Here is a 55,656-nt window from a genome sequence, read left to right on the forward strand (position 1 = left end):
GTTGGTTGGGTGTCGTCCTAAAATATCACATAACGTGTTTGTGTATGATTAGTGGCGTGTTTAAGCACCTAATTTAGTAAATAAAAACCTAATAGAAAATCCGCGAGGATTTTCGTAAATAGGCGAGAACTAGCCATTAATTATACACGGTGTTACCCACAGTTATTTATTAATTCCGACATTGTTATTAAAATTCCGCCAACTGCTAATCCTCCGATTAAAATATAATTTCCGACACTTACTTTTTCGGATAATAGTTCCTCACTTAACATTTTCAATTCTCCATTTTCATCTAAAATATCCCACTTCTCCGCAATTTTTTTCAAATCCGAAATGAGTTTGTCTTTTTGGATTATTTCCTCTTGTGTTAAATTTTGACCTTTTATTTCAAGTTCAGCGAGCATAATTGCTCTTAAATTGTAGTCATTGAAGTTTGCAAAATATTCAGTTAACTTATTACTCTCTCTATTTAAGTTTCTGAGAATTAATACCAAACCGACAACAATAGTTACAAATAAAATTCCAAGACCTAAAAAAGTTGCCACGTTCTTTTGCTCCGAGAATATTGAAACACCTCCCAAAACAGTTCCAGAAACAGTAACTAATTGAGCAATCCAAGTATTCTTTAATTTGGCAAGAGCAAGTGTTTCTTGAAAAATTACTTGATTTTGAGATTTTGTTGCATCAAATAGTTGCTCTTGAATTTTTTCAAAATTCATTATTCTATTTCTTTAATTTTTAGTTCGGTTATATGTTTAGTTAATTTTGTTGCAACTGCAAAATCAATTCGCTTTATATACTTGCCAAAATCAGAGTAACTAACTTCAAATGCAATTTGTTTAGCTTTTGCTTTTCCATTGTCACTGTCTAACTTCTTTTGAATTTCGTCAAAATTATTTCCGTAATCTTTAGTTTCTAATACAATCGCAGAGCAATGCAGTTTTTCTCTTTTTCCAATTCCGCCAATAGTGTGTTCTCCACAACTAAATGCAATTAGAAAATATTTATCCATATCAATTCCGTGGTCTTCGCAAAGCTTAAAAAGGTCAGCTCCACTATGTCCATCAATTTGGATATATCCTCCGTAATCTCCATATTGAGTTCTTACTAAAGGTTCAATTAAGTCAAGGTTGTATTCTTTTGTGTTCATATGTTTGTTTTAATTGTGGGTAACGTCAGTTTGTCTAAAAACCTTCGTTTATTTTAATTTGTGTTATAAATTCAAGTAAAAATAGCTGTTTTAAACAACACTAAAAAACTTTTCGACAACTCCATAAGGGTGTATATAGAATCGGTTCCGTTCAACACGAGTTTCATTGTTCGTACTACCCACGCAACGAAACTCTAGCTGTTGTCCATAGTTATTCTTTCCAAATTCCAAATTCATCACGAACTATATTCAATATTTCACTCATAAAAATAAGTTCGTCAACTTCAGGAAACTCTTTAAGGTAACTATCTGGATTAGAAAATTCAAATTCATTTTTTTTATTCCAACAATTTACTTGAATTTTAAAACCTTCTCCATCCATTATCAACATTTTATTATTTTCCAAATCATATTCTTCAATAATTTCACCTCTTTCTTTAGTTTTTTTTAATTTTACATTTCCTCGTTTAATTAATTTCCATCTAATTTCTTCTAAACTTGGTAAATTCAATATATTACTTCGAATAAGATTTAATAAAACAAACTGCATATCATTTTTCGATTTTAGTGTTTGTTTTTCAATTTTCAATTCTGTAATTCCTTCAACTTTTGCATAATGTTCATAAAATTCCACAATCCAATCTTTTTCATCTTTATACATTCTTAAGAGTGAAGAATAATTGGTTATTCCAAGATTTTGATAAATTCTAATTTCAGTTTTATAGTTAAGAGAATCTGCTAATTTTATATCAGAATTTATTTCACTAATGTTTTGTGAAAAAACTATAGTTGAAATTAAGAGAAATGCTATTAGATAGGTTTTTTTCATAATTGTGCCCAACGTCAGTTTGTCTAAAAACCTCCGTTTATTTTAATTTATGTTATAAATTGAAGTAAAAATAGCTGTTTTAAACAACACTAAAAAACTTTTTTGAATGCAATTCTTCATCATTCATCGGCAGTAACCAAAATCACAATCCCTGTGAAAGGGAATTTTATGGGTAAGGGAATTTATGCTCAAAAGTGATGGAAAAACACTTAAAAAACACCTTGGTTTTACTCCACAAAAAAGAGGATATAAAATCATCCTCTGTATCTCTAAACAATCTTTTCGAAAAACCCATAGTTGCGGAATCTCAGCGGTTCCGTTCAACCACGGTTTCATTGTTCGTGCTACGCACGCAACGAAACCTTAGCTGTTATGTGCAGGCTTTATAACTTATTTACTATTTCATTAATTGAGTCGATACAATTCGTTAAATTAGCTTGTTGAATTTGTGTATTTGCTCCGAAAATATTGTGAACACCTGTTGTTAATCTACTAAAAGGTGTTGCTTCTGCAAAAGCGACTACTCCAGTCGTTTGAAAATCCCTTACTCCTGCTAATCCATCCGAAAGATTGCTAAAAGTAAAGAAATTAGGATTGGAAGCTAATACTAAATTTAAGTCACTATCGATTGACTGTAAAACTGATGCGTAAGCTGATGCTGGTCCCATATATTGTGTTAATCTATTTTTTACGACTAAATGTAGTTTGGGTAAAACTCTATTACCATTTGCCAATTTATTATTGAAAGCATATTGGTTATATATTGCCGAAGGAAGATTTATTCCATAAACTAACGAAAATATATTTCTCAAAGCTCTTCTGGAACTATCATCAGCCATCACGGGTGCTATTATCCTGTCTGCAGCTGCTAATCCAATCTGAGTGTAAATTGCAAAACTTGGATTAGTATCAATAAAAATAGCGTCATAATTATTCAATGTGTTTGCAGCATCAATTAAGTCGTTTAGCCAATCTATAATTTTCAGATATGTATCAACTCCAGGAATTTGAGTAATTGAAAGAGCACTTATTGAATTAGCTTGTAATTCAACAATTCTATCTCCAGCAATTAAGTCAATATTATCTGGAATAATACTATGAACGCTATTCGGATTAGATAAATAATTATTCGGATTAATATTTGGTGTATTAAATGGATTTGATAATCTATCTTGGAAATATCCTCCAATAGTTCTTGTTAAACTTTGGGTTGTTAAGTTATTTAAATTTCTACCACCATTATTTAAAAGTCCACCCATAAATAATTCAGATAAATTTGCTTGTGGACAAAGGTCAATTGCTAAAATCTTTTTCGTTGGGTTTTGGATAGCGTACTCAGATATTGTCTGAAAAGCTAAACTCGATTTACCTGTTCCCCCTTTGTTATTCCAAAATGTATATTTCATAGTTTTTATTTTTAGTTCGTTCGTTTTTCAGCTTGCACATAACGTCTGGCTCGGCTTTGTCGTCGTTCCAAGAGGAGCTTGCTCTGAATTGGAATGCGTCAAAGCCGACTGTTGGGAGAACGTCGTGCGAATGCAACGATATTTTACCAACAGTCGAGCGTAGCCGAGCCTGACGTTGGGAAAAATCGCCCTTCGGGACTCTTTTTCCCAACTCGTTTATATGCTCAGTTTTTTGCAAATTAATTGAGCATAGCTACCCATTTTGCATAGATTGGCTCAATTATCGTTGCTTTTTATTTTTTACAAATCATCAAAAGGACTTTTAATCTGCTGTCACTTTTTTTTATTATTGTGGGCAACTCGTTTATATGTATAACAACCGTCATATTTCATTTCCACAAACCTAAACCATTCTTTCTAAACCCACAATACGTATAAGTACGTATTTTTGGGTGTTTTTTGTACGTATAAATACGTAGAAAAGACAATTCGGTTGCTTTTTCAAAGGTAATGCAGTAATTTTTTTGTTTTGTGCGATAATCCGTAAACGAGTGAAAAAAATATTTTTAGGAGTACTATTCTATATTATTTGCTTTTCACTCTCAGTTGCGCTACTTCTTCCAAAGAAAGTCCTGTGGCTTCGGCTATGGTTTCGTTGGCAATGCCTTTTCGTTTGAGTTGTTTGGCAATTTCGTTTGCTTTTTTTTGTTCTGCAATTGCCATTGCTTCTTTTCGCATTCTTTCTTCCAAAACATATTTAGGCACATATTTGGTACTTTTCTCTAGTTCGTCTAGAAGCCCAATGTCTTTAAAACTAAGGTAACTTTTGGTAGAAATAATCAAATGGTCTATCACCAAGACATCTACAATAATGCCCACTTGTATCAAACGGTCTGTAACGTCTTTGTCGGCTTCCGAAGGTTTCAATTCTCCACTTGGGTGGTTGTGGCAAAGAATAATTTTTACGGCTCTTTTTTGCAATGCCAAACTATATACTTCCATGGGTTCTACCAATGTTTGGTTTACAGTGCCCAAACTCACCAATTCTATAAACAACACTCTATTGTTGTTGGCAAGCCCCACTACCCAAAAATGTTCTTTGTCTTGGTCTATTTTGTTTTCTCGCAAGAGCACTTGCTGCATAATGCCATAAATATCGTCGGAATTTAGGATTTTTATGCGTTGTTCTTCGGTTAGTGTAATATCCATTGGTGTGTTGCCTTTTTTATAGGGTGTGTTTTGGCTTTTGCAGTGGCATAAATTTATAATAATTGTTGGTATATGCAAAGGGTTCTATAGTGTTTTTTTGAATTTAAAAGTTAAAAACTAAAACTAAAAGCCAAAAGTTGAAAGTCTAAAGTTAAAAACGAACAACAGATAACCTGAAATTAATGGTGAATGATTGATTATTAATTATTAATGTTTGCCTTGTGATCGAATAGAAACGCAGATTTTACAGATTTACATAGATTTTCAAAACGTGTGAGTTCCAGAGGAACGACCCATTTTGTAGCAACGTGATTTTAATCCGTCGGTTTTTTAATGGACAATTGTTGATTGTTAATGATAGATAATGAATGGTAAATGAATGGTAAATGATTGATTATTAATGATTTTGTTTGTGGAATTTCTAATGGTATTTTCCCTACTCTATTGCATTAGTTTATTACTCTTGCAGCAATTTTTCCTACTCTGGTGGTGTTTTTCCTACTCTGTCACCATTTTGAGCTACTCTGATTGTGTTTTTCCTACTCTGGTGCAATAGTTTACTACTCTGTCGCCATTTTGAGCTACTCTGATTGTGTTTTTCCTACTCTGGTGCAATAGTTTACTACTCTGACAGCATTTTGAGCTACTCTGACGGTGTTTTTTGCTACTCTGTTGAAATAGTTTGTTACTCTGACAGCATTTTGAGCTACTCTGATTATGTTTTTCCTACTCTGTTGAAATAGTTTGTTGCTCTGACAGCATTTTGAGCTACTCTGACGCTGTTTTTTGCTACTCTGTTAGTGTTTTCAACTACTCTTTTTCGATACCTATAGAAACACAAAAACCCCTAAACACATTTGCATTTAGGGGTTTTTTACCAATTTTTAATTATTCTACAAAACCTACTGCAACAGTATTATTAGTCTGAGAATCTACAATAATAAAAGCTCCATTCGCTTTATTATTGGCATACTTATCTAAATAAATTGCATTAGCTATCTTTAATTTCACTAACGCAATATCATTTAAATGTATATTTTCACATGGAAATTTTTCTTGTGGAGCTTCTGGCTTAATAAGATGTATCATTTCTTGAATCTTACAAATAGCCGTTCTCGAATTGGCTTGAATGTGATATTTAACTGATGTACTTGCTTTGCTTTCATTTAACCAAACAATCTTAGCGGTTATCTCTTTCTCAAAAAGAGCCTCATTTTCTTCTTTCACCAAAAGCATTCCTCTGCTAATATCGATATCATCTTTTAATCGCACTTGTACCGAATCGCCAGCAGAAGCTTCTTCTAAAACAGAAGTGTATTTTCTAATTTCTACCACTTCGGAAGATTTACCAGATGGCAAAACAAATACTTTATCGCCAAGCTTTAGTTTCCCTGAATTTATTCTTCCTGCATACGATCTATAATCTACAAACTCCGAATTTTGAACGTGATATACTTGTTGCACATCCATTCTAAAATCGTTTGATACTTGACCGTTTTTTTGAAAAGCATGTAAAACTGTAGAAAGTGTGTTTCCTTTATACCAATCCATATTAGATGATTCAAAAACAATATTATCGCCTTTTAAGGAACTAATTGGAATGATTGAAATATTTTGATTTGTAATATCAAACTCGTTGACCATTCTATTTATTTCGGTAGCAATTTTTAAGAAAACATCTTGATCATAATCGACCAAATCCATTTTATTAACACAAAAAACTACAGATTCTAAGCGCAACAATCGGCTAATGAAATAATGACGATGTGTTTGTTCTAAAAGTCCTTTTCTAGCATCTATTAAAATAATCGACACATCCGAATTGGAAGCTCCAGTAACCATGTTTCTGGTATATTCTACATGTCCAGGACTATCGGCTATAATAAATTTTCTAGTATCTGAAGAAAAGTAAATATGAGCCACATCTATTGTTATTCCTTGCTCTCTTTCAGCAATTAAACCATCTGTAACAACAGAAAAATCCAAATCTTCTAATCCTTTTTCTTTGGTTTTTTGTCGTACTAATTCTTCTTGTTCAATTGTAAGTGCGTTACTATCATATAAAAAACGACCAATTAAGGTGCTTTTCCCATCATCTACACTTCCTGCTGTATTTATTTTAAGTAATTCCATAATTAAAAATAACCTCCCTTTTTTCTTTGCTCCAAAGCTGCTTCAGAACGTTTGTCATCTATTCTTGCTCCTCTTTCTGATGATTTAGACGCTTTGTTTTCATACATTACTTCTTCTATTGTTGAAGCATTCGAAATCAAAGCTGCTGTACATGTCATATCTCCAACAGTTCTAAAACGTACTCTATCTGTAATTACTTCATCAGAATCAACCAGATTTAAATAGGCTGAATGCGCTAAAACAGCTCCATCTCTTTTTACTAATTTTCTATCGTGGGCGAAATAAATAGAAGGCAACTCTAATTCTTCTTGTTTAATATAGGTCCAAACATCTTCTTCCGTCCAATTGCTTATAGGAAAAGCTCTAACATTTTCTCCAAAATTGATTTTTCCATTTAAAATAGTAAACATTTCTGGACGTTGTTTTTTAGCATCCCATTGTCCGAAATCGTCTCTAACCGAAAAAATTCTTTCTTTTGCTCTTGATTTTTCTTCATCTCTCCTAGCTCCACCAATACAAGCATCGAAACCAAATTCTTCAATAGCATCTAATAATGTTACTGTTTGAAGTGAATTTCTACTAGCATATTTTCCTGTTTCTTCCTTAGCTTTCTTTTCATTAATACTATCTTGAACATAGCGAACAATAAGCTCTACTCCTAATTCTTCAATTAATTTATCTCTAAATGTAATTGTTTCTGGAAAATTATGTCCTGTATCAATATGCATAAATGTGAACGGTATTTTTGCAGGATAGAATGCTTTTTGAGCCAATCTAGCTACCGTTATAGAATCTTTACCTCCAGAAAAGAGCAAAACAGGTTTTTGAAACTGAGCTGCAACTTCTCTTAAAATGTAAATACTTTCGTTTTCTAATTCTTCTAAATGATTGCGCATTTTATATTAATTATTTTTTTCAACATGAATGTGTAAACCGCATTCTTTTTTTCCATTTTCCCACCACCATCTTCCGGCTCTAAAATCTTCACCTTTTTCTAAGGCTCTAGTACAAGGAGCACATCCTATACTCAAGAAACCTTTTTTATACAAACTGTTAATTGGAATAGTATACTTGTTTACAATTTCTTCTATTTCTTCTAAAGTATATTTTAATAAAGGATTGAATTTTACCAAATTATTGTCTTCATCCCATTCTAAATACTGCATTGTTTCTCTATTTGCAGATTGTTCAGCTCTTAATCCAGTTATCCAAACATCTGCGCCTTCAAGTGCTCTTTTTAAAGGAATTACTTTTCTAACGAAACAACATTTCTTTCTACTTTCTACACTATTATAAAACCCATTTACTCCTTCCCCTTGCACATATTCCTGCACATCACTCTCTAATGGATAATATACTCTTATTTTTATATTCTTATATTTATTCTGTGTTTTATCGAACACTTCGTAGGTTTCATTAAACTGTCTTCCTGTATCTAGTGTAAAAACTGAAATATCTTTATTAACACCATTTATAAAATGTGTTAATAATTGATCTTCAATACCAAAAGATGTTGAAAACACTTTCTTTCCTTTTATCGTTTCTGCAACAAACAATAGCGCTTCTTCAAGCGACAAACTTTCAAGAACACTATTATAGTCGTTTATTTTATTTTTTATCTTGTCCATTTTGCCCAAATTCTTTCATGAATAAAATACAATATCATTTTAGAGAACACTTCAAATCCACCTATTGAAAAAGCAATTGTAAAATTCCCTGTCATTAAATAGGATATTATTACTGTGTCAATTGTTCCTAAAACACGCCAAGTGACAGCTTTATATGCAGAAACCTTTACATCTTTATTTAGATCTAGTGGTTTCTTAAATTTGAATAAATCCAACAACATATTGTCTCTTATTTTAATTTTTCAAATATACTAATACTCCATTGGTTTAGTAGAGTATTTGACAAAAAAAATCAAAAAATTATTAAATCATATAAAGACTTGTTTCCCAATACTTTAAGAGCATTGTCCCGAACTTCAATAAGTAATTTATTTAAACCACAAGCCTCTTCACTTGGACAATCACTGCATTTTTCATAAAAATTTAAACTTACACATGGTAATAATGCAATTGGACCGTCTAAAAAACGCATGACTGTAGCCACAGAAATTTCTTTTGGATCTTTCAATAAATAATAACCGCCTCCTTTTCCTTTTTTAGAAGCTAGAAGACCTGTTTTCTTTAAGTCTAGAAGTATTAATTCTAAAAATTTCTTAGATATATTTTCTTGTTCGGAAATTTCAGAAATAAGGACTGGCACTAATTTACCCTGTTTTGCGATGTAAATTAATGCCTTTAATCCGTATTTTGTTTTTCTTGATAACATTTATTAATTATTGAATTCTTGGCAAAAACACTTCTGCCATCATACAACGTGCACTTCCACCACCACATGCTTCAATAATATCTAAACTTGCATGTAAAATTTTACAATGCTTTTGAATTTTATCAATTTGCGATTGTGTTAATGACTCATATGCTGCATTACTCATAATCAAGAATAATTCATCGTCTGTTCCACGAACTTGCAACATATTTCCTGCGAAACTATTCACTTGTTCTTCTGTAATTAAGATTACATCTTTACCCGATTCTTTCAAACTTGAAAGTACCATTTTTCTTTCTGCTTTATCATCTATACAATCGGCACAAATAACTGCAAAAGTTTCAGCAACACACATAATCACATTGGTATGATATATATGTTTTCTTTGACCATTTACTGTTTGAAAAGCTTCAAAAATTACTGGTGAATATTCAAAATCTTCACAGAATTCTATAAACAGTTCTTCATCTGCTCTTGGAGACAGTGCACAATATGCAATTTCATTTTCTCTATCTAAAATTATACTTCCTGTACCTTCTAAGAAAAAATTATCCTCCTCTGCAGAAGTATAATCCATTATTTCTTTTATTTCGAAACCAGCTTCTTCAATCTTATCTAAGATATCTTCTCTTCGCTCACTTCTTCTGTTTTCTGCAAACATTGGATACAAAACTACATCTCCTGTTTCGTGAAAAGAAACCCAGTTATTTGGAAAAATACTATCTGGTGTATCCGGTTTTAAAGTATCTTCTACTACTATTACATTAACACCTATTGATCTTAGTTTTTCAACATAAGAATCAAATTCTTCTTGTGCTTTAACGTTTACAGTCGCTGGCAAAAGTCCGTCTATAACTTTCTGATAATAATTATTAACTGCTGTTTGTTCATTCATTCGGAAAGCAACCGGACGAATCATCAATATGGTATTTGTTGTTTGACTCATGATCTATTTTTGTTTAAAATTTCAATTAAAGTCTTTAGATTTAAATTAGCTAAAACACTTTAAAATTGAAACAAATTTATTCTCTAATTAATGGTAAAGTTGAACATCTTAAAAGACCTTCTTGTTTAGCAATTTCTGCATATGGAATTTCTTCAACTGTAAAACCTTGTTCTCTTAACCAAGTATTTAATCTTGTGAAGTTTTTCTCAACAACAACTACATCTGGTGCAATAGAAAAGACATTTGAATTCATTCCATACATTTCCTCTCTTGTTATATGAAATAGATTTTCTTTTCCAAATAAATTCACTAAATACATATAGTCTGATTCTTCACGAAAACCACTTTTATAAATAATTCCCTTATCATTGCCTACAGGTTGGAAACAACAATCTAAATGAAGTGCATTATCTTTTGCTTCAATCTTTGATTTCACTAAATCAAATTCCTTTACAATTTTATGTGGAAATAAGTCTTTTATATAATTAACCCCTTCCATATTTGTTCTAGCAGTAATGTAGTCTTTATAATCAGAGCCTTTATAGGTTCCAATAAAAATATAATCATTCCAAAGCATTACGTCTCCACCTTCTATATGAACTTCTTCTGGTGGACGAACAACTTTCTTAGGATCAATTTGATCAATCACATACTGAATTGCATCTAATTCTCTTTCTCTTTCAGGAAGAATATTAGCTTTTACAAAAATATCATCAATTACAAAACCAATATCTCTAGAAAAAATTTGATTGTAATTTTCGATAGTATTTGGGCGAAAAACTTTCACATCATACTTTTGAAAAACTTTATTGAAGGCTTCCATCTCTTTCACCATATCTTCTTCTACTGGATAGGTGCCTGCAATTATATGTTCTAATGATTTTGGATCGTACGCTTCTTCAATCGTTGGCGTTGGTCCATTACTTATTGCTGTACCTAAAACGACAGCTTTTAATCTTGATGATTCGTTTTTTACATTTAATTGTAACATGCTTTTGGCTTTTGACAAAGATAGAAAAAGGAATGTAAAAAGTTTTATTCTAAAAAAAATTAAATAATATATATTTATCAACACAAAGTATCACAAGACCAATAAATTAATACATTTGGTAAAACAAAATAATTATGGGACTATCCATTTTTTTTAACTCATTATTTGGCAAAGCCAAAAAAACAACTGACGAAACTATTGATAAAGCTACAGAAATTGCTGTAGAAGCAAAAGAAACCTTAGAAGAACTGGCCGATTCTGCTACTAAAAAACTTGACGAACTACATCTTTCTGAGAAAGTAGACGGCTTCGTTAAAACTGCTAAAGAAAAAGCAAGTGAAGCTGCAGATTGGGCAGAAGAAAAAGCACATGAAGTGAAAGATGCCATTGAAGACGTTGTGAAAAAAACGGAGGAAAAAATAGACGAACTTACTAAAGATAAAAATGAAGCTCCAAAAACTGAAGAAAAAATAGATATTTCTAAAGATAAAGAATAATCAATTTTTATTTTTGAGTCGTCCTAAAATAAGTTGACGAGTTTTACAATAAATTAATTAAAACCAGTGAAGTTAACTTCACTGGTTTTTTCATATACAAAGTTAGGTGTTTTCATATTTAAACTCAAATGAGGTCTTTTACTATTATAGCATTCCACAGACTCTCTAACTAAAAGGTTAAGTTCATCACCTGATTTACATTTGTATATGAGGAATTCTTGTTTTAGAATACCATTTATTCTTTCCGCTAGAGCATTTTGATAACAATCATAGCCATCGGTCATAGAAGCAATAATATTATTTTTGGTTAATTCATTTTGATAAATTTTAGAACAATATTGTAAACCTCTGTCTGAGTGATGTATTAATTGAAGGTTTGTTTTTCTGTTTTTTACTGCCATTCTTAAGGCCTTAACCACACTTTCTGCACTCATGTCATCACTCAAATGATAACCAACTATTTTTCTGCTAAAAACATCTGTAACTAATGATAGATAATGAGTTCTTTTATTAGATTTTATATAAGTTATGTCACTAACAAAAACCTGTTCTATTCTGTTGATATCGATATCTTTAAATAAATTGGGGTACTTACGTAACCAGTGTTTAGAAAAGGTGGTTTTTGTGTAATTTTTCATTGGTTTAACTAGCATTTTTTCTCTTTTCAAATAAGCAAAAAATGCATCTCTCCCGATTTTAATTCTATTTTCAACAAAAGATTGTTCTAGTAAAAAATAAAGTTTTCTTGTGCCTAATCGAGGCATAATTCTTCTTTGTTTTTCAACGAGTTGCTTTACTATTAATAATTCTTTCTCTCGTTCTAAACAACGTGCTTCCTGCTGATAAATAGCTTGTCGGCTTACCCCAAACAATCTACAAGTTCTGGACATACTTATGCCTTCTTCTTGTTGGATGCGTCGGATGGTTTGGGTGAAAACTTTTTTCTAATTTGAGTACCGTATTGACTATCTGAGATATCAATCATGGTGTTTAGCACTGTGTTTTTAAGCTTCTCATCAGCTAATTCTTTCTCTAATCTTTTAATGCTTTGGGCTGGAGTTTCTTTAGATTTGACCATAAACAAAAGCTTGGGGTTACTCCAATCTAAATTACCAAATTTTCTTAACCAAACCAAAACTGTACTTCTACCTTGAATTCCATACTTCTTTTGAGCTTGCTTATAGGTAAGTTCGCCTTTTTCTACTTGAGAAATAACAGCTAATTTAAAGCCCAGATTATAATCGCGTTGACTACGCTTTGCTGGCCTGTTTTCTGATTTATTCATAATAAGTCGATTTTATGTCAACTTATTTCAGGACGGGACATTTTCTGAAATCAAAAAGCCGAGCAATGCTCGGCTTTTTACACTTTATATATGATATTATCTATCTTTAACTTCTTTAAATGGTCTTAAAGTATGCCCCATATAAACTTGTCTTGGACGTCCGATTGGTTCTTTATTAGAACGCATTTCTTTCCATTGTGCTATCCAACCTGGTAAACGACCAATTGCGAACAACACTGTAAACATTTCTACAGGGATACCCATTGCTCTGTAAATAATTCCAGAATAGAAATCTACATTTGGATATAAGTTTCTTGACTTGAAGTATTCATCTTCTAAAGCAACTTTCTCTAATTTTTTAGCAATCTCTAATAATGGATCATCAACTCCTAACGCATCTAACACATCATCAGCTGCTTTTTTAATAATAGTTGCTCTAGGGTCGAAGTTTTTATATACTCTATGTCCGAATCCCATTAAACGGAATGGATCTTCTTTATCTTTTGCTTTTAATACAAATTTTTCAACATCACCACCATTATCATGGATTTCTTGAAGCATTTCTAATACTGCTTGATTCGCTCCACCATGTAATGGTCCCCAAAGTGCAGAAACACCAGCAGAAATAGAAGCAAATAATCCAGCATGAGAAGAACCTACAATTCTAACCGTAGATGTAGAACAGTTTTGTTCATGATCAGCATGAAGTATAAACAACTTATCTAATGCATCAACAATTCTTTTATCCATTTTATATGGTTCTGTTGGGATTTCAAACATTAAACGCATGAAATTCTCTACATAACCTTTTGTATTATCATAATAGTTTAATGGTAAGCCCATTCTTCTTCTGTATGTCCAAGTAGCAATAACTAAGAATTTACCCATAGTTTTACATACAGCGTCATATAACTCATTTTCATTATCAACATTAACAGGCTTTGGATTAAACGCTGTTAACGCACTAGTAAGTGCAGACAAAACACCCATTGGATGTGCTGTTTTAGGAAAACCTTCTAAGATGGTTTTCATTTCTTCATTTACTAATGTATATTTTCTAATATCTGTCTCAAATTTTTCTAATTGAGTTTTATTAGGTAATTCACCAAAAATTAAAAGGAAAGAAACTTCTAAAAAATCAGCTTTATCTGCTAACTCTTCAATTGAATAACCTCTATAACGCAAAATCCCTTCTTCACCATCTAAAAAAGTAATTTCACTTTTACAAGAACCCGAGTTTTTATAACCTGGATCAATTGTAATAGCACCAGTTGCACTACGCAACTTGTCTATATCGATAGCAACCTCATTTTCAGTCCCCATGATAACAGGAAACTCATACTTTTTGCCATCAATCTCTAATATTGCAGTTTTCGACATATATCTAATGTGTTTTATGAAAATTTGTAAAGTATTTTGCGAATTTAATGAATATTAATGTAATTTTAAAGTAATTCGCAATAATATATCGTTATGACATAATAGTTAAATCTTTACTAAATAACATTTTAATAATTTCCTGATGATATGCCATTAAGATTTTATAATTAATAGAAAATTATTCATTTATTTTATTAAATTCATAATTTTATTATCCTCAAAATCAAATATTAAATTGAATATTTTTTCCAAAACCAAATCCACAAAAGACATTAGATATATGATTAAAATTAGATAGTATTGAATAAGAAATTAAAACTTACCGAATTTAAATGCTATTGACCCTCCTAAACCAGAAATATCATCATTAACATAATTTCTTGAATCAACACCGGTAGACAACCTATAATTAACACCTAACCCTATTTTGAAACCCTTAATTACATTTATTTCCAATTCTAATTCTGGCTGTAAAACAAACAAATCATCTGTAACTTTAAAAAAAACATAATCACCATCAGCCTCTACTTCTCTTTCTCCTATTCTTCCCCATGCTGATAGCACTGTTGGGACCAACTGAACTTTAGGACCTAAATCAAAAACGTATCCTACAAAAACCCCTCCATATGTAAAAGACAATTCTTTACTATCATTATCCTTACTTGTATTTGATGATTTTAGCGTATACCCTTCGAAGCCTAACAAAACTTTACGATTAAAAGCAACACCTCCTTTTCCACCTACAAAAAAAGAAAAATCATTATCTAATGTAGTAAATTGAAAAATGGTACCTCCATAAAATGACAAAGACTTTAAATCCTTAATAATAAAATCTTTTCCTTTAACATCTTCCTGTATCTCTTGTGAAAAAACAGTCAAACTAGAAATAAAAAAACACACTGCAACGACTAATTTTGTTTTAATCATAATTATTTATTTTTAAAATTAACGTTGCAAAACTAAATCAGTCATTAAAATACTTCACTAAAAACCAACTCTTTGACATGAAATGACACTTATTTGTGATTAATTGACATGATATCATCAAATGTATTTACAAAAATATCAAATTTATTTCTTGACACAGGAATACTTTCTTCAATACCTTTAAAAAACAATTGATAATTTCTTGCATTTCCAGAAGCTTTACTTACTTTATAGACGTTCACAACAAACGAACGATGAACTCTTAGCACAAATTGATAACCGCTAAGCTTCTCTTCTATTAGTTGCAAAGAATATCGATACAATGATTTTGTTATTTTACCATTTTCATCTGTATAAATTTCTATATAATTCCCTTCAGATTTAATTAATATCAAATCATTAACATCCAAAACAATAGCATCGTTATTTTTATTCGAAGGCAATCTTAAAACAGAATCTTCATAAACATGAATAGTTTGCTTCATTTTATTTTCCAATTTACTATTATAATCTAATACTTTCTTTAAAGCATATTTTAGTTGAAGTGTATAATCAATCCAATGAATAAATAAAGTTGGAAAAAAACCAAAAAGAAAAGTAAACAATACTGAATAAAGAACCGTTTCAAAAGTTAATAGAAAACTTTCTTTTACAAAACATAAAGACAATAAGATATTAAAAATTGCAATTATAAGATGTAGAAAAAAAATCAATACTATTTCATTCAAAACTGTCCAGTTTTCCTTTATTTTATCAGATAAAATAAACTTCGGAAAAAAATAAAACACTAATAAAACAACCATGAAAGTAATTGCTCCAAAAACAAAAGACATTTCTACTATCGAACAATTAAATTGAGAAATAGAACTATCGTCATATAGACTATAATTAATTAAAAACACAAACAAACTCACTACTGAAGCAATCATAAGATTTCTCTTCAATGAGTCTTTTAATGGATAAGGATTCTTTAAATACTGAAACATAATTATTATAAAAAAACAAAAATGCAGAATTCTTTAAATTCTGCATTTTTGTAATAGTTTATTCATTAATTACAACTAAAATTAACCTTTTTGCTTAAAAGCATTAACTCTAGGAAAGTAAGCAACATTGCCTAATTCTTCTTCAATACGCAATAATTGATTGTATTTTGCCATTCTATCTGAACGTGAAGCTGAACCCGTTTTAATTTGACCACAGTTTAAAGCAACAGCAAGATCTGCAATTGTATTATCTTCTGTTTCCCCAGAACGATGGGACATAACAGAAGTATAGCCAGCATTATGAGCCATATTCACTGCAGCGATGGTTTCAGAAAGTGTTCCAATTTGATTCACTTTTATCAAAATTGAATTTGCAATATTTTTAGAAATACCTTTTGATAATCGCTCAACATTAGTTACAAATAAATCATCACCCACTAATTGAACTTTATCTCCAATTTTTTCTGTTAACAATTTCCATCCATCCCAGTCATTTTCATCCATTCCATCTTCTATTGACACAATTGGATATTTAGCAACTAATTCTGCTAAATAATCAACTTGCTCAGCCGATGTTCTTATTTTTCCTGTTTGACCTTCAAACTTTGAATAGTCATATTTACCATCAACAAAAAATTCAGCAGCAGCACAATCAAGAGCAATCATAATATCATCTCCAAAAGTATATCCTGCATTTTCAACAGCTAACTTAACAGAATCTAAAGCATCTTCAGTACCACCCGCTAAATTAGGAGCAAAACCTCCTTCATCTCCTACAGCTGTAGAAAGCTTTCTGTCGTGTAATACTTTCTTCAAGTTATGAAAAATTTCTGTTCCCATTTGCATAGCATGAGTGAAGTTTTTAGCCTTAACTGGCATAACCATAAACTCTTGAAAAGCAATTGGAGCATCAGAATGAGAACCTCCATTAATAATATTCATCATTGGAACTGGCAACGTATTACCAGAAACACCTCCAACATACCTATATAACGGCAAGCCTAACTCATTTGCAGCAGCTTTAGCAACTGCTAAAGAAACACCTAAAATTGCATTCGCTCCTAAATTTGATTTATTTGCTGTTCCGTCTAAATCGATCATCGCTTTATCAATTGCGTTTTGTTCGAAAACAGACATACCAACAATCTCAGAAGCAATTTTAATATTTACATTCTCAACAGCATTCAAAACACCTTTTCCCATGTATGCCTTTCCACCATCGCGTAATTCTACAGCCTCGTGTTCACCCGTTGAAGCACCGCTTGGAACAGCTGCTCTACCTATGATTCCATTATCTGTTATCACATCAACTTCAACAGTTGGATTTCCACGTGAATCAAATATCTGTCTTGCGTGAACTTTAATTATCATGCTCATTCTTATATTTTTTTAAGTTATTATTCGTCTATATAGACAAAAATAAAATTTATAAAATTGTATTGTATATAAATCTGAAAAACTTATAAACGATAACGTTTTAGTTAGTAGCAGATTCTATATTCGCTATAAATTGATCAAATAAATAAGTTGAATCGTGTGGACCAGGACTTGCTTCAGGGTGATATTGTACAGAGAAACAGTTCTTGTTTTTCATTTTCATACCTGCTACTGTCCCATCATTTAAATGAACATGTGTTAATTCAAAATCAGGGTTCTTTTCAAGTTCTTCCTTAACTATTGCGAAACCGTGATTTTGAGAAGTAATTTCTCCTTTACCTGTTAATAAATTTTTCACAGGGTGATTAATACCCCTATGCCCATTAAACATTTTATAAGTAGAAATTCCATTTGCTAAACCAATAACTTGATGACCTAAGCAAATTCCAAAAAGAGGCTTATTAACTTTTAAAATATCTCTTGCTACTTGTTGAGCAGACACTAATGGTTCAGGATCACCAGGACCATTAGATAAAAAGTAACCATCTGGACTAAAGTTAGATAAATCCTCAAATGATGCATTATAAGGAAAAACTTTAATGTAGCAGTCTCTTTTCGCTAAGTTTCTAAGGATATTTGTTTTAATTCCTAGGTCGAGTGCAGAAATTTTATACTTTGCATTTTCACTGCCATAAAAATAAGGCTTTTTAGTAGAAACTTTAGAGGCCAATTCCAAACCATGCATATCTGGCACTTCTACAAACATTTTCTTTAATTCATCAATAGATGTTCCATCTGTGGAAATAATAGCATTCATAGCTCCATTATCTCTTATATAACTCACCAAAGCCCTAGTGTCTACATCTGATATAACGATCAAATTTTGTTTTTTCAAATAATCAAAAAGACTCTCAGATGCATTATCTCTAGAAAAATTAAAACTAAAATTTTTACAAACTAAACCAGAAATCTTAACATTATCAGATTCAACTTCTTCTGAATTGACTCCATAATTTCCAATATGAGCATTGGTGGTAACCATTATTTGTCCAAAATAAGAAGGATCAGTAAAAATTTCTTGATAACCTGTAGTACCTGTATTAAATGCAACCTCTCCAAAAGTTGTTCCTTCAATACCAATTGATTTACCGTAGAATACGGTTCCATCTTTTAATAACAATACTGCTTGAGTACGATTAATATATTTCATTACGTTGTGTTGTTGATTGTGCAAATTTAAAATAAAAAATTGAAAAAAAAGAATATAAAAAAAAGGATAAACAAATGTCTATCCTTTTTTTATATACAATCATAAATTCATGATTATTCGGTTGCTTCGGTATTTTCAGAAGATTCAGCAACTGGAGCTTCTGTTGAAGTAGCCTCAGATTTTTTTGCTCTACCGCGACGAGTAGTCTTTTTAGCTTCTTTTTTACCTGCAGTATACAAGTCATTATAATCTACTAACTCGATCATTGCCATATCAGCATTATCTCCTAAACGATTACCTAACTTGATGATACGTGTGTATCCTCCTGGTCTATCTCCTACTTTCACAGCAACATCTCTGAATAATTCAGTAACCGCATACTTGCTTCTTAAATAAGAGAAAACAATACGTCTGTTATGAGTAGTATCTTCTTTTGATTTTGTAACTAACGGCTCAACAAATTGTTTTAAAGCTTTAGCTTTAGCAACAGTAGTGTTAATACGTTTGTGCTCTATTAACGAACAAGCCATATTAGCTAACATAGCTTTTCTATGTCCTGTTTGTCTACTTAAGTGATTGAATTTTTTTCCGTGTCTCATCTCGCTATCTTAAATTTAATTTGCTGCGCAAATTAGATTATTCTTTATCTAGTTTATACTTACTCAAATCCATTCCGAAATTCAAACCTTTAGCAGCAACTAATTCATCTAGTTCTGTTAATGATTTTTTTCCAAAGTTACGGAACTTCATTAAGTCATTTTTATTGAAAGAAACTAAGTCTCCTAATGTATCCACTTCAGCCGCTTTTAAACAATTTAATGCTCTAACAGATAAATCCATATCCACAAGTTTAGTTTTTAACAACTGTCTCATGTGTAATGATTCTTCATCGTAAGATTCTGTTTGAGCAATTTCATCAGCCTCAAGTGTAATTCTCTCATCTGAAAATAACATAAAGTGGTGAATCAACGTTTTAGCTGCTTCAGTTAATGCATCTTTTGGATGAATAGAACCATCTGTAATGATTTCAAAAACTAATTTTTCATAATCAGTTTTTTGTTCAACACGGAAGTTTTCTATTGCATACTTAACATTTTTTACAGGTGTATAAATAGAATCTGTAAATATAGTACCAATAGGTGCGTTTGCTTTTTTGTTTTCTTCAGCAGGAACATATCCTCTACCTTTTTCGATAGAAAGCTCCATATTGATAGTTGTTTTGCTCTCTAAGTTACAAATTACCAAGTCTGGGTTTAACACCTGAAAACCTGAGATGAATTTTTGGAAATCACCTGCTGTAATTTGATCTTTACCAGAAAGAGATATTGAAACAGATTCATTATCTACATCTTCAATTTGTCTTTTAAAACGGACTTGTTTTAGATTTAAGATAATTTCTGTAACATCTTCTACTACTCCAGAAATAGTTGAGAACTCATGTTCCACACCTTCAATTCTTACAGATGTAATAGCGTATCCTTCTAGAGAAGAAAGTAAAACTCTTCTTAATGCATTACCAACTGTCAATCCGTAACCAGGTTCCAAAGGTCTAAATTCGAATTTACCTTCAAAATCGGTTGAATCGATCATGATAACTTTATCGGGCTTTTGAAAATTAAATAATGCCATATTTCGACTAAAGTCAATTATTATTTGTTATACAACTCAACGATTAGTTGCTCTTTAATATTTTCTGGTATTTGAAGTCTTTGAGGAACAGAAACAAAAGTACCTTCTTTAGTTTCAGTATTCCATGTAATCCACTCATAAACCTGAGATGAATTAGATAAAGATCTTTCAATAGCTTCAAGAGATTTAGATTTTTCACGAACCGCTACTTTATCTCCAGCTTTCAAATGATAAGAAGGTACATTTACCAACTCACCATTAACTGTTACATGCCTATGAGATACAATCTGACGAGCAGCTCTACGAGAAGGAGCGATACCCATTCTATAAACTACGTTATCTAAACGAGCCTCACATAATTGAAGTAAAATTTCACCAGTTACACCAGAAGCAGAAGAAGCTTTTTCAAATAAATTTCTGAATTGACGTTCTAAAATACCATAAGTATATTTAGCTTTTTGCTTTTCCATTAACTGGACAGCATATTCAGATTTTTTACCTCTTTTTTTTGCTAAACCGTGTTGCCCAGGTGGGTAATTTCTTTTTTCGAAAGATTTATCATCTCCGAATATCGCTTCGCCAAATTTACGAGCAATTTTAGTTTTTGGACCAGTATATCTTGCCATTTTAAAATTAATATAAGGTAGTGATTATGAATTCAGGTCATTATATCCTTCGATAATCGTTATTCTACCTTGGTTATACTTAAATAAATTAAACTCTTCTTCTTTTTGGAGGTCTACATCCATTGTGAGGCATTGGAGTTACATCGATGATCTCAGATACTTCAATTCCACCATTGTGAATTGAACGTATTGCAGATTCTCTTCCGTTTCCAGGTCCTTTAACGTAAACTTTTACTTTCTTAAGTCCAGCCTCAAGTGCTACTTTTGCACAATCTTCTGCCGCCATTTGAGCTGCATAAGGAGTGTTCTTTTTAGAACCTCTAAAGCCCATTTTACCAGCTGAAGACCAAGAAATAACTTCACCCTTTTTGTTAGTCAAAGAAATGATGATGTTATTAAATGTAGCATTAATATGCGCTTCTCCTGTAGATTCAACGATAACTTTACGTTTTTTTGTTGTTGCCTTAGCCATATTACTTACTTATTATTTAGTTGCTTTTTTCTTGTTAGCAACAGTTTTTCTTTTACCTTTTCTAGTTCTAGAGTTGTTTTTAGTTCTTTGACCTCTTAATGGAAGTCCAGCTCTATGACGAATACCTCTTTGACATCCAATATCCATTAAACGTTTGATGTTTAATTGAATTTCTGAACGCAATTCTCCTTCAATTTTGAAAAAAGAAACAGCCTCACGAATTCCGCTAATTTCATCATCATTCCAATCTTGAACTTTTTTATCTTCACTAACTTGAGCTTTGGCTAAAATATCTTTAGCTCTGCTACTGCCAATACCAAATATGTATGTTAAAGCAATAACTCCTCTTTTCTGTTTAGGTATATCTACCCCTGCAATTCTTGCCATAATTTATCCTTGTCTTTGTTTAAATCTAGGATTCTTTTTGTTTATAACGTATAATCTTCCTTTTCTACGTACTATAATGCACTCGGCACTTCTCTTTTTTACTGATGCTCTTACTTTCATTTTACTAGCTTTAGTATCTATATGTAATTCTTGCTTTTGTTAAATCGTAAGGGCTCATTTCAAGTTTTACCTTATCTCCAGGCAACAATTTAATGTAATGCATACGCATTTTACCTGAAATATGAGCAATTACAACATGTCCATTTTCTAATTCTACACGGAACATCGCATTTGATAATGCTTCAATTATTGTTCCGTCTTGTTCTATTGCTGATTGTTTTGCCATAAATATTAAGCTACTGCCTTTCTATTTTTACCAGTTTTCATCAATCCATCATAATGCTTATTCAATAAATAAGAATTTATTTGTTGAATAGTATCAATTGCAACTCCTACCATAATTAATAAAGAAGTACCTCCGTAAAAATATCCCCATGCACCTTGTACCTTCAATAAACTAACAACTACTGCTGGAAAAACAGCAAGTAATGCTAAGAATAAAGAACCTGGAAAAGTTATCAATGACATTATTTTATCAAGGTAATCTCCTGTTTCAACACCTGGTCTAATTCCAGGTATAAAACCACCACTTCTTTTTAAATCATCAGCCATCTTATTAGTTGGAACTGTGATTGCGGTGTAAAAATACGTAAAAATTATAATTAACAAAGCAAATACGATATTATATACTAATCCGAACGGATCATTAAACTTCCCAGCTAATGATTGTGCAAAATCAGATTCTTTTGCAAGACCTGAAACTGCAGCAGGAATAAACATAATAGCTTGAGCAAATATAATAGGCATAACTCCTGAAGCATTAAGTTTCAATGGAATAAATTGTCTAGATCCCATCATATCTTCTTCGAAATCACCAGAAACGGTTCTTCTTGCATATTGAACTGGAATTTTTCTAACTGCCATTACTAAGAGTATACAAGCAATAATAACTATAAACCAAAGCACTACTTCTAATACAATCATCATTAAACCACCATTTGCTTGCGTAGTTCTTGAACTGATTTCTTGAATAAAAGATTGAGGCATTCTAGCAATAATTCCTACCATGATTAATAATGAAATACCATTACCGATACCTTTATCAGTAATTTTTTCACCTAACCACATTGCAAAAATTGTTCCTGTCACTAAAATTAAAACAGAAGAAAACAAGAAAGATACAGAACTAACACCTAATAAAAATGCTTCAGGTGGAAGTGTAGCATGTAGATTATAAATATAACCTGGTCCTTGCACTAATGTAATTAAAATAGTTAACCATCTAGTAATTTGATTGATCTTCTTTCTACCACTCTCTCCATCTTTTTGTAGTTTTTGTAAATAAGGAACCGCAATTCCCATTAACTGTACTACAATCGAAGCAGAAATATATGGCATAATACCCAATGCAAATACAGAAGCTTGCGAAAACGCACCTCCTGTAAAAACATTTATCAACCAACCAATACCTTCATCTGTTTGGTTAGTCAAGTTACCTAATTGAGCAGCATCAATACCAGGAAGTGTTACTTGTGCACCGAAACGGTACACTAGCAACAAACCTAAAGTTAAGAATATTCTATTCTTTAACTCTTCTATTTTCCAAACATTGATAAATGAATCTATAAATTTCTTCATTGTACTAAAAAGGTTTATAAAGTTACTACTTCTCCACCAGCAGCTTCAATAGCAGCTTTTGCAGTAGCAGTAAATTTGTGAGCACTTACTTTTAGTTTAGCCTTTAGCTCACCTCTTCCTAAAATCTTTACTAAGCTATTTTTTGTAGCTAAACGATTATCTAATATCACTGATAAATCTAATGTATCAGTAATTAAACCATTATCTACTAACGATTGAATAGTATCTAGGTTAACACCTTGATATTCTACTCTATTAATATTTTTAAAACCAAACTTAGGAACACGTCTTTGAAGAGGCATTTGCCCTCCTTCAAAACCAATTTTCTTAGAATAACCAGAACGAGATTTTGCTCCTTTGTGACCTCTAGCGGCAGTACCACCTTTACCAGAACCTTCTCCTCTACCTAATCTTTTATTTTGGTTGTGAACCGAACCTTCAGCTGGTTGTAAGTTACTTAAATTCATAACGAATATTATTATTTAGCTTCTTCAACAGAAACTAAGTGTTTAACTTTATTTACCATTCCAAGGATAGCAGGACTTGCGTCATGCTCAACAACTTGCCCTAATTTGCGAAGACCTAAAGATTCTAAAGTTCTTTTTTGCGTCTCAGGACAATTGATTTTACTTCTAACTTGTTTTACTAAAATTTTTGTCATTTTTCCTTGGATTTTTAACTTTTAAATACTTTCTCTAAAGAAATTCCTCTTTGCTTAGCAATAGTAACGGCACTTCTCATTTGTAACAAAGCATCAAAAGTAGCTTTAACAACGTTATGAGGATTTGACGAACCTTGAGATTTTGATAATACATCATGTACACCAACTGACTCCAATACCGCACGCACAGCACCACCAGCAATTACTCCGGTACCATGAGAAGCAGGCATTAAAAATACTCTAGCTCCACCAAATTTTCCTTTTTGTTCGTGAGGCACAGTAGCACTATTCAAAGGAATTCTAACTAAATTTTTCTTCGCATCTTCTACTGCTTTAGCAATAGCCTCAGAAACATCTTTAGATTTCCCTAATCCATGTCCTACAACACCGTTTTCATCTCCAACTACTACGATTGCAGAGAAACCAAATGCTCTACCTCCTTTAGTAACTTTCGTAACACGATTTACACTAACCAAACGATCTTTTAATTCAAGACCACTTGGTTTTACTAGCTCTACATTTTTATATTTTTGATACATAATTTCTTAGAATTTAAGTCCAGCTTCTCTTGCTCCTTCAGCTAATGATTTTACACGACCGTGATATAAATATCCACCTCTATCAAAGGTAATATTTGACACACCAGCTTTAAGAGCTCTTTCAGCTACTAATTTCCCAACTGCATTTGCAGTTTCAACATTTGTACCTTTTGTAACTTCTTTTTCACGAGAAGATGCAGTAACTAATGTTACACCGTTTACATCATCTATGATTTGAGCATAGATTTCCTTATTAGATCTAAATACAGAAAGCCTTGGTTGTGCAGGTGTACCGCTAACAACTTTTCTAATTCTGAATTTTATTCTTTGTCTTCTTTCACTTCTTGTTAATGACATAGTCTTAATTTTTAAGCTGATTTACCTGCTTTTCTTCTTAATACTTCACCTACAAACTTAATACCTTTTCCTTTATAAGGTTCTGGCTTACGGAAAGCTCTGATTTTCGCAGATACCTGACCTAATAATTGTTTGTCAAATGATGATAATTTCACTATTGGATTTTTACCTTTTTCAGATATTGTTTCAACAGTAACCTCTGGAACAATTTCCAGAACGATATTGTGTGAAAAACCTACAGCTAAATCAAGTCTTTGACCTTGATTTGAAGCCCTATATCCTACCCCTACAAGCTCTAATTGCTTTGTAAAACCTTCTGAAACTCCTATAATCATATTGTTTATAAGAGAACGATAAAGTCCATGTTTCGCTCTGTCATTCTTATGATCTGATGAACGCTCAACGATAACTTGGTTATCTTCAACTTTCACTGTTACATCAGAAAATTCCTGAGAAAGCTCGCCTAATTTTCCTTTAACTGTAATTACAGCACCTTTAACCTCTACAGTTATACCGGCTGGAATTGCAATTGGATTTTTACCTATTCTTGACATTCTTTCGCTTTATTATTAATATACGTAACAAATTACTTCTCCACCAACATTAAGCTGCTTAGCTTGCTTACCTGTCATAACACCTTTAGAAGTTGAAACAATAGCAACACCTAAACCGTTTAAGATTCTTGGTAATTCAGTAGATCCAGCGTATTTACGTAAACCTGGTTTACTAATTCTTTGGATATCTTTAATTACTGACTCTTTAGTTTCCTTGTCGTACTTTAGAGCAATTTTGATAGCACCTTGAACACCACTATCATCAAATTTGTAACTTAAAATATATCCTTGATCAAATAAAATCTTTGTGATTTCTTTTTTCAAGTTAGAAGCAGGAATCTCAACAACTTTGTGATTTGCTCTAACTGCATTTCTAACTCTCGTAAGAAAATCTGCAATAGGATCTGTATACATATGTATGAATTTGCGGTTTTGGTTTTCGCTAGAACTATTCTAGCGAACCTGAAACCAATTAAAATTATTTATTACCAGCTTGCCTTTTTAACACCTGGAATTAATCCTTGATTAGCCATTTCACGGAAAGTAACACGAGAAAGACCAAATTGACGCATGTAACCTCTCGGTCTTCCAGTTAATTTACAACGATTGTGTAAACGAACAGGAGATGCATTTTTAGGTAATTTCTGTAACGCTTCATAATCTCCAGCCTCTTTCAAAGCTTTTCTTTTTTCAGCATATTTAGTCACTAACGCTTCTCTTTTTGCCTCACGGGCTTTCATCGATTCTTTAGCCATTTCTTAATTCTTTTTAAAAGGTAAACCTAATTCTGTCAATAATGATTTTGCTTCTTTATCTGTATTCGCAGATGTAACAAAAGTAATATCAAAACCTGAAATTTTATTAATTTTATCAATATCAATTTCTGGGAAAATGATTTGCTCTAAAACTCCTAAGTTATAATTACCTCTACCGTCAAAACCTGTAGACTTAATACCACCGAAATCTCTTACACGTGGCAAAGAAGAAGTAATCAATCTATCTAAGAATTCATACATTCTTTCTCCTCTTAAAGTTACTTTTGCTCCAATTGGCATTCCTTTTCTTAATTTAAAAGACGCAACATCTTTCTTAGAAATTGTAGAAACTGCTTTTTGACCAGTAATTTTTGTTATCTCTTCTACAGCATAATCAACCAATTTCTTGTCTGAGACAGCTGCACCAACACCGCGGCTTACAACAATTTTTTCAAGTTTAGGAACTTGCATAACATTCTTGTAACCGAACTCTTCTGTAAGAGCAGAGATCACTCTACTCTTATATTCTTCTTTTAATCTAGGTATAAAAGTCATTACTATAATACTTGATTAGATTTTTTTGAAATCCTTACTTTCTTATCTCCTTCAATTTTATAACCTACCTTAGTAATTGAATTCGTTTTCGGATCAATTAAAGATAAATTAGAAATATGCATAGGAGCTTCTTTCTTAACGATACCTCCTTGAGGGTTTTTAGCACTTGGTTTTGTATGTTTCGAAACCATGTTTACACCTTCAACTATCGCTTTATTTTTGTCACGGATAACACGTAAAACTTTTCCCTCAGACCCTTTATGATCTCCAGCAATTACTTTTACTACGTCTCCTGATTTAATTTTTAGCTTTGTCATCATTTTTAGAATTAAAGCACCTCTGGTGCTAATGATACAATTTTCATGAATTGTTTTTCACGAAGTTCTCTGGCAACCGGACCAAAAACACGAGTCCCTCTCATTTCTCCTGCAGCGTTCAACAACACACATGCGTTATCGTCAAAACGAATATAAGATCCATCAGCTCTTCTCACTTCTTTTTTAGTACGTACAACAACTGCAGTTGAAACAGCACCTTTTTTAACGTTTCCGTTTGGTGTTGCATCTTTAATAGAAACTACAATTTTATCTCCTACAGAGGCATAACGACGTTTCGTTCCTCCTAAAACACGGATAGTCAAAACTTCTTTTGCTCCTGTGTTATCTGCTACTTTTAATCTTGATTCTTGTTGTACCATAATTATTTCGCTCTTTCAATGATTTCAACTAATCTCCAACATTTAGATTTACTTAAAGGTCTTGTTTCCATGATCTTTACTGTATCTCCAATATTACAGTCATTTGTTTCGTCGTGCGCAACATATTTCTTTGTTTTTAACACGAACTTACCGTATAAAGGGTGCTTTACTCTTCTTGTTTCAGAAACAACAATAGATTTCTCCATTTTATTGCTAGTAACAACACCAACTCTCTCTTTTCTTAAATTTCTTTTTTCCATCTTTCAGCAGAATACAATTATTGTAACTCTCTTTTAGTTATCTCTGTTGCAACTCTAGCAACAGCTCTTCTAATAGTTTTTATTTGAAGAGGATTTTCAATTGGAGAAATAGTATGAGCTGTTTTTAATTCAGCATACGTTCTCTTTAACTCACTAAGTTTCTCTTGTAACTCAGCTGCAGATAGATTTTTTATTTCTGATTGTTTCATAATATATTTTGATTATGCTTCGAAATCTCTAGCAACAACAAACTTAGTTTTAACTGGAAGTTTTTGTGCTGCAAGACGCAAAGCTTCTTTAGCAACAGATAGAGGAACTCCTCCAACTTCAAACATGATTCTTCCAGGTTTCACAACTGCAGCCCAATACTCAACTGCACCTTTACCTTTACCCATACGTACTTCTAATGGTTTCTTAGTGATAGGCTTATCTGGAAATATCTTAATCCATAATTGACCCTCCCTTTTCATGAAACGAGTAGCAGCAATACGAGCTGCTTCTATCTGACGAGAAGTAATAAAAGTTGAATCCAAAGATTTAATTCCGAACATTCCATTAGAAAGTTCATGACCTCTTTGAGAAACCCCTTTCATTCTACCTTTCTGTACCTTACGGTATTTTGTTCTTTTAGGCTGTAACATTTTTCTTTAATTTAAAAAATTACTTTCTTTTGCTTCTGTTTGGCTTACCTTTTCCAGACGATCCTGAAGATTTGGATTTTTGTTTATCCATACCAACTAACGGAGAAAGATCTCTTTTCCCGTAAACTTCACCTTTCATTATCCATACTTTGATTCCCATTCTACCATAAGTAGTATGAGCTTCAGCTAATGCATAATCAATATCAGCTCTGAAAGTTGATAAAGGAATTCTTCCATCTTTAAAACCTTCTGAACGTGCCATTTCAGCACCATTCAAACGACCAGAAATTAAAACTTTAATTCCCTCAGCATTCATTCTCATTGCAGCAGCTATAGCCATTTTAATTGCTCTTCTATATGAAATTCTACTTTCAATTTGACGAGCTATACTATTAGCAACTAAATAAGCATCCAACTCAGGTCTTTTAATTTCAAAGATATTGATTTGAATTTCTTTATCAGTAATTTTCTTAAGTTCTTCTTTCAACTTGTCTACCTCTTGACCACCTTTCCCGATAATAATACCAGGTCTTGCAGTAGTGATAGTAACGGTTACAAGTTTTAAAGTTCTTTCGATAATTACTTTTGATACACTAGCTTTTGATAAACGCGCATGGATATATTTTCTGATTTTAAAATCTTCAGCGATTTTATCACCATAATCATTTCCTCCATACCAGTTTGAGTCCCATCCTCTGATGATACCAAGTCTATTTCCAATTGGATTTGTCTTTTGTCCCATACTGTTTATTAATTACTTTGTGTGTTATTATTTGATCCTAACACGATAGTCACGTGATTAGAACGCTTTCTTATTCTATGTGCACGACCTTGAGGAGCTGGACGAAGTCTTTTCAACATCGCACCACCATCAACTCTAATCTCTTTTACAAATAAGCCTGCTTCTTCTAAGTTAGCTTCTGTATTTTTCTGTTGATAATTATTTATCGCAGATAACAAAAGTTTCTCTAATTTTCTTGAAGCTTCTTTACTATTAAATCTTAATATATTAAGAGCTAATTCTACTTTCTGACCTCTTACTAAATCTGCTACAATGCGCATTTTTCTAGGTGAAGTAGGGCAGTTATTTAATTTAGCAAATGCAACTTGTGCCTTAGCTTCTTTAATCTGCTCTGCTCTTTCTCTTTTACGAACTCCCATAGCTTCTTATTATTTTTTTCCTTTATTTTTTGCACCAGCATGACCTCTAAAAGATCTAGTTGGAGAAAATTCTCCTAATTTATGACCTACCATGTTTTCAGTAACGTAAACAGGTACAAATTGACGACCATTATGTACAGCAATAGTTTGCCCAACAAAATCTGGAGTAATCATTGAAGCTCTTGACCAAGTTTTGATAACAGCTTTAGTATCTTTCTCAATATTTTCTTGAACTTTTTTCTCTAATTTATAGTGAACATAAGGTCCTTTTTTTAATGAACGTGCCATGTCTATCTAATTATTTCTTTCTACGTTCTACAATATACTTATTACTCGGGTTAACCTTAGAACGAGTTCTATAACCTTTAGCTGGCAATCCTTTTCTTGAACGTGGATGACCTCCTGAAGAACGTCCTTCACCACCACCCATTGGATGATCAACTGGATTCATTGCTACTGGTCTTGTTCTCGGTCTTCTACCTAACCATCTAGATCTACCAGCTTTACCTGATACTACTAATTGATGATCTGAATTTGACACTGCACCTATTGTTGCAGAACAAGTCAACAAAATCAATCTTGTTTCACCAGACGGCATTTTAATAGTCGCATATTTACCGTCTCTTGCCATTAATTGAGCAAAAGTTCCAGCAGAACGAGCGATAACTGCTCCTTGACCTGGTCTTAATTCGATACAAGAAATAACTGTACCTAGAGGAATTTTACTTAAAGGTAATGCATTTCCAATTTCTGGAGAAGCATCTGGACCTGAAACTACAGTTTGCCCAACTTGTAAACCGTTTTGCGCAATAACATAAGTTTTAGCACCATCAGCATAAGCTAATAACGAAATAAAAGCTGAACGATTTGGATCGTACTCAATTGTTTTAACCAAAGCAGGAACACCTTCTTTAGTTCTTTTAAAATCGATAATACGATATTTTTGTTTGTGACCACCACCGATATAACGCATGGTCATCTTTCCTTGACTATTTCTACCTCCAGAGTTTTTTTTCGGTGCGATCAAAGAACGCTCCGGCTTATCAGTTGTAATAGTGTCAAAGCTATTAACAACTCTAAAACGCTGACCTGGGGTAATAGGTTTTAATTTTCTAACTGACATTTTATTAGATATTATTATAGAAATCTATAGTTTCTCCTTCTTGAACTTGAACAATTGCTTTTTTATATGCATTTGTTTTCCCACTGATTAAACCACTTTTGGTGTACTTAACACTTCTATCCGCTCTATAGTTCATAGTATTAACACTAACAACACTCACACCATAAACAGCTTCCACTGCATTTTTGATTTGAATTTTATTTGCGTTTTTTTCTACTACAAAACCAAAACGGTTAAAAACCTCACCATCTTTAGTTATTTTTTCAGTTATAATAGGCTTAATAATGATACTCATAACCTTAATTATTTACTTAAATTTTCTTCAATACCAGCTAAAGCGCCTTCTAAAACAACTAAGCTACTTGCGTTTAAAACCGCGTAAGTACTTATCTCTGAAGAAGTTACAACCTTAGCAGCTTTTAAATTACGTGACGACAAATATACATTTTTATTCGCATCTCCCAACACAAACAAAGATTTTTTATTATCTAAACCTAAAGCTTTCAATACATTAATGAAATTTTTAGTGTTTGGAGCTTCGAATGTAAAGTCTTCTAAGACGATTAAACTAGACTCTTTTACCTTTAACGATAAAGCAGATTTTCTAGCTAATCTTTTCAAGTTTTTATTCAATTTAAATGAATAACTTCTTGGTCTTGGACCGAAAACTGTTCCTCCACCTTTAAACAATGGGTTCTTTGCACTACCTGCACGAGCAGTACCAGTTCCTTTTTGTTTTTTAATCTTACGCGTACTACCAGCTACTTCAGCTCTTTCCTTAGCTTTATGAGTACCTTGTCTTTGATTTGCTAAATACTGCTTAACATCAAGATATACTGCGTGATTATTTGGCTCAATTGCGAATACTGAATCAGAAAGTTGCACTTTTCTTCCAGTATCTTTTCCGTTGAAATCTAATACTTTTACTTCCATTACTTCTGAATGATTACATAAGAGTTTTTATGTCCTGGAATACACCCTTTAACTACTAAAAGATTTTTATCAGCAACAACTTTTAAAACTTTAAGGTTTTGAACTGTAACATTCTCTCCACCCATTCTTCCTGCCATACGCATTCCTTTGAATACTCTAGAAGGATAAGACGATGCTCCAACAGAACCTGGCGCTCTTAAACGATTATGTTGACCATGAGTCGCTTGTCCAACACCACCAAATCCGTGACGTTTAACAACTCCTTGAAAACCTTTACCTTTAGACACACCTTGCACATCTACAAATTCTCCTTCAATAAATAAATCTACTGTAAGAACTTCACCTAATTTGTGTTCTTCTTCAAAATACTTGAACTCAATAACTTTCCTTTTAGCTACACTACCCGCTTTTTTGAAGTGACCTTCTTCAGCTTTAATAGTATGCTTTTCAGTTTTGTCATCGAAACCAAGCTGAAGAGCACTATACCCGTCAACCTCATCGGTTCTGACTTGGGTAACAACGCATGGACCAGCTTCGATTACAGTACAAGGAATATTTTTCCCGTTCTCATCAAAGATGCTAGTCATGCCAATTTTTCTTCCGATTAACCCAGACATATAAAAACTAATTAATTAATTAAACTCTTTTTTATTAAAAATGCATACATAGACACACTTCCTCGTTTTGAGGGTGCAAATATATAATTATTTTTTCAATATCACAAAAATAATTAATTACGTGATTTTCAATAAGAAAAACACATAACAATTAACTAATGTAATATTATAAAAAAACCGTTGTAGTAAACTACTAACGGCTTTTATTATTTTATACTGCTAAGCAGTACAAGTAACTAAACTTTAATCTCTACTTCAACACCACTAGGCAATTCTAACTTCATCAAAGCATCAATTGTTTTAGATGATGAACTATAGATATCTAACAATCTCTTGTAAGAACTTAGTTCGAATTGCTCTCTTGATTTTTTATTTACGTGCGGAGAACGCAATACAGTAAAAATCTTTTTGTTTGTTGGCAAAGGAATTGGACCTGTTACCACAGCACCTGTACTTTTTACAGTCTTAACGATTTTTTCAGCAGATTTATCTACCAAATTATGATCGTATGATTTAAGTTTTATTCTAATTTTTTGACTCATTTTCTTAAGATTAAGCGTTACCTTTAGCTTTTTTAATTACTTCTTCCGAAATATTAGATGGTGTTTCCGCATAGTGAGAAAACTCCATTGTTGAAGTTGCTCTACCCGAAGATAAAGTTCTCAAAGTAGTTACATATCCAAACATTTCAGATAAAGGCACATCTGCTTTAATAGTTTTTGCACCTGATCTATCACCCATATCATTAACTTGTCCTCTACGACGATTCAAATCACCAACGATATCACCCATATTTTCTTCTGGTGTAATAACCTCAATTTTCATGATTGGCTCAAGAACTACAGCTCCAGCTGCTTTAGCAACTTCTTTATACCCTAGCTTAGCTGCTAACTCAAAAGAAAGAGCATCAGAATCCACTGGATGGAAAGATCCGTCTGTTAAAGTTACCTTCAAACTATCCACAGCATAACCTGCCAACGGACCAGCTTTCATAGCTTCACGGAAACCTTTTTCAACAGATGGTATATATTCTTTAGGAACATTACCACCTTTTACTGCATTAACAAACTGTAATCCAACAGCTGGCTTACCATCCACATCTTCAGCAGGCTCTAATGTAAATACGATATCACCGAATTTACCACGACCTCCAGATTGCTTCTTATAAACCTCTCTATGTGTAGCAGATTTCGTAAACGCTTCTTTATACTCAACTTGAGGTTCACCTTGATTCACTTCAACTTTAAACTCACGTCTCATTCTATCCACAAGAATATCCAAGTGTAACTCACCCATTCCTGAAATAATAGTTTGACCCGAAGCCTCATCAGTTCTAACCGTAAACGTAGGATCTTCTTCAGCTAGTTTAGCCAAAGCCATACCCATTTTATCAACATCAGCTTTAGTTTTAGGCTCAATTGCGATACCAATTACCGGATCAGGGAATTTCATTGACTCAAGAATAATTGGGTGTTTTTCATCACACATTGTATCCCCAGTCTTAATATCCTTAAATCCAACTGCCGCTCCAATATCTCCAGCTTCGATATAATCGATTGGATTCTGTTTATTTGCATGCATTTGGTAGATACGAGAAATTCTTTCTTTATTTCCAGAACGCGTATTCAATATATACGAACCAGCATCTAAACGACCTGAATATGCACGGAAGAAAGCTAAACGACCAACATAAGGATCTGTAGCAATCTTAAATGCCAAAGCAGCGAATGGCTCTTTTGGATCAGGACGACGTAATATTTTCTTTTGATCTTCTTCTAACAAATCAACATCATCAGGATGAATACCTTCAATACCCTCTTTATCCATTGGAGAAGGTAAATACTTACAAACAGCATCCAACATGAACTGAACTCCTTTATTTTTGAATGCAGAACCTGCAATCATAGGAATAATAGCCATATCAATAGTAGCTGCACGTAAAGCTGCATTTATTTCATCCTCAGTAATTGAATTCTCATCTTCCATGTACTTATCTAAAAGATTCTCGTCATATGTAGCGATTTCTTCGATAAGAATTGAACGATATTCTTTTACTTCATCAACCATATCAGCTGGAATATCAACAATATCAAAAGTAGCACCTTGCGTTTCATCATGCCATACAATAGCCTGATTCTTCACTAAATCAACTATACCTCTGAAATCATTTTCTTCACCAATTGGCAAAGTAATTGCAACTGCATTTGATTTCAACATATCTTTCACTTGCTGACAAACCATTAAAAAGTTTGAACCTTGACGATCCATCTTATTAACAAACCCCATTCTTGGAACCCTATATTGATCAGCTAGTCTCCAGTTAGTCTCTGATTGAGGCTCAACACCATCAACAGCACTAAACAAGAAAACCAAACCATCCAATACACGTAACGAACGATTTACCTCTACGGTAAAATCAACGTGACCTGGAGTGTCAATAATATTAAAGTGATAAGGAATTGATTCAGGTAAAATCGCCCCTTGTTTCGTTGGAAAATTCCACTCACAAGTTGTAGCAGCAGAAGTAATTGTAATACCTCTTTCTTGCTCTTGAGCCATCCAATCCATCGTCGCAGCACCATCATGTACCTCACCGATTTTATGTGATTTCCCAGTATAAAAAAGAACACGCTCAGTTGTTGTTGTTTTACCAGCATCAATATGAGCAGCAATTCCAATATTTCTAGTATATTTTAAATCTCTAGCCATTTCTTATTTTTTATGAATTAAAATCTAAAGTGAGAGAATGCTTTATTAGCTTCTGCCATTTTATGAGTATCCATTCTTTTCTTAACAGCAGCACCTTCTTCTTTAGCAGCTGCTAAAACTTCAGAAGCTAACTTATTAGCCATCGATTTTTCATTTCTTCTTCTTGCATAAAGAATCATCCATTTCATAGAATATGAAATTTTTCTATCTGGACGAATTTGCATTGGAATTTGAAATGTAGCTCCACCCACTCTACGTGAACGTACTTCTACGTGAGGCATAACATTTGTTAATGCATCTTTCCAAATTTCTAGTGCAGACTTCTCTGCATCTTGCTTTTTAGCTTCTACGATATCTAATGCATCATAAAAAACTTTAAAAGCTGTTGATTTTTTACCATCCCACATTAAGTTATTCACAAAACGTGTTACTAACTGATCGTTAAATTTTGGATCTGGTAAAAGTGGTCTTTTTTTGGCCGCTCTTTTTCTCATGTCTTTTCTTTAAAAGATTTTTAAATTACTTTTTCTTTCCTGCTGCTACTGCTTGTCCTGGTTTTGGACGTTTAGCACCATACTTGGATCTACGTTGTGTTCTTCCTGCTACTCCAGCAGTATCTAATGCTCCACGAACAATGTGATAACGCACACCCGGTAAATCTTTTACTCTTCCACCTCTAACTAATACTATCGAGTGCTCTTGCAAATTGTGTCCTTCTCCAGGAATGTAAGCATTTACCTCATTACCATTTGTCAAACGTACACGGGCAACTTTACGCATTGCCGAGTTTGGTTTTTTTGGTGTTGTGGTATAAACACGCGTACAAACCCCTCTTCTTTGAGGACAAGAATCTAAAGCAGCCGATTTACTCTTCTTAGTTATTTTGGTTCTTCCAGTTCTTACTAATTGTTGAATTGTTGGCATAATTGTTTATAATTATTACTAATAAATTTAACTCCCTAAAACCCTTAGGGCGTGCAAATGTAGTTATTATTTATTACAAAACAAATCTAATTTATTTATTTACAGCCTATTTTACCCATAAAAAAGAAAAAAAAACTAATAAAGAACCAAAAAACAACATCTAATCCTTTTTTTAAATAAAATATATTTTATTTTTTTACGTTACTTTACAACCATGAAAAGAATCTATATTTTATTCTCATTATTACTTTCACTACTTTGCAACGGTCAAATTTTCTATTTACAAATAAAAGGCTCAACCAAATACGAAAGCAAAATTATCGACAGCATTAATTACAGCAAAGAACACAAAAACATATCCTCACTACTAAAAACCATAAAATCATTTGACTCTACATTAACCAACCTAGGGTATCTCGAAAAAAGAACAACAAGACAAACAAAAACAAATGACTCTACGTTTCTATTCGAATATACATTAGGCAAAAAAACAAACTACTCCTATATATATATTAGCAAAAATAAAGAACTGATAAATCACACACAAGACACCCTTAAAATCAAATTCAACAAAACTGAAGATTGGGCAAAAAACATACTCAACACACTTGAACAAAAAGGATACCCACTTGCGAAATTAAAATTATCAAATCAAAAACACAATAAAGACATCCTTTATTCCGACTTAACAATCAACCTTAACAAAAAAAGATCGTTTGATGAAATAATCACGCTTGGCTATCTAAATTTCCCCAAAAACATCAAACAATCACTCATTAGAAAACTAAGAAAACAAAAACTCAACAAAAAAAATATTGAAATTCTCAACAACGAATTAAACGAATTAACTTTTGCAAATCAAATCAAATACCCAGAAATACTTTTCACCAAAGACAGCACAAAGATCTACACTTATTTAGAAAAAGCTAAACCAAATAAATTTGAAGGCTTTATTGGTTTTGCAAACGACAAAGAAAACAAACCAACACTTAACGGCTATCTTGACCTAAATTTACAAAACACTTTTAATTCCGCAGAAAAAATAAATTTATATTGGAAAAATGACGGAAACAAACAAACAACTTTTAATTTCTCAACCGAATTTCCATACATTTTCAAAACCTCAATAGGGATAAAATCAAGTTTAAGAATATTCAAACAAGACAGCATTTTTCAAAACACTCAATCAGAGCTGCAAATAGGCTATTATTTCAATGTAAATAAAAAAACATTATTCGGACTACAGAACACAACCTCAACCAACACACAAAGCACTTCAAACAACTCAATTGAAAGCTACAAAAGCAAGTTCTACACACTATCCTACGAATACACCAAACCAAACAAAAACTCATTCTTAATAAAAAACAACACAGAAATTAGAATTAAAACCGGATTAGGAGAACGAATGAACAAACAAAAAACTACTAAACAATTTTTTTGCGAATTCAATCTAGAACAAAACATAACATTAAACACTAAAAGCAAGCTTTTTTTAAAAACACAAACCTTTTACCTAAACAGCAATAATTACATAAGCAATGAGCTATATCGATTTGGTGGGATTAATTCTATTAGAGGATTTAGAGAAAACTCTCTTCAAGCAAATATTTTAACCTCAATAATAACAGAATACAGACATATCCTAAACCAATCTTTATACATCCATAGCATTATCGATTATGGCTATTTCGAAGACAGCACTATAAAAACAAAAAACAATCTCTTCAGTTTCGGATGTGGCTTAGCTTTACTTACAAATAATGGAGTATTCAATTTAGTGTACGCAAATGGATCTACAAAGAACCAAACAATAAAACTTAGCAACTCTATTATACATATAAGTTTTAAAACAAACTTTTAAGAATAATTATGTTAAATGTTAAAAAAATATTAAATATTATTAGGATAACTATATTTTTTTTTCCAATTTTGGCTTAACTAATTCAAATTAATAAATATGAGATCTAAGTTTAACAGACTTTTGACACTCGCAGTAGTGTTATTAGGGCAATTTATTTTTGCTCAGGTTAAAACTGTTTCGGGGACAGTTACAGATCAAAACGGTCAACCTTTACCAAGTGTTGCAATCCAAGAAAAAGGAAGCGCAAATGGTACAGAAACTGATTTTGATGGAAAATTCACAATTAGCGTAAAACAAGGTACAACGCTAATATTTAGTTACATCAGCATGAAAAAACAAGAAGTTGTTGTAAATTCAAGCAACTTAAAGGTTGTAATGGAAGATGATGTAGCGCAACTTGAAGGTGTAGTAGTTACTGCACTTGGAATATCTAGAGAGAAAAAATCACTAGGTTATGCAACTCAAGAAGTTAGCGGAGACGACATTTCGGACACTCCTGTAACTAATTTCGCTGATGCTCTTTCTGGTGAAGTTGCAGGTCTAGACATTCAATCTTCAGGGACAATGGGAGGATCAACTAACATTGTAGTTAGAGGTTACAACTCAATTAGCGGAAATAACCAAGCATTAATCGTAATTGATGGCACACCCGTAATCAACAACACAAACAACAGCACTGATCAAAGAACTGGTAGAGGTGGTTATGACTACGGTAACGCTGCTTCCGACATTAATCCAGATGATATTGAATCATTAAATGTATTAAAAGGAGCTGCAGCAACTGCATTATATGGATCAAGAGCGAGTAATGGAGCAATTATCATTACTACTAAAAAAGGAAGAAAAGGCAAAGGAATAGGTGTTTCTTTCACAAGTTCTGTAACAGCAGGAACAGTTGACATGGAAACATTACCTAAATATCAAAACCGATATGGGGCCGGTTATGATGGAGATAACACATTGAATAATTCTATAGATATAAATGGAGACGGTACAAATGATTTATCTGTACCATTTGACCTTGATGCTTCTTACGGTACAGCTTTCGATCCTAACTTAAATGTTTACCAGTGGAATTCTATATATCCAGAATTACCTGGATACTTACAGGCTACTCCATGGGTTGCAGCTAAAAACACTCCAAATTCTATATTCAAAACTGGAATTACTTACACAAACTCTGTTTCATTTGGAAAGAGCACAGATACAGGTAGTTTTAGATTAGGATTTACAAATAAAATCCAAGAAGGCGTAATGCCTAACAGTGAAATAAAAAGAAATAATTTATCATTTTCTGCATCACAAAATTTCACCGATAAACTAAAAGCTTCTGTAGATTTCTCGTACGTAAACACAAACGGAAGAGGTAGAAATGGAACTGGTTATAGTGGCGGTAATCTTATGCAAGCTTTCCGTCAATGGTGGCAAACTAATGTTGATATTAGCGAACAAAGAGATGCGTTTTTTAGTACTGGACAAAACATAACTTGGAATCCTGTTTCTAATACAAATAGAGCACCACAATACACAGACAATCCATACTGGACTTTATACAAAAACTATCAAAATGATAGCAGAGATAGATACATAGGTAACTTTACTCTAACTCAAGAAGTAACAAGTTGGTTTAATATATTAGGTAGATTCAGTTATGATACATATTCTGAACTTAGAGAAGAGAGAAAAGATGTAGGTTCAAACGGTGTATCTGACTATACCTCATCACAAAGAAAAACATCTGAACTCAACTATGATTTAATGGGAACATTAAACTATGATGTAAACGAAAACCTAACACTTGACGGATTAGTAGGTTTTAACTTAAGAGTAAATAAATTTAACTCAATTGAAGCAAGCACTAATGGAGGACTAGTTACACCAGGTCTATTTACATTAGCAAACTCAGCAAACCCTCTAACTACAGACGACTACACTAAAGTTGACTACACAAAAAAAGTTGATGGAGTTTTTGCAAAAGTAGGTTTAGGTTACAAAGGAACATATTACCTAGATGCTACCGCAAGAAGAGATAGATCTTCTTCATTACCATCAGACAACAATACTTACTTTTACCCATCAGTTTCTGCAAGTATAGTTTTCTCAAACTTAATTAAACAAGATTGGTTATCATTTGGTAAATTTAGAGCCAACTATGCACAAGTAGGTAACGATACAGATCCATATCAAATATTCAATACTTATGAGATTACTCCAGGATTTGGTGGAGCTTCAAGCGCAACTAACCCTTCGTTTTTTAACAATCCGAATTTAAAAGCTGAAAAAACTAAGGATATAGAACTTGGTCTAGAAATGCAATTATTCAAAAATAGATTCGGTTTTGATTTTTCATATTATCAAAGAAAAACTGTAGACTTAATTACACCAATTGATGTATCAACTGCTACTGGTGGAACCAACGTTTGGTTAAACGGTGCAGACATGGAAAATAAAGGTATTGAACTAATGGTAAACGGTACACCTGTTAAAACAGAAAATTTCTCTTGGGATATTAAATTAAATTATGCACAAAACAGAAGTGAAGTAACACGTCTAGCAGAAGATATTGAATTCATTCAACTAGCTTCCGTTCAAGGAGGTGTGACACTAGGAGCTGCTTTAGGAGAACCGTTTGGAGTTATCAGGGGTAGAGATTATGTTTATCACGAAAATGGACAACCAATTATTGGAACTGATGGCTACTACAAAAGAACTTCATCTAGTAATAACGTAATTGGAAACATTAACCCAGATTGGACAGGTGGAGTTAAAAATAATTTAAAATACAAGAACTTAAGCTTGAGCTTCCTTATAGATATTCAAAAAGGTGGAGACGTTTTTTCTCTTGATACTTGGTATGGTTATTATTCTGGACTATACGACTTCACAGCCGGAAACAATCATTTAGGCAATCCATTAAGAGATCCAGTTTCAGCAGGTGGTGGAGTAATTTTAGACGGAGTACAAGCAGATGGCTCACAAAATACAGTTGTTGCTGATGCTTCTTTTGCAGACACAAGCCCTTGGGGAGTGGCAAAAGCACCTCAAGCAGCTCATGTATATGACGCTTCATTTGTAAAATTAAGAGAAGTTACTATAGGTTATAATTTCTCGGACAAATTAACACAAAGCCTTTCTTTACAAAAACTTTCACTTTCTATCATAGGAAGAAACTTATGGATTATCCACAAAAATACTCCATACTCTGATCCTGAATCTGGATTAAGTTCTGGAAACATTCAAGGTTACCAGTCCGGAGCATACCCATCTGTAAGAGAAATTGGAGCAAGTTTAAAATTAGAATTCTAATACCAAATACTATGAAAAAATATATAATTTTATTATCATCTGTACTAATTGTAAGTTGCGCATCAGATGAGAAATACGAAGATTTAAATAGGGATCCTAATAAGCCAACACAAGTTTCTGCAGAGTCATTATTTAATGCTTCCATTAAGAGTTTGTTTGACCAAATGGAAAGCCCAAACATAAATACAAATGTATTTAGACTTTTCTCACAATATTGGACACAAACCACTTATAATGACGAATCTAATTATGATTTAAACAACAGAAGAGTTGCAGACAATCATTATTCTGAAATGTATCGCGATGTACTGTATGACTTGAAAGATGCAAAATCTAAGGTAAGTACACCTAATAAAATAGCAATGATTTCTGTTTTAGAAGTATATACTTGGCAACAACTAGTAGATACTTATGGGAATATTCCATACAGTGCTGCACTACAAGGTTCATTAGAACCTACACCAGAGTATGATGACGCAAAGACAATTTACGAAGATTTAATCGTAAGAATAAACACTGCCATAAGTACTTTTTCTATATCAGGAGATGCTGGTTTTACAGGTTCAGATCAAATTTACGGAGGAGACATTACTCAATGGTTAAAATTTGCAAATTCCGTAAAATTCAAACTAGCAATGCGTATAGCGGATGTAGCTTCTATGACAACTATATCACAAACGAATGCTGAAGAAGCTGTAACAGCTGGTATGTTTAGTTCTAATGCAGATAATGCAACATTAGCTTATGAATCAAATTCAACAAATGCTAATCCAGTATGGTCAGATCTTGTAGAAAGTGGAAGAAATGATTTTGTTGCTGCAAATACTCTAGTAGACTACATGAATACAATATCCGACCCACGTAGACCAATCTATTTTGAAGAAAATCTAGGCGCAAATACTTATACAGGTGGGATTTATGGAGCAGTTAATAATTTTCCAGTTTTTTCACATGTAGGGACTCAATTAAAAGCTCAAACATTTAGAGGAGTACTTCTTGATTATGCTGAATTAGAATTTTTATTAGCTGAAGCTGCAGAAAGAGGATACGCAGTTGGAGGTACTACAGAATCTCATTATAACGCAGGAATAACAGCATCAATGAACGACTGGGGGGTTGCTACGGCTGACATCGCAACATACTTAGCACAACCATCTGTAGCTTACACAACAGCAGCTGGTACTTGGAGACAAAAAGTTGGTTTTCAGTTTTGGTTAGCAATGTATAACAGAGGCTTTGAAGGATGGTCTGTATACAGAAAATATGACGCACCGGTAATGAATATTGCTGCCGTAGCTAACATTCCTGTTCCTACAAGATACACTTATCCATTAAGAGAACAAACTTTAAATAAAAGTAATTATAACGCAGCAGTTGCCGTAATAGGCGGTGACGAGTTAGATACAAAAATATTTTGGGATGTAAACTAAAAAATAAAATATTCAGTTTTAAAATATTTAAAACCACCTCAAACAAGGTGGTTTTTTTTATACATTTGCAGTATGGAAAAAGAGAATCAAATTTTTGGAATTAGAGCAATACTTGAAGCAATCCAAGCAGGAAAAGAAATAGACAAAGTTTTCATTCAAAAAGAAAACCAAGGCGAACTCATGCATGAGTTAATGAAAAGCATGAAGAAAAATAACGTCAATTTTTCATATGTTCCAGTTGAAAAATTAAATCGTTTAACTTCTAAAAATCATCAAGGTGCTGTAGCTACAATTTCTCCTGTATCATTTCATGATATTGAAACATTAGTAACAAATACATTAGAATCAAACAAAATACCATTATTTCTTATTTTAGATCAATTATCTGATGCTAGAAATTTTGGTGCAATTATTAGAACTGCAGAATGTACTGGAGTTAACGGTATTATTGTTCAAAAACAAGGTTCTGCTCCTGTTAATGGTGATACAGTAAAGACAAGTGCTGGAGCAGTATTCAATGTGCCAATTTGTAAGGTTGAACATATTAAAGATGCAATTTACTTCTTACAATCAAGTGGTATTGAAACTGTGGCGGCTACAGAAAAAACAGAAAACACTATTTATGACATTGATTTATCCAAACCAATAGCAATAATAATGGGTAGTGAAGATAGAGGTGTTAATCCTTCAGTTCTTAAAATCGTAGACCACAAAGCAAAACTTCCTATGTTTGGAACTATAGAATCTTTAAACGTCTCTGTAGCTTGTGGTGCTTTTTTATATGAAACTGTTAGACAACGCTTAACAAAATAATCATTTTTTTAATCCAATAAATTCATAAATGACCTTTAAAGAAGAGGTGAAATATTCTTTCATTAACTCTTCTGGTTTTGGCTGTGGGCTAAAGTTTCCATTTTCGTCAAAATTTTTCACAAACGGGTCATTTTCTGGATTAAAATCGGGTTTTTCCCAATCGTAGACAATTTCTTTAGCAAACTGTGGTGTTTTCATTACTAATGCCATTGCTACACCTGTTAAGAAACCACTCAAATGTCCTTCCCAAGATATACCTTTTTCAACATCTGGAAACATATACCAAACCATACCTCCATACAGGAGTACAATTAAAAAGGACAGTGCCAACAACCTATAGTATTTAGTAAAAATACCTTTAAAAAAAATAAAACTCACTAGAGCATATATTAAACCACTAGCACCAATATGATAACTTGGACGCCCCAGTAACCAAGTACCAAGACCAGAAAAAACAATTCCAAAAAACAATACTAGAAAGGCTTGCTCCTTATAAAAGAATCTAAGTAACGCTAACAACACTAACAAAGCTAAAGAATTATTCATTAAGTGTTGAAAACTTCCGTGAAGAAAAGCACTAAGGAATATACCCTTTACTCCAAATGATTCTCTTGGATAAATCCCATAATGAGAAAAACTTACATTAAAACGACTTTCTACCCAGAAGACTAACCATAAAAACAAAACAAATAGCAAAGGTAACAATACTACTGAAGGTGTAAAAACAAAAGATTTATTTAAATTATTTTTTCTCATAAGTAAATTGTTCTATTTTTTTTTAAAGCTGACTTATATACTCTCTGAATATTTTCAAATAAAACTCAACTCTTAATTCATATAATCTATTTCAAATATAACACCAAAAAAATTGTTATGCTTTTTTGTCAGAAAAATGTAATTTTACAAAATGGAAGCACCTCTAGCAGAAAGAATAAGACCTCAAAGTTTAAACGATTATATTAGTCAACTACATCTTGTTGGCGAACAAGGCTCATTAACCTATCAAATAAAAAAAGGAATAATACCCAGTTTAATTTTATGGGGACCACCTGGAACAGGGAAGACTACACTTGCCCAAATTATGGCAGAAGAAAGTAAACGACCATTCTATCAACTAAGCGCGATACATTCAGGTGTTAAAGATATTCGAGAAGTAATTGAAAAAGCAAAACAAAGCGGTGGATTATTTACTGCAAAAAACCCTATTCTATTTATTGATGAAATTCATCGATTTAGCAAATCACAACAAGATTCTTTACTAGCAGCAGTAGAAAAAGGCTGGGTAACTTTAATTGGTGCAACAACTGAAAATCCAAGTTTTGAGGTAATACCTGCATTATTGTCAAGATGTCAGGTGTACGTTTTAAATCCTTTCACTAAAGATGATTTAATTGCTCTTTTACAAAGAGCAATTAAAAAAGATGAAGTTTTAAAAACTAAAAACATTCAACTAAAAGAAACAGAAGCTTTACTACGATTGTCTGGTGGAGATGGTAGAAAATTACTCAACATATTTGAATTGATTATTAATGCTTCCAGTGAAGAAACAATCAACATAACAAATGATATTGTTACTCACCTTGTACAAAAAAACATTGTTCTTTACGATAAAACTGGTGAACAACATTATGATATAGTTTCTGCTTTTATAAAATCAATAAGAGGTAGTGATCCAAATGGTGCTGTCTATTGGTTAGCTCGAATGATAGAAGGTGGCGAAGATGTTAAATTCATTGCTCGAAGGTTATTAATTTCCGCTAGCGAAGATATTGGAAATGCAAATCCGACTGCTTTAATAATGGCAAACAATACGTTTCAGGCAGTTTCTACAATTGGCTATCCAGAAAGCAGAATTCTACTAAGCCAATGTGCTGTATATCTTGCAACTTCTGCAAAAAGTAATGCCAGTTATTTAGCAATAGGCAAAGCGCAGCAATTAGTAAAACAAACAGGTGATTTACCTGTTCCTTTACATTTACGTAATGCTCCTACTAAGTTAATGAGAGAATTGGGATATGGTGAAGAATATAAATATTCACATGATTTTTCTAATAACTTTATAGCACAAGAATTTCTACCCGAAGAAGTAACTAATACTAAATTCTTTGAACCAGGTGATAACGCTAGAGAAAAAGAATTACGTAATTTCTTAAAAAACCGATGGAAAGATAAATATGATTATTAAAAAATCAGGATTAGTATTTAAAAACACTAATCCTGATTTTTTAATACACACTATTATATTCCTTTTAGAACTTAACTTCTACTGTTTCAGAAGATAATTTTCCTCTTTTATAAAATTCAAAATACCAAACATCTCCTGTTTTATAGAATATTCCGTTATCAATAATACCTCTTTCTGCCAAAAACATATTTTCTACAGACGTTTTTTTTAATTCAAAAATTATATTTGGGGTATTATCTACCAATTTGAAACCTGTAGGTGTTGGCAATGCATATAATAAACTCTTATTAGACACTACCATATCTTTCTCATCAATTTCTCCAACAAAACTTTCTTTATCCTCTACTACTACCGTCTGCTTCACAGAGTTCTCACTGATCTTAAATTTTAGTTTTCCTTTTAATGATGTCAAGGCATCTCTTAACGCATTAGTGTTTGCTAATTGAAAGTCTTTATCTCTACTACTCCCTAACAAACTTAGAGCAACAGTTTTATTAGTACAATCTTTCACTTGTACGCTTAAATTAGTTGTAAACATTTTATTACTCTCTGTAACCTCAACATGTAATGCATTACAACGAGCATTTAAAATTTCATTAGGCAATTTATCTGTATCATAATAAACAGTAAATCCTTCTGTTTCAAAAAACGATTTCGTTAAACTATTTAATCCATATTTATCTGCTTCTTTAAAGAAAGAAAATTGACTTGGAATAATTACATATTTATAGTTTTCTTGTGCATGAATAAAAATTGAAAACAAGACAATAATAGTAAGTACAGTTCTTTTCATATTATAAATTATTTAATAGATTAGGGGTAAAATATTAATATTCTTTAGATTACAAATTTAACACTATTAAGTTTCTCTTTTACATTAACATCAAAATAAAGTAAACTTTTATATTACAACATATTTTTCAATTCTAATAAATGATTAATTTGAAATACTTTTTTATCTACTTGAATTTTCTGTTCATTAAAGAAAATTGCATCAATACCATATTCTAATGCTCCATCCACATCTGCTTCCAAACTATCTCCTATCATAATACTTTCTGCTTTACTCGCTTTAGCTAATGACAATGCATAGTCAAATATATTTGGATGTGGCTTTTTTACGCCTGCTAATTCTGAATTAGTTATAGATGTAAAATAGTGTTTTATTTTTGAATTTTCTAATTTTTTATCTTGAACTATATGAAAACCATTTGTTACTATATGTAAATTATATTTTGGCTTCAAATACTCCAAAAGTTCTATTGTACCTTCAAATAAATGATTATTATTAGGCAAGAACTCTATATATTGATCAGAAATTGTATCGACTACTGCCTTAGGAAGGATTACATTTAATATTTCAAAAACATCATTCAAACGTTTGAATCTCAATTCTTGCTGAGATATCTTATCTACCTGATATAGTTTCCAATAGTATTGATTTCTAGGAATGTATTGTTCTAAGAACTGATCTGTTGTAAATGGAAAATTATATTCATTAAAAATCACATCGAATGCAACTGCTGAATTTTTATCAAAGTCCCAAAGGGTGTGATCTAAATCAAAAAATAGATGTTTTTTTTGTTTAAAATCGATATTTTTCATTCTCTTAGTTGGATGTTTAGCCCCGATGGAAGCAAAAATCCTGTTTTCGTTAAATAAAATTCTCTTTTTTCTAACTTTTTCTATCGAAAACAGATTGTAGCGAACAGCGGGAATATTGATTAAAAAAAGCCCAAAAAGATGGGCTTCAAATTATTTTCCTGCTGTTATTTCAGCGTTTTCTATATGGTATATCCAGTCCTCTACATCGTTATCATTGTATCTGAATTTTCCTTTTAAGGTAACATATTGATCGGTCTTTAATTTTGGCAAATCACCTTTAAATTTAATACCCATTAATGTTTCTGGCCCAGATTTTCCACAAAAGAAGCACGCAGCAAATACGTTTTTGCTTATTGCATAGTTTTTATTATCGATTGGAATAATGAATCCACTAATTGCAACTTCTTTTCCTTGTAATGCTTTTAGCTTCATGTTAATAACTGGAAACATTACTTCTCCATACAATTTATCTGCTTTTTTTAGGTAGTCAATTTTACCTAATAAACTCCAAGTTAACGTATCGGTTACTATAACTTCTTTATCATTTGAAGTTGTGTTTATTTTGTTTAGGTTAAAACTTGACAAAGTAATAACGACTAATAATGCTATTGAAAATTTAATATAATTATGCATTTGCTAATGTTTTTGAAATATTTAATTGATATGCTTTTATTGCAGGTATTAATGCTGCAAGAATTCCTACTAGTATTGTTAACAAGAACAATACACCTTCCTTATCCCAAATAAATTCGTAGGGATTGAAACTTAATTTAAAATCTTGTTCAGCTGAATTTGAGATTAACATTAATGCTATTCTACCCAAAATCGTACCAAAAAAGAATCCAACAACGCAAAGTAACAAACTTTCTATCATTATTAGATTTAAAAGTTGAAAACGTTTGGCTCCGTTTACTCTTAATAATGCAAACTCATTTTTACGTTCTTTTAATGTATTAAATAGTGCTATAAAGATTGATATTCCTGAAATCAGCATTATTCCATAGGCTAAATAGCGCAATGCATCAATTCCAATTCCGAATAATGAAAACAATCTATTTACTTCTATTGCAGGGGAAGCAGCTTGCATTTTTGTATTTTGAGCAATCATTCTTGGCCAAGTTACAATTCCCATTTTATTTCTAAACTGTAATAAAACTGCTGTAATCTCCATATTTGGTTCATCAATTGACATGTCCTTTTCCTCGTGCTCATGTCCTTCATGACTGTGCTCATCATGATCGTGCTCGTGTTGCATATGTTCATCTCCATCTTCATGAATATGACCTTCTTCTCCATGCTCTGGGTTATGCATTTCTACATCTTCATGACCTCCATGCATTTGCCAAACACTCGGAATAGTACATAGAATTAAATTATCTACAACTTTGCCTGTTATTTTCGAAATTCCAACAACTTTATACGCATAATGATCATGTACTTCACCTTCTGACGCATCTCCATGAGATCCAAAAAAAGTATCTCCTATCTTTAAGCTTAATTTTTGAGCAATTTCTCCACCAATTACAACTTCAAAGTTCTTTTCATACAATTTTCCTTCAGAAAGAGTTGCTTCATATTTTTCTAAATAATCATGAGTAGTTCCTAATATTTTATATCCTCTATAATTATCACCAAATGCTAATGGAATTGCTTTTTTTACAAAAGGATTTTGCATCCATACTTTTGCTGAATCGTAGCTAATATTCCCTGTTGGGGCATCTACTTGATATACAGAAGAAAGTATTAATTGGAGTGGACTTCCTTGTGCTCCAAGCACTAAATCTACTCCATCAATATTATTAGTAAATTTCTCTTCAAATTGTTTTTCAAGTAGTACTAGAACAGTTATTATTGCCACACTTGATGTTAACAGAATTATACTTAAAATGGTATTTAATGGCTTAAACCAAATATTTCGCCATGCTAATTTTGTGATCATACTACACTAACGTTATTCGGTTACTAAATTTTTCTTTTATTCGATTATCATGTGTAACAATAATCAATGCTGCTTTATATTCTTTAGAAAGTGATGTTAAAAGTTGGATTACGTTTTCCGCATTTTTATCATCTAAACTTGACGTCGGCTCATCTGCTAAGAGAACTTTAGGTTCATTCATTAAAGCTCTAGCTATAGAAACCCTTTGCTGCTGTCCAATACTTAACTCATTTGGTAACTTATTCGCTTGCTGAGAAATATCTAACTGATCCAAAAGCTTCTTCGCTCTTTCAGTATTTTTTTTGCCCGTTGCTAACCAGCTTGACATTTCTAAATTTTCTAACACTGTTAAAGCGCTGATAAAATAAGACTTTTGAAAAACAAGACCAATGTTTTTACCGCGAAAAGAATCATTCTTCTTTTCTGACAAAGTAACAATATCTGTCTTATCAATTTCGATACTTCCAGATGTAGGTCGTAATAAACCTGCTAGAATATGCAAATAGGTTGTTTTTCCTTTTCCTGAATCGCCAGTAATCAAAATAGTACTTCCTGCTTCACAATATAAATCGGGCATGTGAAACTTCTGCTCTTTATTGTACGAAAATGTGATGTTTGTAGTGCTTATCATTTTTGATATGCTTTTATTTTTAAGGTGTTGCAATATAGCAAATCATGGGGGATTTATTTCTTAATCTTTTCTAAAAATTTGGCCGTTGCGGTTTTATGAAAACTATATTAATAACCGAAACAATAACTAATCACCACAACGAACCAAATAATCTTTATATCTAATGCTTGTGTCTTTTAAAGTTCAACACATGCCCAACTATCATTCCTATTCCACCAACATACAAAAACAAAGTATGATTATGAGTAATGATTGTATAGATTATACTTAATAAAATAATACTCATAGCTACTAATAAAATAATTTTTATATATCTTAAAGTATTAGTTTTTACTATTTTTACAACGGCAAACAATCCAATTGAAGCAAACAACAAATCTATCCAATGGTTATGACTAATACCTATGGGAATTATTGAAATGAATGGCAGAACTAAGCAGTGAACTAAGCATAATGTAGCACTGGAAATTCCTAAATAATCAAGAGATTTTGTAATTTGACTTTTCATTTTATATTTTTATTAAACGCAACATTGTTGCAAATATAAAACAAAAACAGATACAATGGAAAAAAAAATAAAGAGAGAAAGAAATTCTTCAACTAAAGAAAGTATTATTACTCTTTTAAAAGAAAGAAAAGAAGCACTTACTCATAAGGATTTTCAAGAATTCTTTGAAAAAACTATAGACAGGGTAACCATTTACAGAGCTTTAGATCGACTAGTAGACGAAGGAAAGCTTCATAAAATTGTAAGTTTAGAAGGTGTAATTCAATATGCTATTTGCAAAACGTGTAACCATGAACATAAAATACACTCACACAATCATGTGCATTTTTCATGTGTAAAATGCGAGAAGACAATTTGTTTAGACGAAGTTAAACCACAAATTAAACTTCCAAAAGGTTTTACAACTCAAGAGATGCAATTGTTGATTTCTGGAATATGTTCAGATTGTTCTATTTAAAAATTCTCTTATCGAAAGGAAAATCTTCTTGATGTATGATTTTTATTCGATGAAAATCTTCATGATAAGGATTTAGAAGATAATTAGAATCGCCTTTTACTACAGCTGAAGGAACTTTCATGACTGCACTTTTCTTTTTTCTAATAAACTCATTTCCCATTTTTTGAGTATCAATAAGTTCAGGAAAACTATTCCATCCTAAAGGCAACTTTTTAACATTTATCTCTTCAATGAATAAATCATCTGGAATAAAAACAGTCAACATTGCAAAACCACTTGGCATGGTTGCAAGAGTAACATGCACAACTACTTCTGCCATTGCTAATGCCCTACTCTGTGCGGTATAAATCACTTCATTCCCTTTAGAATTCCAACGCGCACCTGTAATTGAAGCGCCAATTCCAGATAATTCTATTGGATATTTTTTATTAGCTAACCGAAATACTTCCATTATACAAATATTCCGTATTGAATTTTATTCAATTCATTAATAACCATTTCTTTTCCATAAGAATCCTTCAATAATTCGAAAGGTTGCAAACTACCTAAGGCAAAATTTGGAGTATTCAGCCATAAATAGAATTGTTCTTTAGAATCGAACACTTCTTTACCTAAAGCAGTTACCTCTGCTAATTCAAGAATTTTTTCAGTGGGAATAGGATCAAAAACAAAGTCTTTTTTTGACTTATTTCTTTGAAGTGTTCTTATAGAAACACCAAGAAACTCAGCCCAATCTTCTTCATTAAAAGGCGTGCGCTCTTTTATTAAATCATATATTTCATAAGGCAATCCTCTTCTAATAGAATGTACTATTAACATTCTATTTGATAAGAATTTTTTATAGGTTATATTTTTATCTACAACAGTTAATGCAGACTCTTTCCCTACTTTAGTCACATACATTCGTACGGCTTTATCTATATCAACATCTGAATTGGCTACAAGTTTAGTCATAATATTGTCATTTGTCAGTAAATCTACGACAATTGTCGGCTGAAAACAAAAATATAACATTATTTAACACTACCCGTCTCTAACCAATGTACGCAATCTCTAAAAACCTCGTCCCAATTATAGCTATCTTCTAAAGGGTTCCCTTCATTATCAAATTGCTTCTTGAAAAAATTATGATCATAATCGGGATATGCCTTAACAAAAAAATCTTTTTTCTCTTTTAATAAAAATGGCAATAAGTGACTATGAAATGATTTAAAATCATCAGTACCATAAACAACTAAAACTGGAACTTTAATTTTCTTAAAACTTTCGAATGTTAACTTTTCATCATAACTAGCCCAATTATATAAATCATAATCATTTTTATAATTATCTATGTTTTCTATGTTTAAAAAATTTTGTGTTATAGCATAAATTTGCTTTTGCCTAATAGAATCATTTAAACTAACATAACTTTCTAATCTATATTTTGCTACTTCTTCTACTGCTCTATTAAACGGGTCAGCAGACAAACATACAACTTTCTTTATTTTTGTATTTTTCTCTGCTAAACTTGCAGCAATTTCATATCCTTCGGAATGACCTACAACGTATATATTTTTTTTATCTACCCATTCTTCCGTATATATAAAATTAAGAACCTCTCTGGCTTGTTGCGTTCTATAAGTATGATTATCATGTTTTATATATTCAAATGGCACTTCACCTTGAGCATTTTTATAACCTTGAGCATCTTTTTCAAAATCACCAATTAATGGAATTCCTTTTCTTGCTATTAGGATTAAATTATACTTAGTCAAATATTCATCCGTTTTAAAAGGGAATAAAGTAAAAATATCATCCTTGTCCTTAAAAATTATCGGCAGTGGCAACGAACCTTGAAGAAAAATTATTGTTGGTTTCTTTATTTTTTCATCATTAATCGATTTTATAAAAAAAATTGTATCTGATTTAGTTTTTAATACTATTTTTTCAAAGCCAATCTCTTTTAATTCTTTGGATTGACTAAATATGCTAAGAGTTAAAAATAAAAAAAACAAACTAAACATTTGCCTTTTCATAAAAACATGTAAATATATCATTACAATTTTAATTTATCTATTTTAAAATATTCCTTCATCAACAAAGCTCAAATATCCCTTTTCTGTTATTATCACATGATCTAAAACACGAACATCTAAACTCCTCCCCGCTTCTTTTAGAACGTTTGTAATTTGTTTATCCGCAGCACTAGCCAAAAGTTTTCCTGAAGGGTGATTATGCGTAAGAATAACCGAAGTAGCATTACATTCTAAAGCTAATTTAAAAACGACACGAGTATCAACAACTGTTCCAGTAATTCCTCCTTTACTTATCTGGCTTTTATTTATTACTTTATTTGCATTATTAAGATATAAAGCCCAAAATTCCTCATAATACAATTCACCTATAATGGGTTGCATAATTTCAAAAACGGCTTTACTTGAAGAGATTACATCTAACTCATTTGTTTCTTCAACTCTTCTCCTTCTTCCCAATTCTAAAGCTGCAATTATTGAAATAGCTTTAGCTTCTCCAATACCTTTAAACTGAATTAGTTGTTGAATGGTAAGCTTACCTAATGAATTAAGGTTATTATTTGTACTGGCTAGAATTCTTTGACAAAGCTGAACTGCACTTTCATTGCGCGAACCCGAACCTATCAGAATAGCTAAAAGTTCTGAATCTGACAAAACAGATTTCCCTTTATGGAGTAATTTTTCACGTGGGCGATCGTCCTCAGCCCACTGATTGATTGGCGTATACATTAAATTTTATTTTGGCGTTTATAGAAACAAATTAAATCATTTTTTTTATAGTTTCAAAATAAATATTTTATATAATTTTCCCTTAGTTTTACGTTATAAAATAAAACATAGTAATGAAATACTTTCTTCTTATAATTTCAATAATAAGCGCTTTAAGTTGTCAGGAAAAGAAAAATGAAATCAAAGTTGTAAATTTAATTACAGATAAAAAAGTAGTTGTAATTGAAGAGAATCAAAACCCTAAAACTTTTGGAGAAAAATTATCAAATGCAGCTATTGCGATTATTGATTCAGAAGTGGTATATACACCAAACTATGTTGGTATAAAATACCCAAACGGTGACGTTCCTGCAAAAACAGGGGTTTGCACTGATGTGGTTATTCGTGCTTATCGCAAATTGAACATTGATTTACAAAAAGAAGTTCATGAAGATATGGTTGCTAATTTCTCGAAATATCCAAAAACTTGGGGATTAAAAACTACAGATAAAAACATAGACCATAGACGCGTACCTAATCTAGAAGTGTTTTTTACACAAAAAGGAGAGAAATTGCCCATTACACAAAACCCTACTGACTATAAAACTGGTGACTTAGTCACTTGGATGATAGGTGATAAATTACCACACATAGGAATTATTACACACTTAAAATCTAGTGATGGAAAACGACCTATGATAGTTCATAATGTAGGAAATGGACAAGTTTTAGAAGACTGTTTGTTGAGCTGGAAAATTGTAGGACATTTTAGGTATGGAAAATAATTTCACATAATCATTGCGAGGAATAAAGCAAACTAAATAACTCCTATATAATATTGAGTTTGTATAGTTTTAAATAATATAAAAAACTTAGTCTCATAATTTAGATTGCTTTATTCCTCGCAATGACGCACTAACCTATCAAACCTTTAACCTCATCAAAATTCAAACCCCCATAATTACCAGAACTCATTAACAATAATGCACTATTTTCAAAATTTTGAGAAAAAAGAAACTCTTTAAATTCTGTCGGATTAGTATATATAATTAAATCATCACGTTTAAAAGATTGTGCAATTTGTTCATAAGTCACCTCTTCCAATTGCTTTATTTTAACAGCATCAGGTGAATAAAACACAACTGCAACATCAGCACTATCTAAAGCTCCTTCATATTCTTTTAAGAATTCGGCATTTAAACTACTATAAGTATGTAGCTCTAAACACGCTACTAACTTTCTATCTGGATATTGATTTTTTACCGCTTTTGTAGTAGCCGACACTTTACTTGGCGAATGAGCAAAGTCTTTGTAAGCTACTTTATTAGTACTTTCTGCTATTTTTTCTAATCGCTTACTTGCTCCTTTAAAACTTGCAATGGCTTCAAAAAACTCAGCTTCATCTACGCCCATACATTGACAAATCCATTTTGCACCTGCTAAATTATTTAAATTATGTGCTCCAAAAATTTCAATTGGCATTGGCCCTTCTGGAGTTTCTAATAACGTAACTCCATTATCAACACTGTAATTTGGTGTTTGATAAGGAATTTTACGAATCGGATTTTCTGTTCCTTCTGCAACTTCTTTAACAGCAGCATCTTCTTCATTATAAATTAGAATTCCTCCTCTAGTAATTTGATTAGCAAAAACTCTAAATTGTTCTACATAATTATCGAATGTTGGGAAGACATTAATATGATCCCAAGCAATTCCAGAAAGCAAAGCAATATTAGGTTGATACAAATGAAACTTAGGTCTTCTATCCATTGGTGATGATAAATATTCATCTCCCTCTAAAACAATAAAATCATTGCCTTCTGTAAGGTGAACCATTGTATCAAATCCTTCTAGCTGTGCACCTACCATATAATCCACTTCTATATTATGATAATGCATCACATGAAGAATCATTGAAGTAATTGTCGTTTTACCGTGAGAACCACCAATAACAACTCGTGTTTTGTTTTTAGATTGTTCATACAAAAATTCAGGATAAGAATATATTTTCAGACCTAATTCTTGTGCTTTCAATAACTCTGGGTTATCCGCTTTAGCATGCATTCCTAAAATGATTGCTTCAATATCGGTAGTGATTTTTTCTGGAAACCATCCCATTTCATCTGGTAGTAATCCTTTTTTCTCCAAACGAGATTTTGAAGGTTCAAAAATAGCATCGTCACTTCCTGTTACTTTATATCCTTTATTATGTAGGGCTAATGCCAAATTATGCATTG

Annotated in this window: 70 protein-coding genes (1 of these 70 running past the window's edge); 8 read left to right on the forward strand and 62 right to left on the reverse strand. The window is 32.1% G+C overall.

What is annotated here, in order from left to right; genetic code table 11:
• Positions 1 to 152: 152 nt before the first annotated feature.
• The 12 genes from L2Z92_RS01070 to L2Z92_RS01125 all read right to left on the reverse strand — a co-directional run bounded on the left by L2Z92_RS01070 (position 153) and on the right by L2Z92_RS01125 (position 10,998).
• Positions 153 to 719 (reverse strand): hypothetical protein, encoded by a 567-nt coding sequence (locus L2Z92_RS01070; protein ID WP_236457011.1) that lies wholly within the window; start codon positions 717 to 719, stop codon positions 153 to 155.
• The gene (locus L2Z92_RS01075) at positions 719 to 1,150 is read right to left on the reverse strand and encodes a hypothetical protein (RefSeq protein WP_236457012.1); all 432 of its coding nucleotides are present in this window, start codon (positions 1,148 to 1,150) and stop codon (positions 719 to 721) included. The genes L2Z92_RS01070 and L2Z92_RS01075 overlap by 1 nt, the downstream gene beginning before the upstream one ends.
• 211 nt (positions 1,151 to 1,361) lie before the next feature.
• Positions 1,362 to 1,979 (reverse strand): hypothetical protein, encoded by a 618-nt coding sequence (locus L2Z92_RS01080; protein ID WP_236457013.1) that lies wholly within the window; start codon positions 1,977 to 1,979, stop codon positions 1,362 to 1,364.
• Between the two features lie 383 nt (positions 1,980 to 2,362).
• Complete coding sequence (locus L2Z92_RS01085) at positions 2,363 to 3,385, reverse strand: ParA family protein (RefSeq protein WP_236457014.1); 1,023 nt, start codon at positions 3,383 to 3,385, stop codon at positions 2,363 to 2,365.
• 585 nt (positions 3,386 to 3,970) lie between these two features.
• On the reverse strand, positions 3,971 to 4,594 hold the full coding sequence (locus tag L2Z92_RS01090; RefSeq protein ID WP_236457015.1) for a JAB domain-containing protein: 624 nt from the start codon (positions 4,592 to 4,594) through the stop codon (positions 3,971 to 3,973).
• Between the two features lie 888 nt (positions 4,595 to 5,482).
• Positions 5,483 to 6,727 carry a sulfate adenylyltransferase subunit 1 gene (locus tag L2Z92_RS01095; RefSeq protein ID WP_236457016.1) on the reverse strand — a complete coding sequence of 415 codons (1,245 nt, stop codon included), beginning with the start codon at positions 6,725 to 6,727 and terminating at the stop codon, positions 5,483 to 5,485.
• A gap of 2 nt (positions 6,728 to 6,729) precedes the next feature.
• On the reverse strand, positions 6,730 to 7,623 hold the full coding sequence (cysD, locus tag L2Z92_RS01100; protein WP_236457017.1) for a sulfate adenylyltransferase subunit CysD: 894 nt from the start codon (positions 7,621 to 7,623) through the stop codon (positions 6,730 to 6,732).
• Positions 7,624 to 7,629: 6 nt separating this feature from the next.
• Positions 7,630 to 8,355, reverse strand: a complete 726-nt coding sequence (locus L2Z92_RS01105; RefSeq protein ID WP_236457018.1) for a phosphoadenylyl-sulfate reductase — start codon at positions 8,353 to 8,355, stop codon at positions 7,630 to 7,632.
• On the reverse strand, positions 8,343 to 8,576 hold the full coding sequence (locus tag L2Z92_RS01110) for a DUF2061 domain-containing protein (RefSeq protein WP_236457019.1): 234 nt from the start codon (positions 8,574 to 8,576) through the stop codon (positions 8,343 to 8,345). The genes L2Z92_RS01105 and L2Z92_RS01110 overlap by 13 nt, the downstream gene beginning before the upstream one ends.
• 71 nt (positions 8,577 to 8,647) lie before the next feature.
• Positions 8,648 to 9,061 (reverse strand): RrF2 family transcriptional regulator, encoded by a 414-nt coding sequence (locus L2Z92_RS01115; protein ID WP_236457020.1) that lies wholly within the window; start codon positions 9,059 to 9,061, stop codon positions 8,648 to 8,650.
• A gap of 7 nt (positions 9,062 to 9,068) precedes the next feature.
• The gene (gene ctlX, locus L2Z92_RS01120) at positions 9,069 to 10,007 is read right to left on the reverse strand and encodes a citrulline utilization hydrolase CtlX (protein ID WP_236457021.1); all 939 of its coding nucleotides are present in this window, start codon (positions 10,005 to 10,007) and stop codon (positions 9,069 to 9,071) included.
• Between the two features lie 76 nt (positions 10,008 to 10,083).
• Entirely contained in the window at positions 10,084 to 10,998 is a 915-nt protein-coding gene (locus tag L2Z92_RS01125) for a dimethylarginine dimethylaminohydrolase family protein (protein ID WP_236457022.1), read from the reverse strand.
• Between the two features lie 134 nt (positions 10,999 to 11,132).
• Between L2Z92_RS01125 and L2Z92_RS01130 the strand changes: the two genes are divergently transcribed.
• Positions 11,133 to 11,495: a heat shock 70 family protein gene (locus L2Z92_RS01130; RefSeq protein ID WP_236457023.1), complete on the forward strand. Its 363-nt coding sequence runs from the start codon at positions 11,133 to 11,135 to the stop codon at positions 11,493 to 11,495.
• Between the two features lie 53 nt (positions 11,496 to 11,548).
• Here the strand turns inward: L2Z92_RS01130 and L2Z92_RS01135 are convergent.
• The 38 genes from L2Z92_RS01135 to rpsL all read right to left on the reverse strand — a co-directional run bounded on the left by L2Z92_RS01135 (position 11,549) and on the right by rpsL (position 35,958).
• Positions 11,549 to 12,780, reverse strand: a protein-coding gene (locus L2Z92_RS01135; protein ID WP_236454916.1) for an IS3 family transposase whose coding sequence is annotated in 2 segments (ribosomal slippage) — positions 11,549 to 12,420 and positions 12,420 to 12,780 — 1,233 coding nt in all. Because the reading frame shifts where the segments join, the coding sequence is not laid out codon by codon here.
• Positions 12,781 to 12,876: 96 nt separating this feature from the next.
• Positions 12,877 to 14,160: a citrate synthase gene (locus L2Z92_RS01140; RefSeq protein WP_236457024.1), complete on the reverse strand. Its 1,284-nt coding sequence runs from the start codon at positions 14,158 to 14,160 to the stop codon at positions 12,877 to 12,879.
• Between the two features lie 312 nt (positions 14,161 to 14,472).
• Complete coding sequence (locus L2Z92_RS01145) at positions 14,473 to 15,087, reverse strand: hypothetical protein (protein ID WP_236457025.1); 615 nt, start codon at positions 15,085 to 15,087, stop codon at positions 14,473 to 14,475.
• A gap of 89 nt (positions 15,088 to 15,176) precedes the next feature.
• Complete coding sequence (locus L2Z92_RS01150; protein ID WP_236457026.1) at positions 15,177 to 16,073, reverse strand: LytR/AlgR family response regulator transcription factor; 897 nt, start codon at positions 16,071 to 16,073, stop codon at positions 15,177 to 15,179.
• A gap of 81 nt (positions 16,074 to 16,154) precedes the next feature.
• Positions 16,155 to 17,450 carry a phosphopyruvate hydratase gene (gene eno, locus L2Z92_RS01155; protein WP_236457027.1) on the reverse strand — a complete coding sequence of 432 codons (1,296 nt, stop codon included), beginning with the start codon at positions 17,448 to 17,450 and terminating at the stop codon, positions 16,155 to 16,157.
• 100 nt (positions 17,451 to 17,550) lie between these two features.
• Complete coding sequence (carA, locus tag L2Z92_RS01160; protein ID WP_236457028.1) at positions 17,551 to 18,660, reverse strand: glutamine-hydrolyzing carbamoyl-phosphate synthase small subunit; 1,110 nt, start codon at positions 18,658 to 18,660, stop codon at positions 17,551 to 17,553.
• Positions 18,661 to 18,773: 113 nt separating this feature from the next.
• The gene (gene rplQ / locus L2Z92_RS01165; RefSeq protein ID WP_236457029.1) at positions 18,774 to 19,259 is read right to left on the reverse strand and encodes a 50S ribosomal protein L17; all 486 of its coding nucleotides are present in this window, start codon (positions 19,257 to 19,259) and stop codon (positions 18,774 to 18,776) included.
• Positions 19,260 to 19,296: 37 nt separating this feature from the next.
• On the reverse strand, positions 19,297 to 20,289 hold the full coding sequence (locus L2Z92_RS01170) for a DNA-directed RNA polymerase subunit alpha (protein WP_236457030.1): 993 nt from the start codon (positions 20,287 to 20,289) through the stop codon (positions 19,297 to 19,299).
• Positions 20,290 to 20,309: 20 nt separating this feature from the next.
• Complete coding sequence (gene rpsD / locus L2Z92_RS01175; RefSeq protein ID WP_236457031.1) at positions 20,310 to 20,915, reverse strand: 30S ribosomal protein S4; 606 nt, start codon at positions 20,913 to 20,915, stop codon at positions 20,310 to 20,312.
• An 88-nt stretch (positions 20,916 to 21,003) separates the two neighbouring features.
• Positions 21,004 to 21,387 (reverse strand): 30S ribosomal protein S11, encoded by a 384-nt coding sequence (rpsK, locus tag L2Z92_RS01180; protein ID WP_140962416.1) that lies wholly within the window; start codon positions 21,385 to 21,387, stop codon positions 21,004 to 21,006.
• Positions 21,388 to 21,399: 12 nt separating this feature from the next.
• Positions 21,400 to 21,774 (reverse strand): 30S ribosomal protein S13, encoded by a 375-nt coding sequence (gene rpsM / locus L2Z92_RS01185; protein ID WP_236457032.1) that lies wholly within the window; start codon positions 21,772 to 21,774, stop codon positions 21,400 to 21,402.
• Between the two features lie 3 nt (positions 21,775 to 21,777).
• The gene (gene ykgO / locus L2Z92_RS01190; RefSeq protein ID WP_002987490.1) at positions 21,778 to 21,894 is read right to left on the reverse strand and encodes a type B 50S ribosomal protein L36; all 117 of its coding nucleotides are present in this window, start codon (positions 21,892 to 21,894) and stop codon (positions 21,778 to 21,780) included.
• A gap of 10 nt (positions 21,895 to 21,904) precedes the next feature.
• Positions 21,905 to 22,120, reverse strand: coding sequence for a translation initiation factor IF-1 (infA, locus tag L2Z92_RS01195; RefSeq protein ID WP_113989411.1), 216 nt, complete (start codon positions 22,118 to 22,120; stop codon positions 21,905 to 21,907).
• Positions 22,121 to 22,125: 5 nt separating this feature from the next.
• Positions 22,126 to 23,472: a preprotein translocase subunit SecY gene (gene secY, locus L2Z92_RS01200; protein WP_236457033.1), complete on the reverse strand. Its 1,347-nt coding sequence runs from the start codon at positions 23,470 to 23,472 to the stop codon at positions 22,126 to 22,128.
• A gap of 14 nt (positions 23,473 to 23,486) precedes the next feature.
• Positions 23,487 to 23,939 (reverse strand): 50S ribosomal protein L15, encoded by a 453-nt coding sequence (gene rplO / locus L2Z92_RS01205; protein WP_236457034.1) that lies wholly within the window; start codon positions 23,937 to 23,939, stop codon positions 23,487 to 23,489.
• Positions 23,940 to 23,950: 11 nt separating this feature from the next.
• On the reverse strand, positions 23,951 to 24,133 hold the full coding sequence (rpmD, locus tag L2Z92_RS01210) for a 50S ribosomal protein L30 (protein ID WP_236457035.1): 183 nt from the start codon (positions 24,131 to 24,133) through the stop codon (positions 23,951 to 23,953).
• A gap of 14 nt (positions 24,134 to 24,147) precedes the next feature.
• Positions 24,148 to 24,672, reverse strand: coding sequence for a 30S ribosomal protein S5 (rpsE, locus tag L2Z92_RS01215; RefSeq protein WP_236457036.1), 525 nt, complete (start codon positions 24,670 to 24,672; stop codon positions 24,148 to 24,150).
• Between the two features lie 6 nt (positions 24,673 to 24,678).
• The gene (gene rplR / locus L2Z92_RS01220) at positions 24,679 to 25,029 is read right to left on the reverse strand and encodes a 50S ribosomal protein L18 (RefSeq protein ID WP_236457037.1); all 351 of its coding nucleotides are present in this window, start codon (positions 25,027 to 25,029) and stop codon (positions 24,679 to 24,681) included.
• A gap of 11 nt (positions 25,030 to 25,040) precedes the next feature.
• A complete protein-coding gene (rplF, locus tag L2Z92_RS01225; RefSeq protein WP_236457038.1) occupies positions 25,041 to 25,583 on the reverse strand; it encodes a 50S ribosomal protein L6 in 543 nt (180 codons plus the stop codon).
• Between the two features lie 15 nt (positions 25,584 to 25,598).
• On the reverse strand, positions 25,599 to 25,997 hold the full coding sequence (gene rpsH / locus L2Z92_RS01230; protein ID WP_236457039.1) for a 30S ribosomal protein S8: 399 nt from the start codon (positions 25,995 to 25,997) through the stop codon (positions 25,599 to 25,601).
• A 71-nt stretch (positions 25,998 to 26,068) separates the two neighbouring features.
• Entirely contained in the window at positions 26,069 to 26,338 is a 270-nt protein-coding gene (rpsN, locus tag L2Z92_RS01235) for a 30S ribosomal protein S14 (RefSeq protein ID WP_236457040.1), read from the reverse strand.
• Between the two features lie 3 nt (positions 26,339 to 26,341).
• Positions 26,342 to 26,893 carry a 50S ribosomal protein L5 gene (gene rplE / locus L2Z92_RS01240; RefSeq protein ID WP_236457041.1) on the reverse strand — a complete coding sequence of 184 codons (552 nt, stop codon included), beginning with the start codon at positions 26,891 to 26,893 and terminating at the stop codon, positions 26,342 to 26,344.
• Between the two features lie 2 nt (positions 26,894 to 26,895).
• Positions 26,896 to 27,210 (reverse strand): 50S ribosomal protein L24, encoded by a 315-nt coding sequence (gene rplX / locus L2Z92_RS01245; RefSeq protein WP_236458894.1) that lies wholly within the window; start codon positions 27,208 to 27,210, stop codon positions 26,896 to 26,898.
• 11 nt (positions 27,211 to 27,221) lie between these two features.
• Positions 27,222 to 27,590 carry a 50S ribosomal protein L14 gene (rplN, locus tag L2Z92_RS01250; RefSeq protein WP_007803649.1) on the reverse strand — a complete coding sequence of 123 codons (369 nt, stop codon included), beginning with the start codon at positions 27,588 to 27,590 and terminating at the stop codon, positions 27,222 to 27,224.
• Between the two features lie 2 nt (positions 27,591 to 27,592).
• Positions 27,593 to 27,850, reverse strand: coding sequence for a 30S ribosomal protein S17 (rpsQ, locus tag L2Z92_RS01255; RefSeq protein ID WP_045968420.1), 258 nt, complete (start codon positions 27,848 to 27,850; stop codon positions 27,593 to 27,595).
• A 17-nt stretch (positions 27,851 to 27,867) separates the two neighbouring features.
• The gene (gene rpmC / locus L2Z92_RS01260) at positions 27,868 to 28,059 is read right to left on the reverse strand and encodes a 50S ribosomal protein L29 (RefSeq protein ID WP_236457042.1); all 192 of its coding nucleotides are present in this window, start codon (positions 28,057 to 28,059) and stop codon (positions 27,868 to 27,870) included.
• Positions 28,060 to 28,071: 12 nt separating this feature from the next.
• Complete coding sequence (gene rplP / locus L2Z92_RS01265) at positions 28,072 to 28,491, reverse strand: 50S ribosomal protein L16 (protein WP_236457043.1); 420 nt, start codon at positions 28,489 to 28,491, stop codon at positions 28,072 to 28,074.
• A gap of 19 nt (positions 28,492 to 28,510) precedes the next feature.
• Positions 28,511 to 29,233 (reverse strand): 30S ribosomal protein S3, encoded by a 723-nt coding sequence (rpsC, locus tag L2Z92_RS01270; protein ID WP_236457044.1) that lies wholly within the window; start codon positions 29,231 to 29,233, stop codon positions 28,511 to 28,513.
• An 8-nt stretch (positions 29,234 to 29,241) separates the two neighbouring features.
• A complete protein-coding gene (rplV, locus tag L2Z92_RS01275; protein ID WP_236457045.1) occupies positions 29,242 to 29,652 on the reverse strand; it encodes a 50S ribosomal protein L22 in 411 nt (136 codons plus the stop codon).
• A gap of 9 nt (positions 29,653 to 29,661) precedes the next feature.
• Positions 29,662 to 29,940 (reverse strand): 30S ribosomal protein S19, encoded by a 279-nt coding sequence (rpsS, locus tag L2Z92_RS01280; RefSeq protein ID WP_236457046.1) that lies wholly within the window; start codon positions 29,938 to 29,940, stop codon positions 29,662 to 29,664.
• A 10-nt stretch (positions 29,941 to 29,950) separates the two neighbouring features.
• Positions 29,951 to 30,775 (reverse strand): 50S ribosomal protein L2, encoded by an 825-nt coding sequence (gene rplB / locus L2Z92_RS01285; protein ID WP_236457047.1) that lies wholly within the window; start codon positions 30,773 to 30,775, stop codon positions 29,951 to 29,953.
• A 4-nt stretch (positions 30,776 to 30,779) separates the two neighbouring features.
• Positions 30,780 to 31,070 carry a 50S ribosomal protein L23 gene (rplW, locus tag L2Z92_RS01290; protein ID WP_236457048.1) on the reverse strand — a complete coding sequence of 97 codons (291 nt, stop codon included), beginning with the start codon at positions 31,068 to 31,070 and terminating at the stop codon, positions 30,780 to 30,782.
• A gap of 8 nt (positions 31,071 to 31,078) precedes the next feature.
• A complete protein-coding gene (gene rplD / locus L2Z92_RS01295; RefSeq protein WP_236457049.1) occupies positions 31,079 to 31,708 on the reverse strand; it encodes a 50S ribosomal protein L4 in 630 nt (209 codons plus the stop codon).
• Entirely contained in the window at positions 31,708 to 32,325 is a 618-nt protein-coding gene (rplC, locus tag L2Z92_RS01300; RefSeq protein ID WP_236457050.1) for a 50S ribosomal protein L3, read from the reverse strand. Before rplC ends, rplD begins: the two co-directional genes overlap by 1 nt.
• Before the next feature lie 236 nt (positions 32,326 to 32,561).
• Positions 32,562 to 32,867, reverse strand: a complete 306-nt coding sequence (gene rpsJ / locus L2Z92_RS01305; protein WP_045968439.1) for a 30S ribosomal protein S10 — start codon at positions 32,865 to 32,867, stop codon at positions 32,562 to 32,564.
• 10 nt (positions 32,868 to 32,877) lie between these two features.
• Positions 32,878 to 35,034 (reverse strand): elongation factor G, encoded by a 2,157-nt coding sequence (gene fusA / locus L2Z92_RS01310; protein ID WP_236457051.1) that lies wholly within the window; start codon positions 35,032 to 35,034, stop codon positions 32,878 to 32,880.
• A 17-nt stretch (positions 35,035 to 35,051) separates the two neighbouring features.
• Positions 35,052 to 35,528: a 30S ribosomal protein S7 gene (gene rpsG, locus L2Z92_RS01315; protein WP_236457052.1), complete on the reverse strand. Its 477-nt coding sequence runs from the start codon at positions 35,526 to 35,528 to the stop codon at positions 35,052 to 35,054.
• A gap of 25 nt (positions 35,529 to 35,553) precedes the next feature.
• Positions 35,554 to 35,958, reverse strand: a complete 405-nt coding sequence (rpsL, locus tag L2Z92_RS01320) for a 30S ribosomal protein S12 (RefSeq protein WP_236457053.1) — start codon at positions 35,956 to 35,958, stop codon at positions 35,554 to 35,556.
• A 214-nt stretch (positions 35,959 to 36,172) separates the two neighbouring features.
• On the opposite strand from rpsL, the gene L2Z92_RS01325 reads away from it, so the two are divergent.
• From L2Z92_RS01325 to rlmB, 4 genes are all read left to right on the forward strand, one after another.
• The gene (locus L2Z92_RS01325; protein WP_236457054.1) at positions 36,173 to 37,822 is read left to right on the forward strand and encodes a BamA/TamA family outer membrane protein; all 1,650 of its coding nucleotides are present in this window, start codon (positions 36,173 to 36,175) and stop codon (positions 37,820 to 37,822) included.
• Positions 37,823 to 37,918: 96 nt separating this feature from the next.
• The gene (locus L2Z92_RS01330; RefSeq protein WP_236457055.1) at positions 37,919 to 41,128 is read left to right on the forward strand and encodes a SusC/RagA family TonB-linked outer membrane protein; all 3,210 of its coding nucleotides are present in this window, start codon (positions 37,919 to 37,921) and stop codon (positions 41,126 to 41,128) included.
• Positions 41,129 to 41,139: 11 nt separating this feature from the next.
• Entirely contained in the window at positions 41,140 to 42,558 is a 1,419-nt protein-coding gene (locus L2Z92_RS01335) for a SusD/RagB family nutrient-binding outer membrane lipoprotein (RefSeq protein ID WP_236457056.1), read from the forward strand.
• A 72-nt stretch (positions 42,559 to 42,630) separates the two neighbouring features.
• Complete coding sequence (gene rlmB / locus L2Z92_RS01340) at positions 42,631 to 43,371, forward strand: 23S rRNA (guanosine(2251)-2'-O)-methyltransferase RlmB (RefSeq protein WP_236457057.1); 741 nt, start codon at positions 42,631 to 42,633, stop codon at positions 43,369 to 43,371.
• Here rlmB and L2Z92_RS01345 read toward each other — a convergent pair whose 3' ends face one another.
• Positions 43,372 to 44,127, reverse strand: coding sequence for a rhomboid family intramembrane serine protease (locus L2Z92_RS01345; RefSeq protein ID WP_236457058.1), 756 nt, complete (start codon positions 44,125 to 44,127; stop codon positions 43,372 to 43,374). It abuts the gene before it with no gap.
• A 151-nt stretch (positions 44,128 to 44,278) separates the two neighbouring features.
• Between L2Z92_RS01345 and L2Z92_RS01350 the strand changes: the two genes are divergently transcribed.
• Complete coding sequence (locus L2Z92_RS01350; RefSeq protein ID WP_236457059.1) at positions 44,279 to 45,556, forward strand: replication-associated recombination protein A; 1,278 nt, start codon at positions 44,279 to 44,281, stop codon at positions 45,554 to 45,556.
• 64 nt (positions 45,557 to 45,620) lie between these two features.
• On the opposite strand, the gene L2Z92_RS01355 is transcribed toward L2Z92_RS01350, so the two are convergent.
• The 6 genes from L2Z92_RS01355 to L2Z92_RS01380 form a co-directional block, all read right to left on the reverse strand.
• Positions 45,621 to 46,349 carry a hypothetical protein gene (locus L2Z92_RS01355; RefSeq protein ID WP_236457060.1) on the reverse strand — a complete coding sequence of 243 codons (729 nt, stop codon included), beginning with the start codon at positions 46,347 to 46,349 and terminating at the stop codon, positions 45,621 to 45,623.
• 113 nt (positions 46,350 to 46,462) lie between these two features.
• Positions 46,463 to 47,161: a YjjG family noncanonical pyrimidine nucleotidase gene (locus L2Z92_RS01360; RefSeq protein WP_236457061.1), complete on the reverse strand. Its 699-nt coding sequence runs from the start codon at positions 47,159 to 47,161 to the stop codon at positions 46,463 to 46,465.
• A gap of 150 nt (positions 47,162 to 47,311) precedes the next feature.
• A complete protein-coding gene (locus L2Z92_RS01365) occupies positions 47,312 to 47,794 on the reverse strand; it encodes a hypothetical protein (RefSeq protein ID WP_236457062.1) in 483 nt (160 codons plus the stop codon).
• Complete coding sequence (locus L2Z92_RS01370; RefSeq protein ID WP_236457063.1) at positions 47,787 to 49,100, reverse strand: ABC transporter permease; 1,314 nt, start codon at positions 49,098 to 49,100, stop codon at positions 47,787 to 47,789. The genes L2Z92_RS01365 and L2Z92_RS01370 overlap by 8 nt, the downstream gene beginning before the upstream one ends.
• Before the next feature lies 1 nt (position 49,101).
• Positions 49,102 to 49,731 (reverse strand): ABC transporter ATP-binding protein, encoded by a 630-nt coding sequence (locus L2Z92_RS01375; RefSeq protein ID WP_236457064.1) that lies wholly within the window; start codon positions 49,729 to 49,731, stop codon positions 49,102 to 49,104.
• A 160-nt stretch (positions 49,732 to 49,891) separates the two neighbouring features.
• The gene (locus tag L2Z92_RS01380; RefSeq protein WP_236457065.1) at positions 49,892 to 50,239 is read right to left on the reverse strand and encodes a MerC domain-containing protein; all 348 of its coding nucleotides are present in this window, start codon (positions 50,237 to 50,239) and stop codon (positions 49,892 to 49,894) included.
• 55 nt (positions 50,240 to 50,294) lie between these two features.
• Between L2Z92_RS01380 and L2Z92_RS01385 the strand changes: the two genes are divergently transcribed.
• Positions 50,295 to 50,696: a Fur family transcriptional regulator gene (locus tag L2Z92_RS01385; RefSeq protein ID WP_236457066.1), complete on the forward strand. Its 402-nt coding sequence runs from the start codon at positions 50,295 to 50,297 to the stop codon at positions 50,694 to 50,696.
• Here L2Z92_RS01385 and L2Z92_RS01390 read toward each other — a convergent pair.
• The 4 genes from L2Z92_RS01390 to radC are packed head-to-tail and all read right to left on the reverse strand — an operon-like array spanning position 50,689 to position 53,440.
• Positions 50,689 to 51,147, reverse strand: coding sequence for an RES family NAD+ phosphorylase (locus L2Z92_RS01390; RefSeq protein WP_236457067.1), 459 nt, complete (start codon positions 51,145 to 51,147; stop codon positions 50,689 to 50,691). The two genes, L2Z92_RS01385 and L2Z92_RS01390, sit on opposite strands and share 8 nt — an antisense overlap.
• Positions 51,147 to 51,650 (reverse strand): type II RES/Xre toxin-antitoxin system antitoxin, encoded by a 504-nt coding sequence (gene parS / locus L2Z92_RS01395; RefSeq protein ID WP_236457068.1) that lies wholly within the window; start codon positions 51,648 to 51,650, stop codon positions 51,147 to 51,149. Before parS ends, L2Z92_RS01390 begins: the two co-directional genes overlap by 1 nt.
• Positions 51,651 to 51,709: 59 nt before the next feature.
• Positions 51,710 to 52,735, reverse strand: coding sequence for an acyl-CoA thioester hydrolase/BAAT C-terminal domain-containing protein (locus tag L2Z92_RS01400; RefSeq protein WP_236457069.1), 1,026 nt, complete (start codon positions 52,733 to 52,735; stop codon positions 51,710 to 51,712).
• 21 nt (positions 52,736 to 52,756) lie between these two features.
• Positions 52,757 to 53,440, reverse strand: a complete 684-nt coding sequence (gene radC / locus L2Z92_RS01405; protein WP_236457070.1) for a RadC family protein — start codon at positions 53,438 to 53,440, stop codon at positions 52,757 to 52,759.
• A gap of 113 nt (positions 53,441 to 53,553) precedes the next feature.
• Between radC and L2Z92_RS01410 the strand changes: the two genes are divergently transcribed.
• Positions 53,554 to 54,204 carry a DUF1287 domain-containing protein gene (locus L2Z92_RS01410; protein WP_236457071.1) on the forward strand — a complete coding sequence of 217 codons (651 nt, stop codon included), beginning with the start codon at positions 53,554 to 53,556 and terminating at the stop codon, positions 54,202 to 54,204.
• A 130-nt stretch (positions 54,205 to 54,334) separates the two neighbouring features.
• On the opposite strand, the gene L2Z92_RS01415 is transcribed toward L2Z92_RS01410, so the two are convergent.
• Positions 54,335 to 55,656, reverse strand: partial view of a UDP-N-acetylmuramate--L-alanine ligase gene (locus L2Z92_RS01415; RefSeq protein ID WP_236457072.1) — the 3' portion only. It continues 34 nt past the right edge of the window; 1,322 of the gene's 1,356 nt are visible here — the last part of the coding sequence; its start codon lies off the right edge, out of view — the gene reads right to left on this strand; it ends in the stop codon at positions 54,335 to 54,337.

This window comes from Flavobacterium jumunjinense (assembly GCF_021650975.2).
In the GTDB taxonomy this organism is placed as follows: Bacteria; Bacteroidota; Bacteroidia; order Flavobacteriales; family Flavobacteriaceae; genus Flavobacterium; species Flavobacterium jumunjinense.

Bases quoted from the DNA above. Each gene is read 5' to 3' on its own strand.
- cysD (WP_236457017.1), bottom strand. From the start codon at position 7,623: ATGCGCAATCATTTAGAAGAATTAGAAAACGAAAGTATTTACATTTTA.
- rpsD (WP_236457031.1), bottom strand. From the start codon at position 20,915: ATGGCAAGATATACTGGTCCAAAAACTAAAATTGCTCGTAAATTTGGC.
- secY (WP_236457033.1), bottom strand. From the start codon at position 23,472: ATGAAGAAATTTATAGATTCATTTATCAATGTTTGGAAAATAGAAGAG.
- rplV (WP_236457045.1), bottom strand. From the start codon at position 29,652: ATGGGAGTTCGTAAAAGAGAAAGAGCAGAGCAGATTAAAGAAGCTAAG.
- L2Z92_RS01380 (WP_236457065.1), bottom strand. From the start codon at position 50,239: ATGAAAAGTCAAATTACAAAATCTCTTGATTATTTAGGAATTTCCAGT.
- L2Z92_RS01410 (WP_236457071.1), top strand. From the start codon at position 53,554: ATGAAATACTTTCTTCTTATAATTTCAATAATAAGCGCTTTAAGTTGT.
- ctlX (WP_236457021.1), bottom strand. From the start codon at position 10,007: ATGAGTCAAACAACAAATACCATATTGATGATTCGTCCGGTTGCTTTC.
- L2Z92_RS01075 (WP_236457012.1), bottom strand. From the start codon at position 1,150: ATGAACACAAAAGAATACAACCTTGACTTAATTGAACCTTTAGTAAGA.
- L2Z92_RS01145 (WP_236457025.1), bottom strand. From the start codon at position 15,087: ATGATTAAAACAAAATTAGTCGTTGCAGTGTGTTTTTTTATTTCTAGT.
- L2Z92_RS01365 (WP_236457062.1), bottom strand. From the start codon at position 47,794: ATGCATAATTATATTAAATTTTCAATAGCATTATTAGTCGTTATTACT.
- rplN (WP_007803649.1), bottom strand. From the start codon at position 27,590: ATGGTACAACAAGAATCAAGATTAAAAGTAGCAGATAACACAGGAGCA.
- rlmB (WP_236457057.1), top strand. From the start codon at position 42,631: ATGGAAAAAGAGAATCAAATTTTTGGAATTAGAGCAATACTTGAAGCA.
- L2Z92_RS01170 (WP_236457030.1), bottom strand. From the start codon at position 20,289: ATGGCATTATTTAATTTTCAAAAGCCCGATAAAGTTATCATGATCGAT.
- rpsC (WP_236457044.1), bottom strand. From the start codon at position 29,233: ATGGGACAAAAGACAAATCCAATTGGAAATAGACTTGGTATCATCAGA.
- L2Z92_RS01110 (WP_236457019.1), bottom strand. From the start codon at position 8,576: ATGTTGTTGGATTTATTCAAATTTAAGAAACCACTAGATCTAAATAAA.
- rpsN (WP_236457040.1), bottom strand. From the start codon at position 26,338: ATGGCTAAAGAATCGATGAAAGCCCGTGAGGCAAAAAGAGAAGCGTTA.
- rplE (WP_236457041.1), bottom strand. From the start codon at position 26,893: ATGACTTTTATACCTAGATTAAAAGAAGAATATAAGAGTAGAGTGATC.
- rplR (WP_236457037.1), bottom strand. From the start codon at position 25,029: ATGTCATTAACAAGAAGTGAAAGAAGACAAAGAATAAAATTCAGAATT.
- L2Z92_RS01400 (WP_236457069.1), bottom strand. From the start codon at position 52,735: ATGATATATTTACATGTTTTTATGAAAAGGCAAATGTTTAGTTTGTTT.
- L2Z92_RS01095 (WP_236457016.1), bottom strand. From the start codon at position 6,727: ATGGAATTACTTAAAATAAATACAGCAGGAAGTGTAGATGATGGGAAA.
- L2Z92_RS01385 (WP_236457066.1), top strand. From the start codon at position 50,295: ATGGAAAAAAAAATAAAGAGAGAAAGAAATTCTTCAACTAAAGAAAGT.
- parS (WP_236457068.1), bottom strand. From the start codon at position 51,650: ATGACTAAACTTGTAGCCAATTCAGATGTTGATATAGATAAAGCCGTA.
- L2Z92_RS01140 (WP_236457024.1), bottom strand. From the start codon at position 14,160: ATGTCGAAAACTGCAATATTAGAGATTGATGGCAAAAAGTATGAGTTT.
- rplD (WP_236457049.1), bottom strand. From the start codon at position 31,708: ATGGAAGTAAAAGTATTAGATTTCAACGGAAAAGATACTGGAAGAAAA.
- ykgO (WP_002987490.1), bottom strand. From the start codon at position 21,894: ATGAAAGTAAGAGCATCAGTAAAAAAGAGAAGTGCCGAGTGCATTATA.
- L2Z92_RS01330 (WP_236457055.1), top strand. From the start codon at position 37,919: ATGAGATCTAAGTTTAACAGACTTTTGACACTCGCAGTAGTGTTATTA.
- rplB (WP_236457047.1), bottom strand. From the start codon at position 30,775: ATGTCAGTTAGAAAATTAAAACCTATTACCCCAGGTCAGCGTTTTAGA.
- rpsL (WP_236457053.1), bottom strand. From the start codon at position 35,958: ATGCCAACAATTCAACAATTAGTAAGAACTGGAAGAACCAAAATAACT.
- L2Z92_RS01325 (WP_236457054.1), top strand. From the start codon at position 36,173: ATGAAAAGAATCTATATTTTATTCTCATTATTACTTTCACTACTTTGC.
- L2Z92_RS01105 (WP_236457018.1), bottom strand. From the start codon at position 8,355: ATGGACAAGATAAAAAATAAAATAAACGACTATAATAGTGTTCTTGAA.
- rpsQ (WP_045968420.1), bottom strand. From the start codon at position 27,850: ATGGAAAAAAGAAATTTAAGAAAAGAGAGAGTTGGTGTTGTTACTAGC.
- L2Z92_RS01080 (WP_236457013.1), bottom strand. From the start codon at position 1,979: ATGAAAAAAACCTATCTAATAGCATTTCTCTTAATTTCAACTATAGTT.
- rpmD (WP_236457035.1), bottom strand. From the start codon at position 24,133: ATGACAAAAATTTTAGTAAAACAAGTTAGAAGTAAAATCAATTGTCCT.
- L2Z92_RS01090 (WP_236457015.1), bottom strand. From the start codon at position 4,594: ATGGATATTACACTAACCGAAGAACAACGCATAAAAATCCTAAATTCC.
- L2Z92_RS01360 (WP_236457061.1), bottom strand. From the start codon at position 47,161: ATGAAAAATATCGATTTTAAACAAAAAAAACATCTATTTTTTGATTTA.
- L2Z92_RS01335 (WP_236457056.1), top strand. From the start codon at position 41,140: ATGAAAAAATATATAATTTTATTATCATCTGTACTAATTGTAAGTTGC.
- L2Z92_RS01130 (WP_236457023.1), top strand. From the start codon at position 11,133: ATGGGACTATCCATTTTTTTTAACTCATTATTTGGCAAAGCCAAAAAA.
- L2Z92_RS01070 (WP_236457011.1), bottom strand. From the start codon at position 719: ATGAATTTTGAAAAAATTCAAGAGCAACTATTTGATGCAACAAAATCT.
- rplF (WP_236457038.1), bottom strand. From the start codon at position 25,583: ATGTCAAGAATAGGTAAAAATCCAATTGCAATTCCAGCCGGTATAACT.
- eno (WP_236457027.1), bottom strand. From the start codon at position 17,450: ATGAGCATGATAATTAAAGTTCACGCAAGACAGATATTTGATTCACGT.
- rpsK (WP_140962416.1), bottom strand. From the start codon at position 21,387: ATGGCTAAGGCAACAACAAAAAAACGTAAAGTTATCGTTGAATCTACA.
- rplO (WP_236457034.1), bottom strand. From the start codon at position 23,939: ATGAATTTAAGTAACTTACAACCAGCTGAAGGTTCGGTTCACAACCAA.
- L2Z92_RS01390 (WP_236457067.1), bottom strand. From the start codon at position 51,147: ATGGAAGTATTTCGGTTAGCTAATAAAAAATATCCAATAGAATTATCT.
- radC (WP_236457070.1), bottom strand. From the start codon at position 53,440: ATGTATACGCCAATCAATCAGTGGGCTGAGGACGATCGCCCACGTGAA.
- carA (WP_236457028.1), bottom strand. From the start codon at position 18,660: ATGAAATATATTAATCGTACTCAAGCAGTATTGTTATTAAAAGATGGA.
- rpsH (WP_236457039.1), bottom strand. From the start codon at position 25,997: ATGTATACAGATCCTATTGCAGATTTTCTTACGAGAGTTAGAAATGCA.
- L2Z92_RS01370 (WP_236457063.1), bottom strand. From the start codon at position 49,100: ATGATCACAAAATTAGCATGGCGAAATATTTGGTTTAAGCCATTAAAT.
- L2Z92_RS01355 (WP_236457060.1), bottom strand. From the start codon at position 46,349: ATGAAAAGAACTGTACTTACTATTATTGTCTTGTTTTCAATTTTTATT.
- rplW (WP_236457048.1), bottom strand. From the start codon at position 31,070: ATGAGTATCATTATTAAGCCTATTATAACTGAAAAAATAACTAAAGAT.
- rpsG (WP_236457052.1), bottom strand. From the start codon at position 35,528: ATGAGAAAAAGAGCGGCCAAAAAAAGACCACTTTTACCAGATCCAAAA.
- L2Z92_RS01085 (WP_236457014.1), bottom strand. From the start codon at position 3,385: ATGAAATATACATTTTGGAATAACAAAGGGGGAACAGGTAAATCGAGT.
- rplC (WP_236457050.1), bottom strand. From the start codon at position 32,325: ATGTCTGGGTTAATCGGAAGAAAAATTGGCATGACTAGCATCTTTGAT.
- rpsE (WP_236457036.1), bottom strand. From the start codon at position 24,672: ATGTATCAAAAATATAAAAATGTAGAGCTAGTAAAACCAAGTGGTCTT.
- L2Z92_RS01375 (WP_236457064.1), bottom strand. From the start codon at position 49,731: ATGATAAGCACTACAAACATCACATTTTCGTACAATAAAGAGCAGAAG.
- fusA (WP_236457051.1), bottom strand. From the start codon at position 35,034: ATGGCTAGAGATTTAAAATATACTAGAAATATTGGAATTGCTGCTCAT.
- rplX (WP_236458894.1), bottom strand. From the start codon at position 27,210: ATGACAAAGCTAAAAATTAAATCAGGAGACGTAGTAAAAGTAATTGCT.
- rpsJ (WP_045968439.1), bottom strand. From the start codon at position 32,867: ATGAGTCAAAAAATTAGAATAAAACTTAAATCATACGATCATAATTTG.
- rpsS (WP_236457046.1), bottom strand. From the start codon at position 29,940: ATGGCACGTTCATTAAAAAAAGGACCTTATGTTCACTATAAATTAGAG.
- L2Z92_RS01125 (WP_236457022.1), bottom strand. From the start codon at position 10,998: ATGTTACAATTAAATGTAAAAAACGAATCATCAAGATTAAAAGCTGTC.
- L2Z92_RS01350 (WP_236457059.1), top strand. From the start codon at position 44,279: ATGGAAGCACCTCTAGCAGAAAGAATAAGACCTCAAAGTTTAAACGAT.
- L2Z92_RS01150 (WP_236457026.1), bottom strand. From the start codon at position 16,073: ATGTTTCAGTATTTAAAGAATCCTTATCCATTAAAAGACTCATTGAAG.
- rpsM (WP_236457032.1), bottom strand. From the start codon at position 21,774: ATGGCAAGAATTGCAGGGGTAGATATACCTAAACAGAAAAGAGGAGTT.
- rplQ (WP_236457029.1), bottom strand. From the start codon at position 19,259: ATGAGACACGGAAAAAAATTCAATCACTTAAGTAGACAAACAGGACAT.
- infA (WP_113989411.1), bottom strand. From the start codon at position 22,120: ATGGCAAAACAATCAGCAATAGAACAAGACGGAACAATAATTGAAGCA.
- rpmC (WP_236457042.1), bottom strand. From the start codon at position 28,059: ATGAAACAATCAGAAATAAAAAATCTATCTGCAGCTGAGTTACAAGAG.
- L2Z92_RS01115 (WP_236457020.1), bottom strand. From the start codon at position 9,061: ATGTTATCAAGAAAAACAAAATACGGATTAAAGGCATTAATTTACATC.
- rplP (WP_236457043.1), bottom strand. From the start codon at position 28,491: ATGTTACAGCCTAAAAGAACAAAATACCGTAAGGTACAGAAAGGTAGA.
- L2Z92_RS01345 (WP_236457058.1), bottom strand. From the start codon at position 44,127: ATGAGAAAAAATAATTTAAATAAATCTTTTGTTTTTACACCTTCAGTA.